The following is a 56,387-nucleotide window of genomic DNA, read 5'->3' as shown; positions in this document are numbered from 1 at the left end:
GTCACAAGGGCACTCCGGGAAGGAAAGTTCGTAGGAGAAGTATACAAATGGAGCTGTCGAACACTCGGATGCAAGGACCCATCGGAAGTTTATATGAAGTATGGCAAAGAGGAAGCGGCCGAGAAGATCCGAAAAGCAATCAGCAACGCAGAGCAGATAGACATCGAGGAAGATAACATCCCGGAAGCGGTCGAGGGAGCACCTGTGAACTTAAGGCAGCCGGAAGGTTGGATTTATTCAGAAAAGGGAATCAGCGTGATCGATGAAAAGAAGTATGCACCAGTCATGGTATGCAGAACCCCGATCATTATCACGCAGCGACTGCGGAGCATGGAAACAGGAGAGGAAAAGATAGAGGTAGCATTCAAGAGGGATGGGCAGTGGCACAAGGCAATATACCCACGAAGCACCATCTTCACATCCAGAGCCATCACAGCACTGGCAGACTTAGGATGCACCATTACATCGGAGAATGCAAAGCACGTAGTAAAGTTCCTTGCAGCACTGGAAGCAGAGAACATAGACATCATAAAAAAAGCAGACTCCACAAGCACATTCGGATGGCAATCCGGAAAGAGATTCGTACCGGGGCACGATAAGGATATCGTACTGGACATTGATCCATCGCAGAGAGGAATGGCAGCGGCATACTGCCAGAACGGAACAATGGCGGACTGGCTCAAAATGATAAAGCCACACAGGAGCAGGGATAAGTTCCGCTTCATACTGGCGGCCAGTTTCACAGCACCGTTACTGCGGATTATAAAACAGAGAATATTCTTCGTTTACAACTGGGGCGGTTCAAAAGGCGGAAAGACCGCAGCATTAAAAGCAGCACTCTCCGCATGGGGCGACCCGGAAAGGCTGATGGTAAACTTCAACGCAACACAGGTAGGCTTGGAAAGAACCGCATCCTTTTACTGCGACCTACCACTGGGAATTGATGAGCGTCAGCTTGCAGGCAACAACCAGAACTCACTGGAAAAAATCGTGTATATGATCGCCAGTGGTACAGGAAAGATACGAGGTGCAAAGAGCGGTGGCATCCAGGCAACACAGACATGGAGAACCGTGGCACTGGCAACCGGAGAAGAACCACTATCAACAGAAACATCGCAGACAGGTGTAAGCACCCGTGTGCTTGAAATATACGGTGGACCATTTGACGATGAGAGGGAAGCCTCCGTCATGCATCAGCAGTCTGGAATGAACTGCGGATGGGCGGGACCGGCTTACATCGGAATGCTCCTGCACACAGACGAGAGAAGCATCACGGAGAAATACGATGAAATGATGCAGTATGTATACCAGATCAGCAAAGGAAAGAGCGGATCACACATAGCAGGCATCGCAGCGGTGGCACTGGCGGACGCAATCATCGACACATGGGTATTTAATAACGGAGAATGGCTGAAACGGTACGAAAATGGAGAATTTGATACGGAATCAGCCAAAACAAACACGGAAAACCTGCAAATCGACCCGGAATCATGGGAAAGAGCCAAAGAGATGGCAAGGAACATCCTGCAGGAGCAGATGAACGCAGACACCGGAGATGTAAACGAGAATGCCACGCAGTACATCGTGGACTGGATACTGTCAAACAAGGACAGCTTCGGGGAGAAAGCCTTCGGAACGTGCCTTGGCATGATTCAGAACAAGAACGCATACATCTTCCCATCCATGCTGACGCAGGCACTCACGAAAGCAGGGTACTCATCCAGAAAGACACTGAAATACCTCGCAGATAAGGGTCTGATCGGAGTATCAGTCCTTAAGGATGGCAGCACCAAGAACTCCGTAACAAAATGGTTTAACAACCGAAACTGCCGCTTTGTGGAATTCCACCTGGGCGACCTCGCAGAGGAAAAGGACCCATTACTGGAGGAGGAAGAAATCGCAGAGCAGATGAAACCGCAGCAGATGAATCTGCCGGGAATGGGTGATGGATGGCAGACCATACCCGATGAGGAAGCAGATAAGCTGCCGTTCAATTAGTCACAGAATTTGCGATTTAGTCACAAAAACCATGGAGCAGAAAAAATTGTGTGACTGGAAATTATGTGACCAAAATCGCTAAAAAGTTATAAAAAACCTTAAAAAACCGCACACCTAAAATTAGGTGTTTAGTTAGGTGTTCGGTTAGGTGTTTAGTAAAAAACCCAGTAAAATCAAGGCTTTTAATAACATCTAAACACCTAAAACACCTAAATCACTATTTTTATTGTATTTACGGAAAATTGTGTGACTGCATGAAGGGTTAGTCACAGAAATCACTAAAAAAACATGGTGTATATCAAAAATTAGGTGTTAGGTGTTTAGTAACCCCGACAAAGCCAGTAAAATCAAGGGTTTCACAGTGAACACCTAAATGAACACTTAGGTGTGCGGTGGAAAAATCGGGGCATTAGGTGTTCGGAGAAAGAAAGGGTGGTGCGAATGGACAACGAGAGCAATCCAAACGATGAAGAAAAACTGAAATCGTTACTGGAGACACTGAGGAAGAATGATGAAAAAGTGCCAAAGGAACTCCTTCGGACAAAGTACAAAAAGCCGTACCGGGAACTGAAGGAAAGCATCAAGGAAGTGGCAGACCGGATGCTGAACGGCAGAATCCGAGAGGGAATCGTCATAAAGACGGATGAAGCCGGACAGGTTCTCATTAAGCAGATCCAAACAACGCTCGATGAGAAAAGGAATGCAGGAACAGGAAAAGAACTCGGCAGGGCACTCTACAAAGAATACAGTCTGGAAAAGTTCCTGCAGATTGTGGAAGAAATCAGAACCGCAATCTGGAATCTGTGGATACCTTACTGGCAGGAGCACTGTTGCTTATATGCAGCACCGGAATGCTTCGAGGAAAACGGACCGCCACCGAAGATTTACAACGATTTGACAAAAGAGTTCCTTGTAGACCAGGAACAGAACATCTGGGAGAAGAAACCAGAGTGGGAATCAGAACAGAGAATGATCATCACAGCCGGAGCGTGCCACATTCTGGCTGAGGGATTAAAGAATAAGGAGGAAGCAGATGGGATGCAAAGCAGCGATACCAACAGATGAGTACCACGGATGGGAGTGCGAAATAACAGAGGGAGCGTGTATGTTTTTACACCCAGACAGTAAAAGATGTGCCAAAGAATACGGCGAAGGACCAGATGCAGTAGAACAGGAGGAGCAAAACAATGGATAACAGACAGGCAAACATCAACAGATTTGAAGCAGAGATGACAAAGGTAACAAGAGACGGAGTGGACAAGCTGATGGCATTTATCAGAAAGAGTGATATGTACGCAGCACCTGCAAGTACCAGATTCCACCTTTCAGTGACAGGCGGACTGCTGCAGCACTCACTCAATGTACTGGATGCACTGAGGGCGAACCTCACAAAGAACGATGACGGCACATACTCATACGAGGTCGCAGGAGTTCCGGCAGCCAGAGTGACAGAGGAAAATGTGATCATCATGGCACTACTCCATGACATCTGCAAGACCTACTTCTACACAACGGAAATCAGAAACCGCAAGGTCAATGGAAAGTGGGAGCAGTACGAAGCATTCGCAGTGGACGACAAGATTCCATACGGTCACGGAGAAAAGTCTGTAATGATGATCGAGGAATATATGAAGCTTCAGCCAGTAGAAAGATATGCAATCAGATGGCACATGGGATACACCGAAGCCGACACCTTATCATTCAACAATGCAATCGACAGATACCCGATGATCTGGGCACTGCATTCCGCAGACACACAGGCAAGTCACTTTATGGAAAACAATGAGGGGAACAAGCTGGCATACGCAGACAACGGATCAGCGGAATACGCAGATCAGCCGACCATGCAGGAGGCAACCGCCCCGGTATTTGAGGAGGCGACACCAGTATGAGCATGATGGAACTGCTGTCTCAGATGAGAGAGCAAGCCAGAGCCAAGAAGCAGCGCAAAGGAAGCCTGCCGTGGTTTTGTATCATTCTTTCGGACAAATGCGTAGAACCGGAAAAACCCTGTACTGAGTGCAGGGTTTACGAGGAACATAAAGAAGAAATCGAAAAGGAGATGGAGAGACATGATCATCAAAATTGAAGCAGTACCGAAACTGATAGTGGAAGATGGAGTAGAGAAAGTCGTCATGGGAGCAAACAATCAGCCAGTGCGGGATAAAGAAAGAGCACTTATCACAACCAAGGGCGGCAATTACCGCAGAATCGTCACACTCACAGACGAACTGGCGGCAGAGGTGGCAAAAGGACACCGATACTTCAATGCAGTAGAGAAAAACGGAAAACTCCACATCACAGGGAGAGTGTCCGCCAGATTTTAAGGAGGCAGACAATGACAGCAAAGAACGCAGAAGGGTATCCAGACCCAACAGCAGAGGAAGCAATCCGCCATGTAATGCGTGGAGGAAAACTGGATTATACCTCCTTCAGAACCTATGAGGAATTGCAGGACTACACCATAGAGCATAACAAAGGCATAAGCACCAGGGAAGCGGCCGACAAATTCATCCGGGAGAAGATGCCAAAGGAAAGTTACTTCCAGAAGAAAATCCTTGACTGGATAAAGGATAACGCACCAAATGCCATCGCATGGAAAGAAGCAGCCGGCCCGTACTCCAGACAGGGAATCCCAGACATTACCTGCATCATCAATGGCAGGTATTACGGATTCGAGGTCAAGCGGCCATTCATCGGGGTGCTGAGTAAGATGCAGGAACAGACCATAAAGCAGATCCGCAGGGCAGGCGGAAGGGCGGAAGTTGTCACTTCAGAAAAGGAAGTAGCAGAAATCCTGCTGCCGGAACTGACACAGAAATAGCAAGGGAGCAAACAGAATGAGAGTAGCAATCGAACCGAGAAAATCAACTGACCGTGGCGGATATTACTGTATGCCGCTGAAGGTAAATGTGCCGACAGGACGCAAGGACTGGAAGCTGACCAAGTGCCCGGAGTGCGGTGCACAGTGTTGGGAACTGCCACTGGCAGAAGTAGCCAAGGCGCAGGGAGCAAAAGGACTCTGCACCATGTGCGCTTTAAAGAAGGGAGTGAGCGGAAGATGAGAGTAAAAATAAAGCCAGTCAATGATATGGCGGTGTCTGACGAACACCTCAACATCATAATCCTCAAAAAGCCAAAGCGCAGATATAGACAGATTATCAAGGCATATTACAGAAGAATGCAGAAGAAGGAAGTGAAAGAATCATGAAAGCAATAACAGTATGGCAACCATGGGCAACGCTATTGGCGACTGGGCAGAAACATAACGAAACACGGTCATGGAAAACAAGCTATCGTGGAGAAATCCTCATCCACGCAGCCAAAACAGACCACAGCGGAATCCTGCTACATATCCCGATGGAAGAATTGAAGCACTTCCAGGACGCAGGTGTAGTAAATAAACTACCAACAGGAGCAATCATCGGGAAAGCAAATCTCGTGGATTGTTTCCAGATCGATGAAGCCTATCGGAGAAAACTGCAAAGAGAGAATCCGGCAGAGTTAGCATTCGGAGATTATACCATCGGCAGATACGCATGGGTAATGGCAGATGCAATATTATTCAATAAGCCAATTCCGGCAAAGGGAAAGCAAGGACTGTGGAACTGGGAAGGAGATGTACAGGATGAACGATGATGAAAAGTGTTGCTGCGGAAACTGCCTGCACCACAGACCATCATGGGAAACAGGACATCTGAGCGGATGGCACTGCGATAACTTCATGGCAGACGCATACGGATGTGATACAGAGTACGATGATGGAGAAGAATGTCCAGATTTTGAAAGCAAGAGGTAGGTAAACCATGTGGAAGATTTTTATAGAATACGATGATAAAAGCAAATTGACGATAACCGGAAAGCACAAGGATATCCCAGTAGAACTGGCAAACAAATACTACAGAGAATATGTGAAAAGCAGCGTATGTAATGCCACATATCAGCAGTATCCAAAGAAAGACCATGAATCTATGTCATTGGCAACGAAGATAATGGAACTTCAAAATGGAGTGCAACGATGAATGACGAATTTGAAAGTTGTGTAATGATTTGCCAGAACTGCGGACACGAAACAGCGATTGATCCAAATAGAACAATAGGAGCAATAATACCTTTGGAATTTTGTCCGTGGTGTGGAAAAGAAATAAAGGAGGCAGAGGATGAGACTGAAAAAGAAAATCAGCAGGCAGAGTAAGATATTCAAAAAGGCGATCAATGCAAAGTGGGCATTCTACTGGGCAAAGTTCATGACAGAAGCAGCGGCCATCTGTAGGAAGTATGAGCATGAGGTAATCGAAGGCAAGGGAACGGATTATGAATATACACACCTCTCATGCGATGGTTGCCCATTCAATGTAGAGAAGTTCGGAGAGCATAAGATATGCGGGTGCATATTAAGCGGACCGGACGACTGGGATGAGCCAAAGGTAATCGGTCATATCGTTCGCACAATAATCCATGAAATGGCAGGTGGTAAGAAATGAGCGAGAACGAAATCCGTGAGTACGCACTCATGAAAGCGACATTTAAGTGGTTGCTGATTGGTATGTTATGGCAGGGATTGGAATTGTGGTTCTACGGAACAACCAGACCGAGCAACGAGGATACAATCATCGGATTTTTACTCTGGTATTACATCGTGAGATGTGAATGCATGAAAAGGGGAGTCTGGTGGAAAAGAGGTGGAGACAATGGCAAAAGGTAAACCAAAGCGTAAGCCATTCGGGATGAATTCCAGTCTGGCGGATGCAACACAGGTAATGAGACAGCTTCCGGTGTCGGCAATGCTATCGTCCATTGAAATGCAGATTAATATCCTGCAGGAGCGTGGAGTAGAGATACGAGACTGGGAGAACAAAGACCGGGTACTTAAGCAGGTAAGAATACTCGGCGGAAAAGCATACTTCCTTGCGGAGGACAAACCCAGGGATTAGAAAGAAGGAAAACTATGACACCAGACAGCATGGCAAATGAAGTAGAAGAACAAAAACTGCTTCTCAAACAGTACCTCGGACAATATTATTATGCCAAGATGAAAAAGAAGCAGTTGGAAGCCAGACTTCGTACTTTCAGAGAAAATATGCTCGGCACAAAGGGGATGCAATACTCCCCAGTGCCACGCAGCCAGACCAACAGCGTAGGAGACGGACCGGCAACGCAGGTCATCCGCGCGATGGAGATCGAGGACAGAATCGAATCACAGAAAGCAGAGATGGCAAAGACCATGCTGAATGTGATGAAGATCATGGATTTTTTACCAACGGATTCCACGGAACGAAGCATACTGGAATACAGACACATTGACTGTTTGAGTTGGAAGCAGGTGTGCAAGGAAGCAAACATGACAAGGACTCCTTGCAACAAATACTACAACGCAGGAATTGACAAGCTGCTTACATACAAAAAAGTACAGTCAATTTTACAGGAATTCGCCTCCTCCCAAGAACCCTCAAAGCCTTGAAATTGCTTGACTTCGGAGTAGGGGGGGTAGAATTGTACTGACAAAATAGCTTATTGTCAGATGATAAATTCTACCCCTTAAAAGGAGGAGCAATATGGGATTGAAAGATTACACAGATACAAAAAACGGGCCGCAATTGGCGGTATTAAAACACGCAGTCATCGGAGACAGAATCGGAGAGGTTAAGATAGAAAAAGGCTTCCTAAAATTCAAAGGAACGATGACGGACAAACATACCAAGGAAGTGCATCATTGCACCATGGCAGGATGCGACTGTGAAGATTATAAGAAAAACAAGCTGCCATGTGTGCATATGTACAAACTGGCATTGGAGTACGGAATGTACAAAGACATTCAGAAACGAGGATTTGCAGGAAAACTGGCAGGACTGAGTGATGAAGCCTTCGCCTATTTTGAAAGCGCAATGTATGGCGGATACTACGATAAAGAGAGAGACATCGAAGATGGATCATGGGAAAAGATAACTCAGAAGATTAAAAGCGAATTATCCAGAGAAGGACTACTGGAATTTCATCGTGGATATTTTGTATTTACGAACCATGTCCAGAATGAAATCATCGGGTATATCCTGGCGACTTTTTCAGACCCACGCAGTATAGAGCGTAGAAAAAATCAGTAAAAATAATCACGGAAATATCAAGCTGGAAATTTTACTGGGAAAAATTCCGCAAAAGAAAAAAAGAACATCGAAAATTCAAGCCGACTTTTGGAAATCCACATTCGGAATCCAAGGGCCGGCTTTTACTGTGTGTGCAGAACGGATTATAAATACCAAACCTAAAAAATAGGGCACGCATATAGGGAGTGTATAAGGCCCACATATAACACACCCATATATGGGGCAGGTATTATGCCCAGAAAAAAGACAGGAAAAGCACAGAGGTACAGGGGCGCACCGTAGCACACACCCACAGGGGCAGGGAGAGCAGGGGCAGGACGCACCCACACACCACAGCCACAGCACTACGCAGACGCACCACAGGCAGGGCAGGCAAGGCACAGGGCACACCACAGGACAGGGGCACAGCACCACACAGAAGCACAGCACACAGAAGAAAGCACAAGAGAGTACACAAGAGTACATCGAGGTGTGCTATAGTAGTAGCGTGGAGCACAAGGGGACAGACCACACGGTCACACCCAACCACTCCACTTGCTCCCCTCAGAGAGGACATGGCACAAGGCATCAGAGCCTGCGCTGTGTCCTCTTTTGCGTGCAGGCGGGGCACGGCATCGCCGTAGGTACTACCCAGACCCAAAATGCAATGCGGGGCGAGGAAGGCGCGGCTTTTTTGCCGATAAAATAAAAAAATTTTTAACCATTTCGTTACGCAAAGCGGGAAGGAGGCTTGGAAATGGACCAGAAACTGAGAACTGAGCGCAGGAAACTGGCTGACTTAAAGGCAGCAGAATACAATCCAAGAAAAGCACTGACCCCGGACGATGCGGAATACCAGAAAATAAGGCGGAGCATTGAAGAATTCGGATACGTTGACCCCATCATCATAAACGAGGATGGAACTATCATAGGCGGCCATCAGAGGGCAACCGTCCTCAAAGACCTCGGATACCAGGAAGTGGATGTGGTCGTGGTGGCTCTGGACAAGCAGAGAGAGAAGGCTCTGAACATCGCACTGAATAAGATTACAGGCGAATGGGATGAAGTGAAGTTAAAAGATCTGCTGCTTGACCTCGACCTCGGAGATTACGACATATCACTGACAGGCTTCGAGCAGAACGACCTCACGGAACTGGTGGACAAACTCGCTATCGAGCCGGAAGCAGTGGACGATGACTTCAATGAGGACGAAGCACTGGAGCAGGCGGAAGCCGAACCAGTAACCAAACTCGGAGATGTGTGGCTACTGGGCAGACACAGGCTCATGTGCGGAGACAGTACATCGCAGGATGACATGGCGGTTCTGATGAATGGAGAAATCGCAGACCTTGTCGTCACTGATCCGCCATACAATGTCAACTACGGAGACAAGGCAGAGATGCTCGATGAGTACCTCCCTGCCAAAGGACACCGCAACATCAACCACATCAAGAACGATAATATGGACAACCAGAGTTTCTATTCGTTCTTACTGGCAACCTACCAGAGTGCTTATGAATTTATGAGAGCCGGGGCAGCAATCTATGTATTCCACGCAGAGAGTACCGGACACATATTCAGACAGGCATTTCTTGACGCAGGACTGAAACTCGCCCAGTGCTTAATCTGGGAAAAGAACGCATTCGTCCTCGGCAGACAGGACTACCAGTGGAGACACGAACCGTGTCTGTATGGATGGAAAGAGGGTGCGGCGCATTACTTCATCAATGACAGGACACAGGATACCGTCATTCTGGAAGATGATATAGATTTCAGTGCCATGAAGAAAAACGAACTTGTGGCATATCTGGAAGAACTCCGCAGGAAAAACAGAGATCAGACCTCTGTTATTTACGAGAACAAACCGACAAGGAATGACATACACCCAACCATGAAGCCAATCGCACTGGTCGGAAAATTCATAACCAATTCCAGTAAGTCCGGATGGAATGTACTGGATCTGTTTGGTGGAAGCGGCAGCACCCTCATGGCCGCAGAGCAACTGGGAAGGACGGCATTCATCATGGAACTGGATGAGAGATTCTGTGATGTGATCGTGAAACGGTGGGAAGATTACACCGGACAGCAGGCAGTCCGAATCCCGGCAGAGGATGTAAAGTAGAATGGCAGAGGAACAGCAGGGCGGCTTCTACCGTGTAGAGGTCATCGCTTCTCTGTTCGGAGTAACGGTGCGAAGGGTGCAGCAGCTTACTCAAGAGGGCATCATATCAACAACCAAGACCAAAGAGGGGAATCGGTATGAATTAGCACCTACCATTCAGAGGTATGTCAAATACCTTTCAGACAAGGCATACGGAAAAAGCAAGTCCGAAAAGGAAGCCGAACTGAGGGAACAGAAACTGCAGGCAGAGATCGCCCTCAAGGAATCCCAGGGAGAAATGCATAGATTAAAGACAGAGATCGCATCGGGGAAGTACATCGACATCGAGGAAGTGAAGATGGACTATAGCCGATTTTTTGTTTCATTCAAAAAGTTTGCATTATCCCTGCCGAGCCGACTATCCGGCAGAATCAGCGGTCACTGCGACCCGATGGAGATTCGCTCGATAGAAAAGGATCTGAACGCAGAAATCATCCGGTTATTAAACAGCTTTGTGGTGGCAGGCTGCACACCGGAAGAAATGGAAAAGAAAAAGCGTGGCAAGAAATCCGTATCGTAGATACGAGGTCACAGAATACCAGAAGGAAGCCTTAAAGTTCCTACAGCCACCAGAGGACATCACGGTATCGGAGTGGGCAGATAAGTACAGGGTACTGGATGCCAAGACCTCTGCAATGCCGGGACCATGGCGGACAGAACACACCCCATACCTTAAAGGCATCATGGATGAGTTCAACAATTATGAGACAGAGGAAATCGTCTACGTGAAGCCTACGCAGGTAGGTGGAACAGAGTGCCTCCAGAACATGGTAGGTTACATCGTCCAACAGGACCCTGCGCCGACCATGATCGTATACCCGACAGATACGCTCGCCAAATCCATATCGGAGAACAGACTGCAGCCGATGTTCAAAGCGGCACCGGAACTCCGAAAGAGGTTTGATGAGAACTCGCAGTTGCAGGAATTACAGTTTGATGGAATGTATCTGACACTGGCAGGCTCGAACTCCCCATCAAGCCTTGCGAGTAAAGCAATCCGATTCCTGTTTCTCGATGAGGTGGATAAATATCCGGGGGCATCCAAAAAGGAAGCTGACCCGGTCAGTCTGGCAAGGGAACGAACCAAGACATTCCACAACAGGAAGATATTCATCACAAGCACACCGACACTGAAAACAGGGCATATCTGGAAAGCCAAGGAAGATGCAGACATAGAGAAGCACTACTTCGTTCCATGTCCGCACTGTGGGGAATACATCGAACTCAAGTGGAAGCAGATACACTTCCCAAAAGAGGAGGGGATGAGTTACGCAGACCGTGCAGAATTCGCAACCTATGTATGCCAGGAGTGCGGATGCGTAATCACAGACCAGGACAAGCCGGAGATGCTCCGCAAGGGAGAGTGGCGGACGGTCAAGGAAAACACCAAGTTCGTCCGCAAGGTAGCGTTCTGGATGAACACCCTGTACTCTCCATTTGTTCGCTTTTCAGAGATTGTAAAGGAGTTTCTGGACAGCAAGGATGACCCGGAGAAGCTGCAGAACTTTGTCAACTCATGGCTTGCAGAGCCGTGGGAGGATACCAAGCTAAAGACCAACGCAGACCTCGTCATGGAAAGACAGACCGAGTACGAGGAACTGGTAGTGCCGGAGTGGGCAAAACTGCTTACGGCAGGAGTCGATGTACAGGAGAACTGCCTATACTGGAGCATCAGAGCGTGGGGCAATTACCTCACAAGCCAGAACATAGCACATGGGCAGGCTTTCTCATTCCAGGAAGTCGAGAGAATCATGAACCTCGAATACCAGATGCCGGATAGCACACCACTGGTCGTAGCACTGGCACTGATCGACTCCGGTAATGACGCAGATACGGTGTACGATTTCTGCGCCAACAATTCAGAATGGGCACTGCCAAGCAAAGGTTCATCAAACCCGATGCTGTCGCACTACAAACTGTCCAAGGTAAATAAGAGCGACAGCAAGGCATACGGCATGAATCTGGTACTGGTGGACACCGGAAAATATAAGGACATGATCGCCGGACGAATGCAGAAAAAGAACGGCAGTGGATCATGGATGGTTTACCAGGGATGCGACAGAGAGTACGCAGAGCAGGTAACTGCGGAACATAAAGTGAATGTCAAAATGGGAAACGGCAAGGTCAAACAGGAATGGCAGCAGAAAACCTCCCACGCAGACAACCACTACTTGGACTGCGAGGTATACGCAACAGCAGCGGCAGATATCCTCGGAGTACGAACCCTGCATCTGAATGAGATACAGGAAAATGAGCAACCAAAGAAACAGGAAACAACCCAGTACACCCCGGAAGAACACTGGATCAGTCAGAACGAAGGGTCATGGGTATAAAGGAGGCAGAGCATGGCAGCAGTAGAATCCAATTACAATGCTTCGGAAATGCTAACCGAAGTAAATAATGCCATTTACGCAGTGCTCGTAGGCGGCCAGTCATACAAGATTGGTACGAGACAGCTCACCCGTGCCGACCTTAGTCTGCTCTACAAATTAAGGAACGACCTCACAGCACAGATTGCAGCAGAGGGTTCAACCAGTTTACTGGACGATACCTATGTCGCAGTATTTGATGGGAGGTAGGACATGAACTGGTTAGACGGAATTATAGGTTTTATATCTCCAGAATGGGGAGCACGCAGGGAAGCATGGCGACAGAGTCTGACTGAGATGAGGAACTACGATGCAGGCAACTACGACAGGGGTAATGCAAACTGGAGGGTGCTCAACCAGTCAGCAGAATTTACGGACCGGTACAGTCGTGACAATGTCCGAGCGAGAGCCAGAGACTTGGAACGAAACTCCGACATGATGAATTCGGTCATCGGAGCATATAAGAGAAATGTGATCGGTGGCGGATATGCACTGCAGGCAAAGACTGGAAGTGACAAGACCAACGAACTCATCCAGGCAGCCTGGAAGAAATGGTGCAAGAAACAGAACTGCGATGTGACCGGAACGCAGTCCTTCACGCAGATGATGAGAATGTGCGTGAAACGAAAGAAGGTCGATGGCGGAATCCTCATCGTAAAGAGATACACCAAAGACGGATACCTCCCATTTAAGCTTCAGACATTCGAGGTGGACGAATTGGACAACTCGCAGATGCTCCCGAAGAAAAAAGGTAACAAGGTAGTCGGTGGTATTGAAATGAATGAGTATAACAAGCCGATGGGGTACTGGATCAGACAGTATTCCGTGGACGGAATGGCACTCTCAAATCCCGTGTATGTGGATGCGAAAGATGTCATTTTTTTATACACAAAACACCGTCCATCGCAGGTGCGTGAGATGTCCGATATGAGTCCGACAATCACAAGAATCCGAGACGCTAACGAATTTATGATAGCCGTATCGGTCAAAGAGCGAATAGCGGCCTGCCTGTCGGTATTCATTAAAAAACAATTACCGACAACCGGAATCGGTCGTCAAAACGGCAGTGTTCCGGGACCGCACCAGGACTACCAGGGTAAATCCATCGCACCCGGCATGATAAAGGAACTGAATGCCGGAGATGAGATACAGGTAGTAAACCCGACCGGACAAGCAACGGATGCAGCAAGCTACATCAAACTGCAGCAGAGACTTGTCGGAGCAGGACAGGGCATCAGTTATGAAGCCACAAGCCGTGATATGTCGGAAAGCAACTACTCCTCAACCAGACAGGGCATCATCGAGGATGATATGACCTATGCAGAGGAGAAAGAGATGCTGATGGAAGTCATGGACGAAATATATGAGACTTTCGTTATTTCCATGTGGCTTGCGGGAGAACTGGAGGCAAAGGACTTCTGGGAGAATAAGGATAAATACTTCGAGCACGCATGGATCACTGCACCGAAGAAATGGATTGATCCGCAGAAAGAAGCAAACGCAAATAAGATTGCTCTCAATACCGGACAAAAGACCTTCAAGCAGATTGCTGCTGAACAGGGTCGTGACTGGAAAGAGCAGATCGATGAGATGGCAGAGGTACTCGAATACGCAAAGGATAAGGGTATCGACTTAGGAGGTGTGATTTTTGATCAGACAGCAGCAGAACTCTATGAGGACGAAGAACCTGCCAACACTCCTCAAGAGGGAACAGGACAGCAAGCCGGAGAAGAAACCGGGCAAGAAGCAGGCGAAGGCGATGGAACATCGCAAGAAGGAGAAGCAGACAACCAGGGAACTGACGGTTAATTCCATCAGAGCCATGGAGGGCGAGGGGAATGAGCGAAAGTTCATTCTTTCTTTTTCGTCTGAAGAACCATACGAGAGATGGTGGGGAACAGAAATCCTCGACCATTCAGAGGGAGCGGTAGACCTTACACGATTAAATGAAATCGGGGTACTGCTCTATAACCACAACCGAGACAGAGTGATTGGCAAAGTCAATCGTGCATGGATCGAGAATTTACGTGGTATGGCAGAGGTCGAATTCGACAGCGATGAAGATGCAGACCTTATCTATCAGAAAGTCAAGAGTGGAACACTGAAAACCACTTCCGTAGGCTATCAGATAGATTCATGGGAGGAAGTAATGCCAAACAAGCAGTCGGCAGATGGCAGGTTCACAGGACCGGCAGACATCGCAAGAAAGTGGACACCTTACGAAATCAGTATCGTGAGCGTGCCTGCGGACCCAACGGTCGGTGTAGGCAGGGAACTGGAAGATGAAACCGAGCAGGGAACGCAGAGCCGCTCTATTGACTGGTTTGAAAGGCAACTTCAAATAAATAAAAATATTATCAACCAAGGAGGTAACAGACGATGAACAAAAAGCAGCAGAGACAGCAGAAAATGCTCCGTCAGCAGGAAATCGTAAATGCCGCCAAAGATGCAGGCAGAGATCTCACTGCAGAGGAGCAGACAGAGTTCGACTCCCTTCAGAGAGAAATTGAGAGACTGGACGGAGAGATTGCAGCAGAGGAACAGCAGCAGAGAGGTATGACCCCTCAGCCAAACGATCCTCCGCAGAATCTGGCAAACCCGGAAGCAGACACCCAGAGAGCAATCCAGGAAGAAAGAGCCAGAATCCGTTCTATCACAGAACTCTGTGGAGAATTTGGAATGGAAGCCAGAAGCTACATCGAGAGCGGTGCGACACTTGACTCCGTGAGAGAAGCAGCACTGGAGCACGTAAGACAGCACGGTGCTCCTATCTCAGCAAACGGCAGAGTAAGCATTACTGAGAGTGCAGAGGACAAGTTCAGAGCGGCAGCAGCGGACGCTATCGTGATGAGAAGTGGAATGGAACTCCAGAACCCGGCAGACGGTGCAAGACAGATGATGGGAATGACACTCCGTGACTTAGCCATTGAGTGTCTGACCAATGAAGGACAGTCCGGACTCAACAGAAGATCCTCTGACGAACTCTACGGTATGTTGCAGAGACAGTTCTACAATCCGACAGCAGCGTTCCCTGCTATCCTCGACAATGCCATCAACAAGGCATATGTGGGAGGACACAAGACTGTAGCCGTAACATTCGACCAGTGGACAAAGAAGGGAACTCTTAAGGACTTCAAGACCCACGACAACAACTACTTAGCAGGACCGGTAGGCGAGTTCCTCGAAGTGCCGGAGGGCGGAGAGTTAAAGCATGATGTGTTCGGAGATGAGAAACTCCCGACCAGAAAGCTGAAAACATACGGCCGCCAGTTCACACTTACAAGACAGGCATTCATCAACGATGATATCGATCTCTTAACCAGAGTTCCTGCCAAGTACGCAGCGAGCGCAAGAAAGACCCAGAACAAGCAGTGTTACCAGATCCTCGTAAACAATCCGGCGATTTATGACGGTACTGCATTATTCAGCAGCGCACACTCCAACTTACTGGCAAAGGGCACAGGAATCACGAAGGAAGCCGTGCAGGGCATGATCCTCGCACTCCAGAACCAGACAGACCAGTTCGGAGAAGCAACTATCATCAGACCTGCAATCATTATCGTGCCGAGCGGATATATGTTCGATATGTACACGCTGTTCTACAGCCCGACAATCAGCACGTCCGGCAACACGCAGGCAGTGAACCCGCTCTACAGATACAAGGACAGCATCACGGTAGTGGAAGATCCGACAATCAACGCACTCTGTGGTGGTTTTGGAAATGTAATGCCTTGGTGGTTACTTGGAGCAAAGGACGACACAGACTTCATCGAGGTTGACTATCTGAACGGACAGGAGATCCCGACAATCAGAAGAATGGAGACTCCGGGCACATTAGGATTTGTATGGGATATCTACCTCGACTGGGGTATCAGCGTCATGGATTACCGTGGAGCAATCAAGAACCCTGGTATCGAAGTAAAGAACCCGATCGAGTTAGCATAACAGAAGGAGGATGCAGCCATGAGCAAAGCAAGTTACTGGCAGAGAGGGGAAACCCTCGATTATAAAAACACCGGAGCGACTACCATCGAAGCCAATACGGTCATTGAACTGACTGGCAGAGTTGGTATCGCAGGAACAGACATCGCCCCTGGTGCAGAGGGCGACCTTCACGTATGCGGTGTATTTGAGTTTGACAAGACAAGTCAGAACGAGATCACATTCGGACAGCCTGTTTATTTTGATAAGACAGGCATCACAGAAGCAAGCAAGGACGGAAGTTCCAACGCATACACACCTGCAGGCTTCGCAGCCAAGGCAGCGGCCGCAGGAGATAAAAAGGTACTTGTAAAAATCGGATAAGGAGGTGCAGCCATGGAACTGGTAGCAACATACCCTATCCTTTACAGATCACACCAGTATGAAGTCGGAGACAGCCTCCCGGCAGACGATGAATCAATGGTGCAGGCATGGCTTGACGCAGGAACAGCCGTGTGGAGCGAAGGTAAGCAGGAGAAAGCGAAAGCGACTCCTGCCACCGCCACAGCAGGACTGGCAGGGGAGTCCAAGAATGGAGAAACCCCGGAGAATGTAGTCGGCAGAGTGCCAAAGACACCGACCCGAAGCAAAGGGGCGAAAAAGAATGGTTAGAAAATCATTCAAAGAAGTCATGAAGGACGATGTGAATAACACCTTCATGAATGTGGATGAATTCGCAGATACGCACACCGTGGACGGAAAAAAAATCCCGGTTCTCGTAGATGACAATGAAATCATCGAAAGAGAAAAGAAGATGAAATCCAACATGGACGGTGTATATGTGAAGCAGAAACTAATCTATGTCAAGGCGGATGACTTCGGACCACTGCCCGCCATCGGTCGGCAGATTGTCTTTGATGGAAAGAGGTACATGGTAACCGATTCCACAGACGAGGGCGGAGTGTACACAATAACCATGGAGGCTAACAGGACGAAGTAATGGGATTGCAGAGCGGAATGATAGAGTTTGAAGTCGACCAGACTCAACTCCAGAGGATAGAACTGAAACTGAAGGACATGAAAGCGAAAGCGCCGCAGGCATTGAAGAATGCCGTGAATGCTACCGCCAGGGATGCCAAAAAGGATCTGGCTGACAAAGCCAAGGAAACCTATGCGGTAAAGAGTCCGAGGTTTAAGAAGGCTATCGCTCAGAAGAACGCAACGGCATCCAATCCGACAGCCACTCTGAAAATTACAGGGGCAGTGAATGAGTTGGCGGACTTCAAGTACAAAGACAATACTTCAACAGATGCGGCCAGAGGTAAGGTACTGAAAGCAAGCGGACTGAAAAGCCTGCAAAAGGGTAACCTCAAGGCTTTTATTACCAAATTCGGAAGTGGTCATGTTTCTGTAGTTCAGAGAAAAGGAGCATCAAGGCTGCCGCTTAAGAAATTACTTAGTCCGTCCATTCCTACCATGATAGGGAACGAAGCCAAGGTATATGGCATCGTGAAGCCGAACATAGAAGAGAACCTGCAGAAGAACATCCAGAAGCAGATCGACAGAATACTGGGAGGCAAGTAAATGACGGCGCAGATTTTACAGGAAGAACTTGTAAAGGAAATCGGGATTATTTTTAAGGATGACCTCTTCAAGGATTCCGCAGGGGAGTACATCAAGATGAATGTCTATGAGCAGAACCTCCCCATCAGACAGGACGAAGATGCACCGGACCCGATGCCGCATGTGATCGTCCGATTGGAAACAGGGCAAGACAATGGCGGTGTAGAACCGCAGGAAGTGTTCGTCATACTGCGGATCGGATATTTTGACGATGACGCAGAAAACAACGGACACAAGGGTGTCCTTGGAATCATCCAGAAGATACAGGAACGGTTCATGAAAGAACCAATGCTCGCAAAGCAATTTTATTTTATGCATGATGAGCAACACCCATTCAACTGGGCGCTGCAGGACGAAGAATCATTCCCTTACTTCTTCGGAGCAGCGAGCATGACATTTGCAACAGCAGCAATAAGGAAGGAGGATAGATTCGCATGAGTGAAGCAAAGACAAAAGTAGTGCAGGCGGAAACCAAGCAGGAAGCAAAGACGGTAGCCAAGGCACAGGAAACGATGGCGTATGCCGGCCCGACAATTCTGGGAGTGGCAACACACAATCAGTTCTTCAATAACGGACTGCCGGACGGATTGAAAACCGCAATGGAGAAAGAACCTGCGATTTACAATCTGGTCGTGCCGATCAGCAATCTGGCGGCCGTGAACGCAGACATCGCATCACAGAGCGGTGCCGCTTATGTATTTTATAAAAAAGCAGCCGAGTATAAGGCTTAAGGAAGGAGAGAAAAGCAATGGCTTACAATCATGGAGTAAGGGTAAAAGAGCAGGCAACGAGCCTGGTCGCACCCGTTACAGGAACAGCCGGACTGCAGGTAATCATCGGAACAGCACCTGTGAACCTCGCAGCCGACCCGTACAAGGCAACCAATGTACCGATGATCGCCTACAGTTTCAGTGAAGCCGTGGAGCAGGCTGGATACAGTGACGATTTCAAGAATTACACGCTCTGCCAGAGCATGGACGCTTGCTTCCGTGTTCTCAATATCGCACCGATTATCTTAATCAATGTGCTCGACCCGAAGAAACACAAGAAAGCAAACGAGGAACAGACCGTGAATGTGGAGAAGATGCAGGCAACAGTAAAGGTGGTAGGCATCCTCGCAGATACCGTAGAGGTAAAGGCAAACGAAGCCACACTCACAGCCGGAACGGACTACATCACGACATTCGATGATGACGGATACCTTGTGATCACATTAACCGCAGGAGGCAAGGGTGCATCAGCCAAGACCCTCACAGTCAATAGCACAAGCATCGACCCAACTGCTGTAACAGAGAGCGACATCATCGGTGGATACAATGCAAGTACCGGAGCAGAGACTGGTATGGAGTTAATCCGCCACATCTATCCGAAATTCAGCATGACACCGGGTCTGCTCTTAGCACCAGGATGGACGCAGAAGCCGAATGTAGGTATCGCCCTGGCAGCAAAGTGCGAGGAAATCAACGGAGTATTCACTTGCGAATGCATCCTCGATATCGACACCGCAGAAGCAACCAAGTACACAGACTGCAACGACTGGAAGAATAAGAATGGATACACCAACAAGCACGCAGCACTTCTCTGGCCGCAGGTAAAGGTCGGAACGAAGCAGTATGCATATTCCGCTATCTTCGGAGCGTTGACAGCGTACACAGACGCAAGCAACGATGATGTGCCGAACCTCTCCCCTTCCAATAAGCTGATCGGAATTACTGGTCTCTGCCTGGAAGATGGAACAGAGGTGGTTCTGGATGAATTACAGGCAAACCTCTTAAACGGACAGGGTATCATTACCGCAATCAATGATTCCGGATGGAAGTCATGGGGCAACAACACAGCGTGCTATCCGGCGAATACAGACCCGAAAGACAGATGGTTCTGCTGCCGTAGATTTTTCTCATGGTGGGGCAACAGCTTCATCTTGACCTACAAACAGAAAGTAGATGACAATGGAAATTATCGCTTGATTGAGTCTGTTGTGGACAGTGAAAACATCAGAGGAAACTCATACGTGCCGAGTAAATGTGCAGGGGCAAGAATTGAATTTAGTGAGGACGAAAATCCGGTAACGGACATCCTTAACGGCAAGATCCAGTTCCATCAGTACCTCGCACCATATGTACCCGCAGAGGACATCCTCAATATTTTGGAATTTGACCCGACCATGCTGTCGGCAGCATTAAGCGGAGGTGAATAAGAATGAACGCATTAGGTATTCCGGGAGTTATCAATAACTTCAACCTTTATAACGATGGAACAGTACTTGTAGGTCTGACAGGGGAAATCTCCCTGCCGGACTTCGAGGGAATGACCGAGACACTGAGCGGTCCCGGTATCCTTGGAGAAATCGAGGAAGTAATCATCGGACAGTTCGGAAGCATGGAGTTGGAGATTCCGTTCCGAATTCTCGATGAGGACGCATTCAAGCTGATGTCCCCTGCAACCTCGCTGAATCTGACACTCAGAGCCAGTGAGCAGTTTACAGTCAAGAGCACAGGCGGCATTGACTACAAGGGCATGAGAGTAGTTGTCCGTGGACGGATGAAAAAACTTACAAGCGGCACCGTGAAGCAGGGCGGGGCGATGGACGCAGCAGTGATGGTAGAAGTTGTTTATATCATGATTGAACTTGACGGCAAGCAGAGAGTCGAACTTGATAAGCTTAACAATGTCTACAAGGTCAACGGTGTGGACTTACTGGCAAAAATCAGAAAGCAGTGTTAATTAAGGAGGACGAGCAAGATGGAAAAAGAAGCAAAGAAAACAGAGGTAGCAGTAGAGGTATTGGACAAAGACGGAGAAGTGATCGAGAACGAGTATACGGTAGTTTTTAATAAGCCGTACACATTCGAGGGCGAAACCTATGACAAAATCGATCTAAGCGGACTGGACAATCTGACAGCAGCGGACATGATCGCAGCAAATAAGATTCTGGACAGAACCGGATCATTCACATTCCTTCCGGAAATGTCTTTGGAGTATGCGTGCATCATCGCTGCCAAGGCAACCAAACTTCCGGTGGAATTTTTCAAGGGATTACACCCGAAGGAAGCAGTCAAGGTCAAGAACCGTGTGACAGCTTTTTTCTACGGAGCGGAATAAGTCCAACTGACGGTGCAAACCTCCGGAAACTCGCAATACAGTTATCAATGACATTACGGACCGGGATAGATTTCTTTCTATCTCTGTCCGTTTTTGAATTGCGGGAAATAGCCGAGGAGGTGGCAGACATTGGCAAGCAGCAGCAAAGAGCAGGAACTCGCCATTAAAATCGCAGGCAAGGTCGAAAACTCTTTCAAGCAAAGTCTCGGAGTAACCGAGGACGGATTAAACAAAATAGCGAGCGTTGCTAAGAAAGCCGCAGCAGTGGCGGCCGCAGCATTCGCAGCCGTTAAGGTCGGAGACTTCATATCCGGTGCGGTTGATGAGTATGCGGAATTTGAACAGGCAATGGCAAACACCTCTGCTATCGCAGGGGCATCTGCGGACGATTATGCGAAACTGTCTGCTGCGGCCAGAGAAGCAGGTAAAGCGACAACCTTCACGGCTTCGGAGGCGGCCGATGCCTTGGGATATATGGCACTGGCGGGATGGAATGTGGAAGAAAGTACCGCAGCCTTAACACCAGTGCTTAAACTCGCAGAAGCAACGCAGGCAGACCTTGCTACCACCAGTGACCAGGTAACAGACTCCATGAGTGCCATGGGAGTTGGAATAGATGACTTACAGGGATACCTCGATGTTATCGTAACGACCAACAACAAGGCGAATACCACGGCGGCAGACCTTATGGATGCATTCATCGGATGCGGTGGTGCAGCCAGAGCCGCAGGTATGAACTACAAGGAAACCTCCACAGCACTCGGAATCTTGGCGAACAACGGTATCAAGGGCAGTGAAGCAGGTACAGCGTTGAACTCAATGCTTGTACGAATCAGCACCAAGGATGTAGCGCAAAAGGCATTCAAGGATTTAGGGGTCGCAGTTTACGACAGTTCCGGGGAAATGAGGAACATGAGGGATATCCTCGTGGACTTAAACGGTGCAATGGCAGGAATGACGCAGGAGCAGAAAAACTCCTATATGTCAGCAATTGCCGGAACGAACTACTACTCACAGTTTGGTTACTTACTGGACGGAGTAAAAGAGGGAGTAAACGGCTCTGCATCAGCATGGGATGAACTCGCCGGAGCAATCGACAATTCGACTGGCGCACTGGATGCAATGGATGCAACAGCGACCGGAACATTACAAGGCGCACTGGCACGATTCCAGTCGGCAATCAGCGACCTAAAGATAAGCATGGTAGAGGACTTCGGACCGTATGCGATGCAGATCATAGATGCGGTGGCATTGAAAATCCCGGATATTACGGCAGGGTTCAGCGAACTCATTCAAAAACTACCAATCCAAGAATTCATGAACGGAGTCGGTCAGATGGCAGGCGGTGTTCTGGATTTTGTCGGAAAGATAGTGGACGGTCAGAGTTTATCCGAAGCATTCTCGTCAACACTGGCGGAAGATTTCGGTGTGGAACTGCCCGGAGGCGTACAGACATTCCTTGGAGTGATCCAGAACCTGTGGGATGATTTCCAGTCATTCATTGGATGGATAGGAAGCACCGCCAAAGCAACACTGGGCGGATTAAAAGATACAATTGCAGAGCATGAGCCACAGCTACAGGCAATCATGGATTTGTTATCAGATGTGCAACAGAAATTCTCGGAAGCCTTCGAGGGCGCAAGTGATGATGCAAGCAGTCTGGTAAGCGGAGGACTTCCGGCACTGGTCGGGGCACTCTTGGATGTACTGGGCGCAGCGGCAAATGTACTCGACAAATTCGTGGAATGGAAAGGTTTTATACCTACCGTGACCACACTGGCGACAGCCATCGCAGGATTTAAACTTGCGAAAACAGCGATAGAGATCGCAAAGGTTACCAAGGCAATGACACTGCTTCGGGTAGCCAAGATAAAGGATAAAGCGGAAACATTGTATCTGAACGCACTATATGCCAAGGACGCAATCGTGAAAGCAGCATCCACAGCAGCAACATGGGCACAAACAGCAGCCACAACCGCATGGAACGTGGTCTGCACGGCGGCAACAGCGGTAACGACCGCACTGGGTGCAGCGTTTACATTCTTAACCAGTCCGATTGGCTTAGTAATTCTGGCAATCGGAGCAGTAATCGCTATCGGTGTATTACTGTATAAAAACTGGGATACGGTAAAGGAAAAGGCAGGGCAACTCGGAGAGTGGATCTCCGCAAAGTTCTCCGCATTGAAAGATGCGGTCTGCAATGCGGTGGACGGCTTCAAAGATAAATTCCCGGTAGCCTTCGAATTTATCAAGGGTGTATTTGATGGATGGTGGACAACCGTCAAGGGAGTAATTGACGGAGTGAAACAGGTATTCCAGGGAATCATTGACTTCGTAGCCGGGGTATTTACCGGAGACTGGAGCAGGGCACTGGATGGACTGAAAAACATCTTCCTCGGAGCATTAAATGCGCTGAAATCGTTGGCACTCGCTCCTTTGAACGCACTGAAGGGTGTAGTAACCGGAGCATTTAATGCCATAGACACAGCCACAGGCGGAAAGCTGACGGCAATTAAAGAAAAAGCGTCCGAATGTTGGAACAATGTGAAGCAGACGGCAGGTACAGTATTACAGGCAGCCAAGGACACTGTAAGCGAAAAGCTGAACAACATGAAAACCGCATACGAGCAACACGGTGGCGGAATCAAGGGTGTAGCGGCCGCAGCGGTCGAGGGTGTCAAAGGATATTACACAGCCGGATACACATTCATAGACAATCTGACAGGCGGAAAGTTATCAGCCATCAAGGATAAGTTCACATCCAAGATGGGAGAGGTAAAGGCGAGCGTTTCGGAAGCATTAAACAATGTCAAGGACACAGCCGGAAACCTCATGGAAACAGCCAGAGCGAATGTAGGGGCAAAACTCGATGCCATGAAATCTGCGTATGACAGCGCAGGCGGAGGCATTAAGGGAGTGGTCGCAGGAGCAATGGCAGGAGTACAAAGCACCTTCTCCAGTGTAATGAGCACCGTGGATACATTGACGGGAGGAAAATTATCCTCCATTACAAGTGCATTCACAAACAAACTGAACGCAGCCAAAACAGCCGTCACGAATGTCCTTGGGAATATCAAGCAGGCATTCAGTGACAAACTGGAAGCAGCGAAAAGCGTGGTAACCGGAGCACTGGACAAAATCAAGGGAGCATTTAACTTCAAGTGGTCACTGCCGCACCTCAACCTCCCGCACATCAGTGTAAGCGGAGGACAAGCACCATACGGTATCGCAGGTAAGGGCTCACTGCCTAAGTTCTCAATCGAATGGTACAAAAATGGTGGTATTATGACGCAGCCTACCGCATTCGGAATCAATCCGGAAAGCGGAAATTTAATGGCGGGCGGAGAAGCAGGACCAGAAGCAATCGTGCCTCTTTCCCAGTTATGGGAGAAAATGACGACCATCCTAAAAGGCATTCTCGCAGAGAGCCAGAACGGTGGCGCAGGCAACGCACTGTCGGCACTGGTGGATAAGGTCGGGGCAGCAATGCAGGGAAGCACGCAGACACCAATATCCGGTCTGCTCGACAGACTGAGTGGCGGTGGAAACGAACCGCAACCTGCGACAGCAAACGGAGCACCAATAAACTACGCACCAGTATATAACTTCAACGGCGCAGCACCTACGAAGGATGATCTGGTGGAAGCAGAGCGTATGTCACAGGCAGAATTCAATGAAATGATGGAGCAGTGGCAGCGTGACAACGACAGAAAGAGGTTCTAAGGAGGCGAGAGAATGGCAGGCACATACGAAACGGTGCAGGGCGACACATGGGATAAGATAGCGTACCAGGTCTACGGAGATGAGAAGTACGCAGGATACCTCATGGAGAACAACCGCCTGTTACTGGAATACCTGGTATTCCCGGGCGGGGTCACTCTCGCCACACCGGAACTGGCAGATGAGGTAGACGAAGATCTGCCAATATGGAGGGATTAAGCATGGACCCAAGGAAAGCAACCGCCTCCGTTTCATATAATGGAAAGCGGATCGATACCAAACTCGCAGAGTACCTCCAGTCATTCAGTTACACAGATGTTGCATCGGGAGAGAGCGACAGCCTCTCCCTCAACATCAATGACAGAGACAGGAAGTGGATCAAGTCATGGTTTCCAAGCAAGGGAGACACCATGGCGGCCACGATTATTATGAAAAACTGGAGCAAAGAGGGAGATACGCAGAAATTAAGCTGCGGGTCTTTTGTGATTGATGATTTCAGTTTTTCTGGAACACCAGTCAAGCTGAAACTGGAAGCGTTGGCACTTCCGGCAGACAGCAGCTTCAAGGAAACACAGAGAACCAAAACATATGAGAAAACAACCTTGGAGAATATCGGACAGGAAGTCGCAAAGCGGGCGGGCATCAAACTGTACTATGAAGCACCAAGGATACCAATAGAAAAGGTGGAGCAGAGCGAGAAGGATGACTGCTCATTCTATAACGAGTTGGTAAAACTCTACGGCTTCGCCATGAAGATATATAAAAACAAAATCGTGGTGTTTAACGAAGCCACCTATGAGAAAAAGAAATCAGTGGCAACGCTGACGGAACAGAACATAGAACCGAACTGGTCATGGAACACAAAATTGTGCAGAACCTACACCGGGGCGAAATATGAGTACACCAACAATGATAAGAACCAGACGATAAAGGTCGAGGTCGGTGGCGGAAACAGGATACTAAAGGTCACGGATGCAGCGAGCAACGCATCGGAAGCAGAGCGCATTACACTGGCAAAAATCAATGAAGCCAACAAGGGCGACACAACCATGTCGGTAACAATGACCAGAGCCAACAGGAAGATCATAGCGACCGCCTGCGTGACCATAAAAGGCTTCGGAAAATTGGACGGCAAGTACTATGTGGAAAAGGTCACATGGGATATCGGAAGCGGATGTAAGCAGAAACTCGACCTTCGGAGAGTGGCGGATCGCTTCACGGATGCCAAATCATCGACCAAGTCTGTGGCAAAGAAGTCAAAGACAGAGACAAAGTCCTCCACAGCGACTACCACGGCAACGAAGTCCACAGGAACGCAGACACCAGTAAAGGGCGGAAAGTACACACTGACCACTACGAAAAAGGGTTACTACACCGCAGCCGAAGCATTGGCAGGCAAGGTAACCGGAGGACACCCGACAGGTACAAGACGACCTGGAACATATACGATATTCAACATTTCACAGGGTATGCTGAATCTAACGACCAAGGCAGGAGTGCCGGGGTCATGGATAAACCCAAACTAAGGAGGTGGAGAGCATGGCAGCAGCGACAATCAGACTGGGGAAGATATCCTCAATCAATTACACAGCGGGGAAAGCCAGAGTGGTGTATGAGGACAGAGACGACTCCGTGACAAGCGAGCTTCCATTCCTCGCCCTGCAGTACAACATACCAAAGGTAGACGACCTCGTGGTCGTGGCTTGCTTTTCCAACGGCACGGTGTCCGGGGTCATACTCGGACCGGTGTATAATTCAGCGAACACACCACATGAGGGTGGCGCAGGCATCTTCCGGCAGGAGATGAGCAACAATGTGAATGAAGCAGTCATGTCCTATTCAGAAAAGAAGCAGACAATGATCCTGCGTGCCCCGAAGATAGAACTCGAAGGGTATGGATACGAGGACAAGCCGTATGTGACACTGGAACAGATAAATGATGCGTTCTCGGATATTGATGATAACAAGACCGGGATATCCAACCTGCAGGATGACACAGCCAAGACAAAGGGAAAGCCGTCCCTGCAGTCGCAGTTGGACGCACTGGAAAAAAGAGTGAAGGCACTGGGAGGTTGATGAGATGGGAAGAATAGGAAACTTCGGAAAACTGATCGTCTTTGAAACGAGCGACAGCAGAATCCTCAACTTCACGGACTACCAGAGAACCATATCGGCAAACTGGGCGAAACATGAGCGCATCGGGAAAAAGCCGCAGTCAGAATTCCTCAACCCAGAACTAATGACAGTACAGTTCAAGGTCGTGCTGAACGCACAGCACGGAGTGAAGCCGTGGAAAACATTCCATGAAATTACAAAGGCGGTGCAACAGGGAAGAGTAGAACCACTGGTCATCGGAAACCATGCCGTAGGCTCGCATAAGTGGAAGATCACGCAGGCAACCCAGTCAAACCTTGTTGTCATGGGAACAGGGGAAATCCAGAAGATGGATGTCAATCTTTCATTGGAAGAATATCTGTAGGGAGGGCAGCGGAATGACAATAGACCTAAAAAACATAACCGTAGCCTTTGACTACACAAACGGAGACATCGCAGATATTAAAAGGTGTCTGGAATGCTTATACCAGACGGCAGAGGGAACGTGTCCGCTTGACCGGGAATTCGGTCTGAATACGGACTTTGTAGGAATGCCGATGGATGTGGCAAAGAGCCAGTTCGCAGTGGAGATCATCGACAAGACGGACCGGTACGAGCCAAGGGCAACAGTAAAAGATATCAACTTCTCATTCAATGAGGATGGGCAGTTGCAGGCGGAGGTGGTAATAACAAATGTCTGATACAATCCAAAGCGTAAAAGACCTCCCGGAGGTGTCGTTCATTGACAATGACACACTGGAAGCAATGAAAACAAGAATGGTGGCAAACTTTGAGAGCGAATGGAAGCGCATCACAGGACAGGAGATAACACTCTCTCCTTCAGATCCGAATCGCATCATGCTATATGCCATCGCACTGGAATTATACCAGGACGAACAGTACATAGACAGAGCCGGAAAGCAGGACTTAATCAAATACTCCTACGGCGAATTCCTCGACAACCTCGGAGCAGGCAGGGGAGTAACCAGAAAGCAGCCGGCCCCTGCGGAAACAACACTGAGGTTCACTCTTTCAGAGAAGCGACCTGCAGCCGTAGGCATACCGGAAGGAACAAAGGTCACGGACGGCAACCTCAACTACTTCGCCACGGTAGGATACGAGGAAATCCCCGCAGGGGAAACCTATGTAGATGTGAGGGCACTCTGCACCGAGAACGGAGTGGACGGAAACGAACTGCTGCCGGGGCAGGTCAATGTACTGGTTGATCTGATACCGTATGTGGAGAGCGTAAGCAATACGACCAAGACAAGCGGTGGAGCAGACCTCGAATCAGACGAGAGCCTTGCAGAGAGGATATTCCTCGCACCAAGCGGATACAGTGTCGCAGGACCGGACGATGCATACAAATACTGGACAAAGACCTACAGCCAGACCATCGGAGATGTAAAGGTAACCAGTCCGAACCCGGTAGAGGTAGAAATCCGTTTCATTATGACGGACGGAGAACTCCCGACCAAGACTGTCATAGACGGAGTGGCAGCATACCTGCAGGATGAAAACATCCGCCCACTTACCGACAAGGTAACCGTGCTCGCACCGGAGACGGTCAAATTCAACATTGCATTCACATACTATGTAAATTTGAGTGACCAGTCCAAGGCAGGAACGATACAGGCGGAGGTGGCGCAGGCGGTGGCTGACTACATCGAATGGCAGACCAGAACCATCGGCAGAGATATCAACCCTTCAGAACTCATGAAGCGGATCGTGGCAGCCGGAGCAAAGAGGGCGGAGATAACCTCCCCAGTATTTACGACCGTGCCGGATACCAGTGTCGCAAGGATAGGAACGCAGACCGTGACATACGGAGGTGTTGAGAATGATTAGTTTATATGACGGACAGATCACAGACCTCCTACAATGGAAGATAGCACAGAGCACTGAGGTGCGCTGCATATCCTACGCAGTGCAGCAGGAACACCAGAGGATGCTCCGACTGGCAGCGCATACCAGAACCATGGCAGTCATTGATGAACTGCCGGAGCGGATACTGGATGTACTGGCGGTGGAACTAAGGACACCATACTACCAGGAGAGTATGAATCTGGAAACTAAGCGAAATATCATAAAGAGGACGCTCCTGTGGCACACCAAGGCAGGAACTCCGAGTGCGGTATCAGAACTGATAGAGATTGTATTCGGAGAAGGCAGGACAGAGGAATGGTTCGATTACACCGAGGGGCCATACACCCCCGGAACATTCGACATCATAACCAATGCCAGAATGACAGAGGAAATGGCAAATTACTTCCTCTCCATCATTCAGAGAGTAAAGAACACCCGCTCCCATATCCGCAGGATACTGGTGGAGCGAGAAATGGAGATGCATGAGACAGTAGCATCCGGGGTGGTCAGCAGTCCGAAAGAACAGGTGCTGAACCACCACCAGACCACAAACGATTACACCATGCAGGAGACGGCCGCATCAGCCGTAACCTCCGCACCGTCCAGAACGGTAACAAACCACCCGGAAGGACGCACTGGAGATATTGGCATGGAAGGGAACGCTGCCGCAGGTGCAGTAAGTTCCCCGCATGAGACTATCGGGAATAATGTCAACCCACGCACAGGCACGCTGTTGGGCGGTGTGAGCGGTTTTGCAGCGATAGTGGTAAGAAACACCAAGACCACAATTCTAAACGGAGCACAGCGAACACAGGCAAGCGTACACGGCACTGTGCCGAGGGTGGCAGTGGGAATGGCATCACATTCCAAAATAACAACATAAAGGAGGAACAACGATGGCAGGAGTATTCAAAGAAGCAGTGCTGACAGCCAAAGGAATCGCCCTGCTCGCCAAGGCACAGGCAGGAAGATGCACAATCAAGCTGACCAAGGCCGCAACCGGAGACGGATCATATTCAGATGGCGAAGCACTCACAAACAGAACTGCTCTCAAATCCAAGAAGCAGGAGTTCGCACTGATCACAGTGACGACCCAGAACCAGTCCAATGTATATGTGAAATTTATCATCACAAATAAGCAGGACACCGGAAACCTTAAGAATGGCTACTACGTGAAAGAGGTCGGCATTTATGCACAGGACCCGGACGGGGGGGAAATCCTCTACGCACTGGCAGTCGGAGTCGCAAACCAGTGGGATTATATGCCCGCTTACAACGACCTCCTCCCGTCCACGATTACCATGGACTTCTTAACCGAGGTCGCCAACGCAACAGATGTAACTATCGTAACACCAAATAGTATGTACCTTTACGACCAGACCACTGGGGATAAGTATGTGCTTGGTGTGGATAAAGGACTTTTATACTACGAGGAGGTAGAGGAATAATGGGAAAGACATACATCGCAGACAAGGAAACCCTCGACAAGTGCTATGCGATTTTATCCGCAGACGGAATCTATGGCTTTATTGAGCACATGGATGTTTTAAGTCCGACAGCACGAATCGAATACATCGGACAGAACAAAGACTTTACTCCGATTTCACTCAACAAGGACACCGGAACAATGACACTCAACAGTTGGGCGGACTTCCCGATCATCGTGGCAAATAAGCCGTGGATGGTAAGGGCAGACGGAACACCGGACTACAGACTGGATGAGAACGACTACACCAAGAAAGAGGACGGCACTGCTTCGGATGTTTCCAACACAAGCTACAACGGCGGAGCGTTCTCGTGGCTTGCCAAGATTTACAAGCAGGAGTATATGCTCGGCAATGATCGTGTCGTTAAATTCTCCATGAGGGAAAGAGACGGATTCGAGCCTGTCGGATTTAAAGACCCGAACAACAATGTACTGGAGGGTGTATGGATTCCGATGTTTTACGGTTCAATCCTCGGAGCAGATACCTCCACACCAAAGATGGTGTCTCTGGCAGGATTGCAGCCTTGCTACAATAACACCACAGACAAAGAGCATACCGCAATCGTAAACTTCTCAAGCCGTGCAGCATTCCTCGGTGGCGGAATTGTTCAGACAATCACTGACCTTCTGATCATGTTCGCAAAGAGCACGAACTCACAGGAAGCATACGGCTATGGAAATTCAAGCGGATACGATGCGAGCCTTGCGCCGACCAACGGAGTGAAGCAGAACGCAGTCGTAGGTGGCGGACAGTTCTACGGAACAAAGGATGCGAAGTCACTCAACAAGATCTTCCACTCCATCGTCCTTGGAACATATCAGCAGTGGATGCGTGACCCGTACACATTGCTCGTGAATGGCAGATACAAGGTCAGCAAGAACTACACCTACGATGTGACCGGAGCAAAATACCAGGATACAGGCATCAGCCTTCCGAAGATGCTTAACGATGACGGAAGCACACAGAAAACAGGTATTTTCTATCCGCATAAGTACCAGACTGTTCCCGGCTTCGGAGCAGTTCCGGTTCATCCGTGCAAGGGAAGCACATCCACTGGCGGCTGTGACGGATTATGGCAGAATGTCGAGATTGTGGCGGTCGCCCGTCGGTTCGGTAATTGCAGCAGCGGTACGAATGCTGGTTTGCGCTACTTGGCTGTGGACTCCACTGCCGGGAATGCCTACTGGAACTTCGGGGCCGCCGTCCTTCTTTTACCACCTGTCGGGGTCGCAGCGTAAGCAAGACACCGTGATAGGGGGTCTGGGGGTCTGCGTCAGCAGAATTCCCCCAGTGGAACAAAATCGGATTTTAATAGCGTAAGGAAGAATAACAGGGGCGCAGGACTGCGTCACCTCGGGCGGTCGCCCTTCGGTTCGGTAATTGCAACAACGGTACGAATGATGGTTTGCGCTACTTGAATGTGAACAACACTGCCGGGAATGCCAACTGGAACATCGGGGCCGCCTTATTCTATCTTAAACGGAATAACAACCCAAAGCAGTCCTGCTTCCTACACCGCTGACCTTTGAAACAAGGTTTACTCACCATTACTGGGAAGATGAGTGGAAATGAGTCCGACACAGGACGCACGGTAAAGCGGTCGCACCTGCCGTGCGTAGGAGATAGAAGAAAAAATATCTTATAGGAGTACTCAGCAGAATGAGAAAAACACACACAGAAATCCATCTGCGTAATGAACCGGAACACGGTCACAAAGAGTACAAATATCTGTATCAACAAATGCTGAAGGATGATGTCATTCGGAAGGCATATAAGAAATTACGCAAAGGAAAAACCAAGAGAAAAGAGATCCAGTATATAGACGCACACCTCGATGATGAGGTGCAGAAAATGTACGACATGATCCTAAACACAAAGCCGGAGGGAGTGGACGTCCCACACCCGGAACTGGCATACAAACCAAAGAAAAGAACCCCGAAGATCATCTTCGAACATGGGAAAAGACGAAAAATTTATATGCCGGAAATCCATGAACAATGGCTGCACCACATCATCGTTCTGGTATTAGAGCCAATCATCACAGCCACAGCCTATCCATACTCCTGCGGTTCGTTCCCAAAGCGTGGAGCACACTACGGAAAGAGACAGATAGAGCGGTGGCTTTTGCATGACCCGAAGGGAACACGGTGCTTCGCAAAGATGGATATCCGGCACTTTTATGATAGTATCCGGCTGAAAATTCTGATGAGGGAACTGGCAATCCGAATCAAGGATGACTGGTTTTTATACATCATCGGATTATGCCTACAGGGATTTAATAAAGGAATCCCTCTCGGGTTTTACATCAGCCAGTGGTTGGCAAATTACCTCTTAGAACCACTCGACCGACTGATTACAGAGGTGCTCGGTCTGCCAAAGCTGCAAAGGTACATGGACGATATCGTCATATTCGCAAGCAGCAAGAAAGTCCTCCAGAGAGCCATCGTGGAGATAAGGAAGATGCTCGGTCAGCGTTTCAGATTAAAGCTGAAGCACAACTACCAGGTATGCAAATTCTACTACGAGAAGGGCAAGCGGAAGATAGGTAGGACACTGGACTTCATGGGTTTTATATTTTACAGAAACAAGACGCTGATCAGAAAGAACATCATGCTATCCGCAACACGGTTGGCAAAGAAGATGGAGAGGTCAAAGGAAGCAAACCGTGGATACTTTCACAGACACATCGAAGCCATGCTGTCGTACATGGGATGGTTTACCTGCACGGACACATACGACTGTTACCAGAGCAGGATAAAACCTTATATCCATGTGGGCCGGCTTAAGAAAATAATATCAAAAATCAAAAGGAGGCAGAACCATGAAGGAATGGACCAAGGAAAGATGCTCCGAGGAGCCGCAGGAGCTGCAGCTTGTGGCTGACGGCATCTACATCCAGAGAAAGAACATCGAGAGAGTGCAGCACGAAGCAACCGAGGGCATGGAAGCCTACGCCGACTGGGAGTGCGATAGCAGGGAAATCACTGTATCGGAATACCAGATGTTGGAATCCATCAAGCAGATCAACACCGACAAGGCGATTGATGATTACACCGCACAGCTTATCGAGGAGGGATTGTTATAATGAGACTATTAATCGACAGTCTGAAAAGACTTTATGCCGCAGGCAGGCTGACAAAGGAACAGATCGCAGCCAGAGTGGAGAAGGGAACTATTGATGAAGCAGAGTACGAGGAAATCACAGGCGAGAAGTACAAGGCAGAAACCAAGGCAAAATAACTTCCAATGTACCCACGCACATGGGAGCAGGTACTGCCATAAGCACATGAAAGAATGTGACCTCGACTGCAAGGAAAGCGGCACCTGTGCCCACTGCACAAATTACCACATACCGATGACGCAGTACCCATGCAAGCGGTGTGAGAAATTAAATCAGAATTAAGGACCGTCCGGACAGGGCGGTCTTTTTAGAGAGGAGGTGCAGCGCATGGATGTGACAGCAATCATCGTGGCAGCGAGTATCCCATCGGCACTGACTGGCTTCTTTTTCTGGCTCATCGAGCAGAGTATACAGAAGCGTGCCGACAAGGAAAAAGCAGAGCGGGAAGAACGGCAGAAGGAAGTAGATGCCAGAGAGCAGATCCGAGAGAAGAATGAACTCTGCATCATCAACTGCGTCAATGCTTCCCTGGCACTCGGAGAAGCGACAGCCAGAGCGGTGCAGAGAATCCCGGACGCACACTGCAATGGGGATATGCACGCAGCACTCGACTACGCTCAGAAGGTCAAGCATGAGCAGAAGGACTTTTTGAACGAACAGGCACTTAAACAAATTGTATAACAGGAGGACAAAGCAATGAAGAAAATCGACTGGGTAAGAAAACTCACAAGCAGAAAACTGTGGACGGCAGTGGCATCATTTGTCTCAATGATGATCCTCGCCACAGGCGGAACAGATAACACGGCAACGCAGGTAACTGCACTGATTATGGCAGGAGCGTCCGTGGTGGCTTACATCATCGGGGAAGGCTTGACCGACTCCGCTAACATCGGTGCTTCGGATGATACCGAGGAACAGTAACAGGAAACATACGCAGCAGGGCGGCCAGTAGGCTGCCCTATTTTATTACAGAAAGTGAGGAAACAGATATGGCAATCAAAGGTATGGACATTTCATATTGGCAGGGCAATGTAGACTTTGCCAGAGTAGCAGCAGACGGCATCAAGTTCGCAATCCTCCGTGAAGGATACGCACAGACGGTAGACGCAAAGTTCCGCCAGTATGTGGATGGCTGTAGAAAGAATGGCATCGAGATCAAGGGAGTATATCATTTCAGTTATGCACTCAACGCAGAACAGGCAGCGCAGGAGGCGGCATTCTGCATCAAGCAGATGGAACAGGCAGGTCTCGGAAAAGATGTGATCGTATTCTACGATTTTGAGTACGACACCGTAAAGAAAGCCAAGGCAAAGGGAGTGACCCTCGGAAAGAATGAGTGCATCGCATTCACAAAGGCATTCTGTGAGTACGTGGAAAGCCACGGATACAAGGCAGGTGTTTATTCCAACATCGACTACCACAGAAATATGTATTCGGACGAAGTGCTCTCCAAGTATGTGTACTGGCTCGCAGATTACACAGGATCTCCGGACTATGACTGCGCATTCCACCAGTACACCAGTTCCGGAACAGTAAGCGGCATCGATGGCAAGGTAGATATGGACTACTACTACGGAGAGGAAACCAAAGAGAACCAGGGCGAGAAGAAATCCGTCATTGAGGTGGCAAAGGAAGTGCTTGCAGGAGACTGGGGAAACGGAGATGACCGCAAGAATAGACTGGCTGCTGCCGGATATGACTACGCAACGGTGCAGGCAGAAGTGAACCGCCTTGCAGGAGCAACCTCCGCACCGAAAAAGAGCGTGGCAGAAATCGCCAAGGAAGTCATTGCAGGACAGTGGGAAAATGGCGATGACAGAAAGAACCGCATCAAGGCAGCAGGATATGACTACGATGCAGTCCAGAAAGAGGTCAATGCACAACTTGGAGTAAAACCGCAGAAAAGCATTACTGAGGTAGCCAAGGAAGTGATCGCAGGTAAGTGGGGCAACGGCGAAACCAGAAAGCAGAAGCTGAAGGCAGCCGGATACGACTACGCAGCCGTGCAGAAGAAGGTCAATGAACTTCTGTAATTAGCGATTGACTTATAAAAAGAGTGGAGGTATGATGTGCCGCAGAGGGGGTTCTAAAGGGGGTAAGCACTCGGACGATGTGACCGACATAAATGTCGGGAACACTGCAATGCAGAACCCAGAGCGTGGCACACCGTGACCGCCAGAATAAGACGAAAAGCAACCCAGTGGAACAAACGCCCACTGGGTCTTTTTTATTGCCTAAATGGGGCGGATTTGAAAGCAAAAGAAAAAACAGGGGCAATGATTACCCCTGCGGAAAGATAAAGATTTTATAGACTTGCTCCGGGGTAAGAGAATACCTCCGGGCAATGAGACGGATATACTTCAGAGCGAATTCGCCACGACCATTCCAGATGGTGGAGAAGTTCGGAACGGACATACCAATGGCCGCAGCCAAGTCCTTATTTTTATCTCCGTGAGCACGCATGATCGGCTCAAGCAATTCTTTATTCATGAGACAACACCTCCCTGCAGGAGAACCTGCTGACATTGTCAGAGCAGGAATCCGAAATCACAAGGCGAACCAGAACATCGCCAAACTTGTCAGTAATATCGAGCACACGAACACCAGTCCCTATGCCGACCTTGCCGGAATCAGAGAACCGACATCTATCATCAACCGCCCACTCGTCCACGGTAACACCGAGGTCGGTGCGGCACTTATCAATATAAATCATTTTATCAGATCCTTTCAGATTTTATCGCCGGAGTTTTACCGCCGGAAATTTATCGCCGTTTTTCAAAAAAGGAACAATAAGCCATGTCGCCCATCGGTCTCGCCCGACTGGAGAGAGCGTCCAGTGTTACGGTACACCAGATAAGACCTCGTGCTCGGCTACACACCACCTAACCCTTTCTCTGCAACGCAGGAAACAAAATCAACGAGTTGCGATAGGCAATCGGTAAAAACCAATAACTCCTCCTACCTTTAAGGCTTTCACATTAAAAACCAGGCAAACTTGTCAGACATCACTCAGACATGGCATTGTCCTTTGCTCCCCTCACGCTTCCGCCTTCTGGACTTGGGACCAGACATCGGTGGGTTAGAGCCGGAGCAGATGCACTGCCCCGGACGGACCGGCTACATTCTGGAAAGCAGGAGAAGCAGACCAAAAACCACGATAAGCAACTCCGCTATCCGAAAAGCCAGAACCGAAACTGAAACACATAACCGTTTCATTGACAAGACCTCCAATCGTGTGGTATATTTTGAGAAGCAAGGGAGAGAGGTGGACCCCTCCCCCAAGCCATCATCATAAGATGATGAATCGGATAACCGCTACGAGCGTTCCGATTTCCAATGCAAGCTGAGTAAGGGCTCGAACAACTTTACTCAGCTTATTTATTTTAGAAACCAAATCATCCAAATTCATCGGATACACCTCCTTTCCTTTAGGTTGTCTGTATATTACCTTGGGTTGCGGAGGTATTCAAGTCTTTTATAACCCATAAATTCAACAAAAATATAACCATAAAAGCACCACTTCTTTGTTGGTATCTTATCCTTATTTATAAGTGTTTTGTTATTGAAATTTATAACTTTAACACCGATAATAGTAGAAAGAGACAAGGAGGTGCTGCCATGCGCAGATTTAAACAGTTATCCAGAGCCGACAGGCTGAAATTAGAAGCACTGCTGAAAGCAGGACACGGCAAACAGGAAATCGCTGACCAGATAGGAGTCCATGTCAGCACCATATACCGTGAGATAAAGAGAGGAACATACACACATACCAATTCAGATCTGACAGAGGAAGAACGGTACTCCCCAGACATCGCAGAGGATAAGTATCAACAGAACCTGCGAGATAAGGGTCCAGACCTTAAGATAGGCAAAGACCACAGACTGGCAGAGTACATAGAAACAAAGATAGCAGAGGACGGATACTCACCCGGAGCAGTCCTCGGAGAAATTAAAGCCAAGGGGTTGGAGTTTGAAACAGAGATTAGCAAGCCGACCCTTTACAGTTACATCGACAAGGGGATATTCCTCACAATCACAAATAAGGAACTCCCAGTAAAAGGCAGACGGAAAAAGAAGAATAAGAAAGTACGCAGGCAGGCGAGAGCCAACGCAGGCACAAGCATAGAGAAGCGGCCAGAGGACATCGACACCAGAGAGGAATTCGGACACTGGGAGATGGACACAGTGGTAGGTAAAAGAGGGGAAAGCAAACACAGCCTTCTGGTACTGACAGAGAGAAAGACCAGGAACGAACTCATATACCTTTTATATGAGCACACGACTGAGCAGGTCTGCAAGCGACTGGATCAATTAGAAGCGGAATGGGGAGAGCGATTCGGGCAGGTGTTCAAGACCATAACCGTGGACAATGGCTCGGAGTTCGCTGACTGGGAGGGAATGCAGCAGTCGGCAGCAGATGAGTCCGAAAAGAGAGTGACCGTGTTCTACTGCCACCCATACTGCTCCTTTGAGCGTGGCAGCAACGAAAACCAGAACCGACTGGTGCGCAGGAAGATACCAAAGGGAGAGAACTTCGATGACCGGACAGAGGACGATATCCAGAGGGTAGAGGACTGGATCAACGACTACCCAAGGGAGATGTTCGGATGGAAAACCTCCGGCGAATTGTTCCAGGAAGAACTGGCAAGACTGGCATAAATAGAGTAGAATAAGCAGAGAGCAAAACGAAAAGAGGGGTAGTCTGTGCAAATTTACCAACAAAACGCAAACAGAGTTGTGCAAAATGATGAAATGATGTTTCGCAAGTAAAGTTTTGCATTTATTGCTTGACTTTTCATTTACTGGCTGCTCTGTAGTTTGGCATTGCTATGAAATATCAGGTATGTTACAATGAACCCGGATAACAGCCTTTAATGGGATACTAAAATATAGGAACAGGGTATCTTTGAAAGAAGGTGCATTGTTCCTTTTTACAATAGGATAAGGAGTAAGAAAAATGTTTTACAGTCAGTCAACGCAGGTAGAATTGCTTTTCTGCGGTTGTCTTTTTTTGCCTGATAACAGCATTATGTATGTATTTAAGTAATAATTTTGATAAGAAAAAGAGAAAGTGGCTGCTTTTGATGCAAGTGTCTACTGCGGTACTTCTTTTTAGCGATGCTTTTCTGTATTGTTATTTTGATGCAGACAATTTTTATTACAGGAATACAGGATTTGTGATTTCTCTTCTGTTTCCGGTAGTGTCAATGCTTATCGATCGGTCATTATTGGTACAGTTCCGAAAAAATATCCGGAAAAAGATTTTTGTGTCTATGCTTTCCTATATCTACAACGTTAAATCAGTGCGTTAAAGAATTGTCATCAGATCCGGATATGGATGTAGCAATCCAGAATCTGCTTGGTGTTATTAATGCATATTTTCGAGCAGACAGAACCTATATTTTTGAAATATCGGCAGATGGAAAAACTTTAAAAAATACATATGAATATGTCAGTGATGGGGTTTCTGCACAGATTGAAAATTTACAGGAAGTGCCAATTGATGTTATATCTGTATGGATAGATCATTTTCAAAAGGATGAAGTATATTTTATGTCGACGGTAGAGCAGGAAAAGGGGTCTGAATCCTACGAGATGCTGCAGGAACAGGATGTAATATCATCTGCAGAATGACGAAAAGAATGAATGAAGGGGCAGATGGAGCCTTTACGAAAGAAAAGAGGAAAGTTATGAAAAGATGGAGCGTTGCAGTACTGATGATCACATTGTCCATGCCGTTTTTTGCAGGATGTGGAACGTCGCAGAATAGTGGGACTGCAAAGGTAAAGTTAGATCCGGACAATCCGGTATCACTTACGGTCTGGCATTATTACAACGGAGCACAGCAGGCTACTTTTGATACGCTTGTGGAAGAATTTAATGCAACGGTAGGAAAAGAAAAAGGAATTTATGTGGAAGAATACAGCCAGGGTTCTGTTTATGATTTAGAACAGGCGGTTCAGAGTGCGATCAAAGGAGAAGTGGGGGCAGATGATCTGCCGGATATTTTTTCGTCCTATGCTGATACGGCGTATTATGCACAGCAGGAGGGTAAATTAGTTGATCTGACACAGTATTTCAGTGAAGATGAATTATCTTCTTATGTGGACTCTTATATTGAAGAAGGATATTTTCAGGATGATGGTGCACTGTATCTTTTGCCGGTTGCAAAATCAACAGAAATCATGATGATCAATAAAACGGACTGGGAGCCGTTTGCAGCAGAGACAGGATCTTCATTGGATGAATTAAAGACGATTGAAGGAGTCGTTGATGTAGCTGAGCACTATTATGAATGGACAGATGCAAAGACACCGGATATTCCAGATGATGGAAAGGCATTTTACGGCAGGGATTCCATGTCTAATTATTTCATTATCGGAATGAAACAGATGGGAAAAGAAATCTTTGAAGTAAAAAATGGAGAGGTAACATTAAATACAGATAAAGAATCTATGCGTCGTCTGTGGGATGATTATTATGTGCCATATGTGAAGGGATATTTTGAATCTTACGGAAAATTTCGTTCAGATGACGTGAAAACAGGAGATATTCTTGCATATACCGGAGCTACATCTTCGGCAGTATATTTCCCGGATAATGTAGAAAATGGAGAGGAGAGTTATCCGATCGATTACATTATTCAGGATGCGCCGATCATGCAGGATGGAGAAAATTATATGGTGCAGCAGGGGGCAGGAATGGCTGTTACAAAGTCAGATGATGCACATGAATATGCATCCTGTGTATTTTTAAAATGGATTACAGAGAAAGAGCAGAATCTCCGTTTTGGCTGTGCTTCGGCATATCTTCCGGTTTTAAAAGAGGCAAATAAAGTTGAAACATTAGATAAGGTTATCAAAGATAATAATATAGAGATCAATGAAAAGTCTTATGATTGTCTGAAATACATCTTAGAGAATTTTGATCAGAAGAAATTTTATACACCGAAAAGTTTCAGAAAGGGGTATGATGCGAGAAAAATCTTAGACTATAATTTGTCTGATAAGGCAGTTGAGGATAAAACTGCAATCGATGCAGCTATTGCAGAGGGAACCTCAAGGGATGAAGTATTAGAATCATATCTTTCAGATGAGGCATTTGAAAACTGGTACAATGATTTTTGCAGTTCTCTTTCTGCTGCAGCAAAATAGTGTGGAAATAAACTGAGCAAATGAGACGGACAGGTAAGGATTGCATGGGGAAAAAGAAAAAGACTTTATTAAAAATATTTTTGATACCGATTCTGGGAATTGTTCTGATTGAGGGGATCGTGCCGTTCCTTACATTGGTTTTCAGCGGGATAAAGTCGAATCTGGAGGAGAATAATATACGTGTTGTAAACCATATTGTAGAGAACAGACAGGTGGTTCTTGAAAATGATATGGTGGAGAAGTGGCGCTCTGTTTATAAGAAAAGTGATGAATTAAACAGTGATCTGTCACAGGTACTTGATGATAATCATGCGGATGTCGGGCAGTTTCTGAAATCAAAAGAGATTCAGGAACAGTATTTAGAAACAGTATTTCCTGACATGGTAGATGAACTCCAATATAATATGACTTCCGGTATTTTTCTGATCCTTGCAAATGACAGTCCCGTGAATGAGGAAGCAGAATACAGAGGCTTTTTTGTGAGGGATTCTGATCCGCAGGCAAAAACGGAGTCTAATGCAGACCTTTTATTGGAGCGTGGAAATAAAAGGTTGTCCCATAATCTGTCCATTTCTTTAGACAGTGCATGGAGTACAGATTTTCATTTTACAGGAAATGGAAACCGTGATGCGGATAATTTTTTTTACAGGCCTTATATGCAGGCAGTCCGGAATACCAAAGTGAATATGAGGGATTTAGGATACTGGGCAAAGACATTTATTTTGGAAGATCATTATATGGACAGCCATCAGATGATCACTTATTCAGTACCGCTGTTATATGAAGGAACGGTTTATGGGGTGGTAGGAGTAGAGATCAGTCTTAACTATCTTTCGAATTATTTCTCTGTCAGGGATCTGGATGGTGATTTAAATGCCGGATATGCGCTTATGATCCAGAATGCAGAAGGAAAATATGAGAGTGTTGTTGGAAAAGGCGCTTTGTATGATATTGTATATAGAGATAATCATGCATTGGAATTTAAGGCAGATGCAGGAGATGAATTGTGCAAAATCACCGGGGCACAGATGGGAAAACAGGATATTTATGTGGTAACAAAGCCGTTATCACTTTACAGTAATAATGTGCCGTATGATGATGCTGACTGGGTATTGTGTGGATTTGTCACAGAAGATTCTATTTATGGGATCGGAAGAAAAGTCTATATTAAAATGATCACGGCAATCATAAGCGGTGCACTGTTTGCAGCAGTTTTAGTATACTGTCTGATCCGTTATGTTACAAAGCCGGTATACCGTCTGATGGAAAGTGTACGTGGCGGAGTTACCGGGATTCGTGATTTTAAAAATTCAAATATTCTTGAAATTGACGAATTACATGGAGTGATCGAAAATCTGACCGATGAACAGATGCAGACGGAAACACAGCTTCTGGAAGAAAAAGAAAGATATCGGATCGCAGTTGAGAGTTCACAGGATATATTTTTCACGTATCGTAAGAAAGAAAAAATATTAGAAGTTGTAAACAGCGGTAATTTTGATGGTATCTGGGATTGTGTGAAACATCCGGAGTGGGTAGATAACGGATATATTTATCCGGAGGACAGGGAACGTGTTGTGTATCATGTTCTCAATGCAAAAAATGAGCTCAATATTGATTTTCGGATGCGTTACAGGGCGGGAGACGATTATACCTGGGTAAATCTGTCCGGAAGTGTTATGCTGGACGAAGCAGGGGAGTCAGAGCGTGTAGTTGGCTGTATTCACAACATACAAAAGAGAAAACTTCTTGAAGAAGAACAGAGAAAGAAACAGCTTTTAGATCCGGTCACATTATTTTACCGTCTGGAATATGGTCTGGAAGCAATGAGAACAGCGCGTGAAAAATGCCCGGAAGGTGTTACTGCTATTATTGATATCTGTCATTTCACGAAAGTGAATGAGCAGTATGGACTGATTTTTGGAGATATTTTATTAGAACAGCTTGCCGGAGAGCTCGTAACAGAATGTGGTAAGCAGAATTTCAAAAATGTCATCTATATAAGAGCAGGTGCAGATCAGATGCTGCTATGGCTCCCTGATGTGCAGACATCACAGGTAAAAGCAATGATTGAAAAGGTCCGGCAGGATTTTACGGCACTGACAGATGAGAAATTGCTTACATTGAATTTAAAATGCGGTATTACGCGTGTAATGGCAGATGATCGGGAAGAAGACAGTAAACAGCAGGCAGGAAAGGCATTAGCAGCTGCAAAGCATAGTCGTTATGACATTATGATTTATCAGGAACTTTCGGAGAATGAAAAAAGTATGCAGGCAGATGCCACATTCCGGGAGATCGCTTCCGTTGGCAGGTTAAAACAGATGAACCTTTCCTCTATAGCGATCAATCTATGTGACAGAGAAGGAGAACTTGCAGTCATACTTGATATTCTTTCATTGAAGTTAAAAGAAAAATATAATCTTGCAAATCTTGTCATTGCAAGTTTTAACAGGGAATATCTGGTAAACAGCCTGTTATATAACTGGAAAGATACAGAAAACTTTCAGAACTGGGATGGAGTCAGTCGTTGTTCCGGTTCAGAATACCAGCAGTTTATTGAAAATAAGAAAGTGCAGGAGATACTGCCGGTTACGGAAGAAGTTTTAAGGGATCCGACACTGGGAAAATTTGCAGACCGGACGGATGGAGTACTCTATCATATGGCTGACAATGGTTCTTATGCAGGAAGTATCCTGTTTATGGGTATTGATCAAAAAATACTGGATAATGAGGAAGACCGGAAGAATTTAAATGAAATAGGATCTATTATCCAAAATAAGATCAATCTGCAGCGTCATGATCTTGCAGCAAAAGCAAAATCAGATTTCCTGGCACGAATGTCTCATGAGATCCGCACACCGATGAACGGAATTATCGGTATGGCAGAGATCGCTCTGAGAGATGGACAGGAAGAAAAACGACGTATTGACTGTCTGAACAAAATTAAAAATTCTTCTAATTATCTGCTTGGATTATTAAATGATATTTTAGATATGTCAAAGATCGAAAGCGGAAAAATGAAGCTTGTGTCAGAACAGGCAGATTTAGCTAAAATGATACGGGGACTTGAGCCTTTGCTTGAATCGAAGATTGCAGAGAAAAACATCCGGTTTTCACAGAATATTGAGCTAAAGAATGACTGGTTCATCTGTGATGAACTCCGGATCAACCAGGTACTTGTGAATCTGCTTGGAAATGCTGTCAAATATTCCAATATGGGTGGTCATGTGAAACTGACTGTTCGTGAAATGCAAAAGATGGCAGAATTATCGGAGATTTATTTTGAGGTCAGCGATGATGGAATCGGCATTGCGGAAGATAAGCAGCATCTGATCTTCCAGAGCTTTGAGCAGGCAGATACATCTGAAAATGCGAGAATACAGGGAACCGGTTTAGGACTTGCGATCAGCAGCCGCCTTATTCATATGATGGATTCACAGATACAGTTACAAAGTGCACCGGGAAAAGGCAGTACATTTTATTTTACACTGCAGTTAAAACCAGTGGAGAAGAGCCGGCTGCAAGAGAAAACACCTGATCTATCCAGGGATTTCACCGGAAAAAGGGTTCTTGTAGTGGAGGATAACGCACTGAATATGGAAATCGCGCGTACTCTTTTAGAAACATTTGGCATTGAGGTGGAGGAAGCATATAATGGTAAAGAGGCAGTGGAAGGTGTGCGCACTACACCGCCAGGATATTATGATCTGATTCTGATGGATATTATGATGCCTGAAATGGATGGACTAGAGGCAACACGCACGATCAGGCAGATTGACAGGGAAGACTTAAAAACACTTCCGATCATTGCAATGAGTGCAAATGCATTTGACGAGGACGTAAAACGTTCAATCGCAAGTGGTATGAATGGTCACCTGTCGAAGCCGGTCAATGTCAGTCTGCTAAAGGAAACACTTGCATCCGTATGGGGCTGAGATTTATTGGTTAAAATAATTAAGAGATACAGGAAATTGAAAAAGGAGAGGCAGAATGCAGGCAGGAAAAGGTATTTCAATACCGTCAATTTTAAAAGTAGGAAAAGGTGCTTTAGCAAGGATTGGAAGTTATTTAAAGAAAGAAGGAATCGAACAGGTCGTCATCTTTTTTGGAAATGGTCTGATCGATCTGTTTGGTACAGACGTGATGGCTTCCCTGAAACAGGAGGAGATCAGGGTTTTAGAATATAGTGAGTTAGATACGGTAGATATTGATGATATCATAACGCTGGCATTTGCCATGCCAAACAAGACACAGGCAGTCATTTCCATCGGCGGAGGAAAGGTCATCGATGCCGGAAAGTATGCAGCTTTTTTACGGAATATTCCATTTATCAGTGTACCGACTTCAAGTTCAAGTGATGGATTTTCCAGTGCAAGCGCATCACTTCTTGTCCATGGAAAGCGGACTTCCGTTCCGGCAAGGCTTGCTTATGGCATTATCGTGGATACACAGATCATACGGACTGCACCGGAGAAGTTTATTTATTCCGGGATCGGTGATATGCTCTCAAAGATCACAGCTATTTATGACTGGATCTATGAGGAAAAGTGTGGTTACAGTGAGGTAAATGATTTTGCGGTGATGATCGCAAAAAAGGCGGTCAACAGTTTTGTGCGGACGCCGTATGAGAGCATTAAAGATGAACTGTTCTTAAAAGAGCTGGTCGATTCACTTGCCATGAGCGGGATCGCTAATGAGATCGCAGGAAGCAGTGCACCGACGAGCGGAAGCGAGCATCTGATCTCACATGCATTAGATAAAATATTAGAGATACCGCAGTTACATGGAATCCAGGTTGGCATTGCGACCTATATCATGAGTAAAGTGCAGGATCACCGTTATGTGCGTGTTGAGACGGTTCTTAGGGAAACCGGATTTTTTGATTACGCAGCGACACTTCAGATGAAACGTGATGATTTCATCCGGGCAATCGATATGGCACCGTCCATCAAACCGTTCCGTCACACTTATCTGCATGAGGAGAGTTACCGGGAGGCGGCAAAGAAACTGGTGCGTGAGGATGAAGTTTTAAGCAGAGTACTTGTATAAAACCGGCAATAACCGGGAAAACTTAATAAAAATACAAAAGAGAAAGTAAATGTTCATATTTGGAGCATTTACTTTTTTTGTGAAAAAAATCGGGAGGAAAACAGGTATATATGATTAAAGAAGATGGTTTACCGGTAGGACTTGGGTTTGGACTGGCGATGAATGAGAAAGCATTAGGACAGTTTTCCATGATGACGGAAGATGAAAAAAGACAGGTTATTGATGCAGCGAGAAGTGTACAGACAAAAGAGCAGATGGACAAGATTGTAAAAGATATTGCGGATATGGAATTTTTTTAGAAAGATATGAGGATAAAATATGGGAAATAACATGGATTTGAACTATGAGATGTTCTGTTATCAGTGTGAGCAGACGGCGAATGGAAAGGGCTGCACAAAACTCGGCGTTTGTGGAAAGACACCGGAGATCGCAAATCTGCAGGATCTTTTGATCTTTCAGGTAAAGGGGATCAGCTGTTATGGAAAAGTGCTGATGGAAAACGGTGCACATATGGATAAAACGGTGGTAAGTTTTATTGAAAATGTGCTGTTTACAACACTCACAAATGTGAATTTTGATGTGGATGCACATTTGGAATTATTGCGTGAATCACAGAGAATCAAAGAGCAGGTCAGGGAAATGGCAGGAAAAAGCAGTAATCCGACCGCGCATGCAGCCTATGATCTGCCAGAGAGTAAAAGTGATATGTTGCGCGATGCACCTCTTGCAGGAATTATGTATGATAACACGTTAGATCCGGATATCCGTTCCCTGCGCCAGACGATCATTTATGGGTTAAAAGGTATCAGCGCGTACGGACATCAGGCGAGAGAACTTGGATATTACAGCGATGAGGTGGATGATTTTTATCTGTTAGGGCTTGAGGCGACCACAGATGACAGTCTGACGGTGGAAGAATTGATCCGTATGACAATGCGTACCGGGGAAATGGCACTTGCGGTTATGAAAAAACTCGATGAGGCAAATACGGAAATTTATGGGAATCCGTATCCGCACAAAGTGGATGTAACGATCAAAAAAGGCCCATTTATTATCGTTTCCGGACATGATCTAAAGGATTTAGAGATGTTGTTAGAGCAGACAAAAGACAAGGGTATCAATATTTATACACATGGTGAGATGCTGCCATGTCACGGCTATGAAGGGTTGAAAAAGTATCCGCATCTGGCTGGTAATTTTGGAGGTGCATGGCAGGATCAGCAGAAGCAGTTTGACAATATTCCGGGCTGTATCCTGATGACTACAAACTGTCTGATGCGTCCAAGAGAAAGTTATAAAGACCGTATTTACAGCACAAACGTGGTCGGCTGGGAAGGTGTAAAGCATATTGGAAAAAATGAAAAAGGGGAAAAAGATTTCAGTGAGATCATAAAGCAGGCGTTAGAGCTTGGAGGATTTAAAGAAGACCAGGAAAAACAGGAGATATTGGTCGGTTTTGGGCATGCTGCAACATTAAGTCAGGCAGATAAAATTGTGGAAGCGGTAAAGAGTGGACAGATCCGGCACTTTTTCCTGATCGGAGGCTGCGATGGTGCCAGACCGGGTAGAAATTATTATACGGAATTTGCCCGGATGGTGCCGAAAGACTGTGTGATCTTAACACTTGCCTGTGGAAAATACAGGTTTAACAAGCTGGACTTTGGGGAGGTGGCAGGATTGCCGAGACTTTTAGATGTCGGACAATGCAATGATGTATATTCAGCAGTTAAAATTGCGACGGCACTTGCAGACGCATTTGAAACGGATGTCAATGGTCTTCCACTTTCCATGATCGTTTCGTGGTATGAACAGAAAGCGGTGGCAGATCTTTTGGCACTTTTGAGTCTTGGTGTCCACGATATCTATCTTGGACCGACATTGCCAGCATTTTTAAGCCCGAATGTACTGCAGTATCTGACAGACACATTCCATTTAAGGCAGATCAGTAATGCCAGTGATGACATTAAGACCTGTCTGAAACAAAATATCGCATAAAAATAACACATACTATTGTTCGAAAAATCCAAGCTGCTCTAAGGCGTAAGCAATACCATTTTCGCTTGCGCGTTTGGTTACAAATGATACCTGATCAAACAGGGAAGCCGGGGAAGCATTTCCCATGGCAACGCTGTTTGGTACATAGGAGAGCATCGGCAGATCGTTGTTGCTGTCACCGATCGCATAGGCGGCGTTAAGATCTAAATGATAATAGTCGAGCACATACTGTATGCCGGTTGCCTTACTGTAGCCGGTCGGGACAAATTCGCGGAATGTACCGCCGCGGTCGATGCAGGTAAAATAAGGATCACTGACTTTGCGAAATTCCGCTAACTGATCGGGAGTCTGATACCAGATCACAAATTTATCGCAGAAGAAGTTCGGGTTTTCTAAATTTTCCGGCATATCATAGTCGCGGCTTACGAATGCTTCATACTGGCGTATGGCATCCGGGTGTGTAAGGGGTCTGCTTTTATCGAATGCTACTTCTTTTCTGGATTCGAAAAGGATATCCACATTTGTTTTTCGCGCTGCTTCTAAAAGCTGCATGGCAATGCTGTGCGTCTGGGCAACGTGCAGTGCTTCCGTGCCGGAGCAGAAAATGTTCGTGCCGCATCCGCAGACATAACCGTCAAAGCCGATCCGTCTGAAACGCGGTTCTACATTCTGAAAGCACCGGCCAGTATTGATAAACATCAGATGACCGAAGGTGCGTGCACGTCTTATTGCATGAATTACACTTTCAGGCAGTGAACCGTCGATCTCCGAAGTTAAGGTTCCGTCAATATCAAAAAAAGCGATTTTTTTCATAGATTCATCTCCGTAAAATAATCATGATAAATAAATCTGACCGAAAGAATTGTACGTTATTTTTTTCAAATTGTCAAAACGAAATAGAAGATGGTATAATGTGCGTAAGCAATGAGCAGTGCCACATGAGGGTAAAACAAAAAATGGCTGCTCGCAGACACTTTGTTGTTTTGCGCTCATGTGATAAGGCGAATGCCCGTCAGTCCGGAAAATCTCTGATTTTTCGGACGTGCATTTCGGACGAAAGCATATATGCAGAATGAGGAGGATTACCATGAAGTACCATACAATAAATGAACTGAGGAACTTTAATTTTAAGGAGGCATATATCGCACAGATCTGTGCTGTAAGCGGGATGTTTGAGATTGTATTTGATAATGTGACGATTCTGCCGGAGAATTCCTGTAACCGTGATATCAGGGAGATGCGTGCAAATGAGCTTGTCTTAAAGATCAGTGATCCGGTAATTGAGGCATTTGTGGAGGAAGGATATAAAGTCTACGATGCGAACGGTAACTTAAAAAAGAAAAATGAGGATGTCGTGATCCTGCCGGAAAATTATGCTGATAAATTCAAAGAGTTAGAGGGCTGTGAAGTATATTCTGTTGAACAGGAAAAAGGATGTTATATCATTTCTGTTGATACGGAGGATCATACATTTTTACTGCGCGTCAGTGGTTCCGGGGATACGGAAGAGTGGGATCGTTTTCTGAACAAATAACTGGAGATAAAGGAGTATTCCGATGAAAATATTAGTGACAGGGTTTGATCCGTTTGGCGGAGCATCGATCAATCCTGCATACGAGGCGGTAAAACTGCTCCCGGATAGGATAGAAGGAGCAGAGGTGCTCAAAATGGAGATCCCGACTGTGTTTGGAAAAGATGAGGAAGTCATAAGGACTGCTGTGGAAAAACATCATCCGGATGCTGTGCTATGTGTGGGACAGGCTGGTGGAAGATCCGGGATCACAGTCGAGAAAGTTGCCATTAATCTGATGGAAGCACGCATACCGGATAATGAGGGAAAGCAGCCGTCAGATGAACCGATCAAAGAGGATGGAGAGAATGCATACTTTGCTTCTATCCCGGTAAAGTGCATGGTGCAGTATATAAAAGAAGCCAAAATACCGGCGCGGGTTTCCTACACAGCGGGAACTTTCGTCTGCAATGACATCATGTATCGTGTCCTTTATATGATCGACAAAGAATATCCGCATATGAGAGGCGGGTTTGTACATGTCCCGTATCTGCCGGAGCAGACGCTCGATCTTCCGGAAGGAACACCAAGTATGTCGGCTGAGATGATAGAGGAGGCATTAGAGTATGGAATCCGGGCGATCATTGAGAATGAGGAAGATGTGAAGACGACAGGTGGAGAGATTCACTGATGAGATGACGGTGGTATGCGAAATATTACAGTTGAAATTATAAATAATAGAATGATAGAGCCGGAGCAGTGCGGATATGCGCTGCTCCGGCTCTTTGTAGTTTGCGGTATACGTTTCTGACACACATATTTAACGATTCTTTCACATAACCATCACATTACAATCAGCTGTTCTTTAAATTGCGATGTTATCTTTATACCGTTAAAACGGAGCACGTGAGTATGGAAAGTGAGGAAGATAATGAGAAAACCAGGAAAAAGAATGATGAGTGTGATCGCCGGCATTGCAGCTGTTTGTGTGATGACAGGTGGGATCGGGTATCAGGCGATAGCATCCGGAGCACAGACGAACAGTACAGAGCAGAATGAGAAAGGTCAGGATACAGATCAGCAGGAGAGTTCAGACGGCTCTTTTTCGGAAGATGGTACAACACAGATCGGTACAACAAGCCAGATGCCGGAATTTACGGTAAATGCAGTGACAATGACGGTAGAAGAGATATATGCCACATCCGGAGATACCGTGAGTAAAGGGGATGCCCTTTTTAAGCTGACGGATGAAAGCATGGAATCAGCAAAGGCATATTATGAAGAAGCCATTCATGACGCTGAAAATACGCTGAAAAAAGCAAAGGCAGATCTTGCAAGTGGACAACTTTCCGCAGAGAGCGCGAAGCAGGATTCCGATTTAACAGCACAGACTGCAGAGGAAAATTATCAGGCGCAGATAGATGCGCTAGATGCTGCAGTGGAAGAAAAAAAGGAAGCATATGATGAAGTAGTAGAACAGATATCTGAATATCAGACGAAGATTGATAACAATGACTATTATGTGGAATGTGCGATTGATGAGAAAAAGGCGGCAGTTGATGCGGCAGAGACGGCGTTGGCACAGGCACAGGATACGCTGACACAGGCGCAGGAGTCTGATAACAGCACAAGTCAGGCGGTATCAGCGGATTTGTCAAATATCAGGGAGCAGATCGGGGCAGGAGCAGATTCAGATACGCTGCTTTCCATTGTACAGCAGGCAGTGGATGATTACACGGCAAGAGAGCAGCAGTCTGATATACTTACGGCGGCACAGCAGGTGGCAGATGCGGCGCAGAGCAAACTCGAACAGGCACAGAAGGAATTTGATTCGGCAGTCGAGACTTACAATAAAAATGTAGAAGAAACCAATACAAAAATTACAGAACTGACAGAGAGTTTAGATAAACTGAAATCTGATTATGAATAGGCCGAGCGTGATGCAAAGACACAGAAAGCCGAACTGAAAAATGAATATGATACCGCTGTAGTGGAAGGTAAATATGCGGGAAGTACGTATGAGGCAACTGTTTCGGAACTGGAAAGTGCAGTGGAATCTGCACAGAATACACTTGATACATTAAAAGAAGAACAGACTGCACTGATTGCGTTGGAAAATGGTGTTGTTACTGCAGATGAGGATAGAACGATCGCAGCAGTGCCTTATGAGGCAGGAGATACGCTGCAGCCGGGTACTGCATTTGCGTTGTATTGTGATACACAGACGATCATGATCTCAGTGGAAGTGTCACAGGAGAAGGTAGCGCAGGTTCATGTTGGTGAAGAGGTATCTGTCATGATATCAGGAAACCGGGAAGGAGCAGTAACAGGAACTGTTTCATCGATCGCATCTTCGGCAACGACTGGAGAAAGTGTTTCTAATGTCACTTACGCGGTGATTATTTCAATTGACAATCCGGATGGAAAACTTGGTTCCGGTTCTTCCGCAACCGTTATATTCCAGGGAGAACAGGAGGAAAAAACAGAATGAAAAAGAAAAAGGTGGCAGTAATTCTTTCGTTAGGCGCAGCAGCCCTTCTTATGATAGGAGGGATCAGTGTATATGCACACCAGTTTTCGGACAGCGCGGAATCAGAGACTGTCTATAAAGAGACGACAGCGGGATATGGAACTCTTACAGTTGGAATTACGGAGAGCGGAAGCGTGACGATCGGAAGTATCTCACAGGATATGGACGAGGATATAAGTATATCTTCGGATTCAGGAAGTGGACAGACAAGTGGAACGCAGGCATCAGGAACGTCAACAGGTAATTCTTCGGTGGCGTTAGAGGTAGAGGAAGTGTATATTTCAGTTGGACAGCAGGTAAAGGCAGGCGATGCACTGCTGAAATTGACAGATGACAGTATTGAAAAATATCGGAAAAAATTAAAAGAAGCTGTGACGGAGGCTTCGGCAGATTATAACTCTGCAGCACTTAGTTTAGCGAAAGAAAAGGTAAGTGCCAGCTATTCTTATAACTTAAGTGTGGCAGAGGGAAGTGTGGCGCAGGAAGAATATGAGACAACGATCAGTGAACTGCAGGATGCAGTGGATGAAGCACAGGAAGCAGTGGATGAGTCACAGGCACTTCTTAATTATTATCAGGAAATGATCGATGGTGGCATGGATTTAAGTGAATCTCTCGCAACGGAACAGGAGAATTACAATAAGTTATATAACAAATTAAAAGCAGCAAAGAGTGCATATACCACAAAATCCGTTGAGGCAGAGAAAAAATATAAAGAAGCAATGTTAAACTATGAAAATGCAGACAGCCAGTACTCTGCAGATGTGACTGGTGTGGATGTTTCTGTGGAAACAGCGGAAGATACACTGACAGAAGCAAAAGAAGCATTAGCTGAGTTTGAAGAATTTGTGGGTGATGGCACGATCTATTCAGATTATGACGGTACGATCATGTCAGTCGGCTATGAGGCAGGAGATGATCTGTCCGCAGGTACGGATATTGTAACATTTGCGGACACGGATGCAGTGACGATGACAGTATCCGTTTCGGAGGAAGATATTTCCGGTATTGCGATCGGGGATGAGGTCATGATAGACCTTAACGCTTACGAAGACCAGACTTTTTCCGGCGAAGTTGAAAGTATCGATACTTCTGTATCAAGCGGTTCTTCCACGGTTTCTTATAATGTGACGGTAAAATTAAGCGGTGATGTGGATGGTATTTATACCGATATGACCGGAAATGTGACGTTTATTGAAAAACAGGTAACAAATGTTGTTTATGTTTCAAATAAGGCGGTCATCAACGAAGGAACTGCATCTTATGTGAAAGTCAAAAACAGTGATGGAACTATTGAAAAGAAAGAAGTTACGACCGGATTTTCTGACGGTGTCAATGTGGAGATCACGGAAGGACTTTCCGAGGGAGAAACGGTTCTGATAGAAAGTCAGGTGACAAACGAATGAAACCATCTGAATTATTAAGACTGGTCTGGATCAATATTACCCAGAATAAATTTAAAACGATCATGACTTCGATCGGTATCATTGTTGGTGCGGCGACGATCGTGATGGTGATCGCCATTGGAAAAGGTGGCCAGGAGGATGTGGCAGACCAGTTTAAAAACTTAAATGCAGGTGCGATCGATATTTCCTATGACGGTGGAGATAAAAATCGTGGTGGAAATCAGGATTCCGGTGATTCATCAGGTTCTGGTATGATGATGATGCCATCCGGTGGCGGGGCACCATCCGGCAGCAGTTCTTCCATGGTAGGCTCTGGTGGTTCTTCGAGAGGATTTTCCGGCGGCGGTGATTCCTTTGGTGGTGGTCCGTCTGGTGGAAATGGCGGCGGACCTGGTGGTGACGGAGGCGGCATGCCGGGGGGCATGGGAGGCTTCTTTGGCGGTGGAAGTGATATGGAAGACCGCATGAATCAGGAAAATATCACATTGGATGAAGATGATGTGGATGATATTGAAACCTTTGTTTCCGGAATTTCGGCGGCAACGATATCCTATACGACCAGATCTGCGGTGGATGGCGGGGATCTTGATGAGGCACAGACCTATTCGATCGCAGGAGTAAAAGATAATTATGCATCCATCAGTAATCTGAGTCTTGCAGTCGGGGATTTTATCACAGAATCTGATGATGAAAATAAAGAGAAAGTCTGTGTGCTTGGTGTATCTGTTGCAGAAGAAATTTTTGGAAGTGCGATCGATGCATATGGCAGTGTGATCTATATAGACGACCGTTCTTATGTGGTTAACGGAGTTCTGTCTTCCATGGGGACGGTGGCATCCGGCATCAGCCCGGATGATTCCATTTTTATTCCATATGCGACAGGGGTAAAATATTTAGTGGGAACAAATGTGAATCCGATGATCACTGTGATCGCAGAAGATGTAAGCAACGTATCCGGTGTCACGGAAGAAATCACAGAAGTACTTGCAACTTCCTATCCAAATGCAGAGTTTACTTTTGAGGATGCGGGAAGCAAGATGGAAGCTGCGTCGGCATCGAATGAAATTCTGACGATGCTTCTGATCGCAATGGCGGCTATCGTATTTGTGGTCGGCGGTATAGGAATTATGAATGTGCTGTTTGTGTCAGTCAAAGAGCGCACCAATGAGATCGGTATTTTAAAGGCAATCGGCTGTTCACAGAAAAATATTCTGTTTGAATTTTTGGCTGAAGCTGCAGCAATCAGCCTGATTGGGGGAGTGCTGGGCGTCATTGCAAGTCTGCTTGTCACCCCGGTGGCCAGATATCTTGGAGTACGTGTCGAACTGACGCCGGCGGCATTTCTGATCGCATTATTGTTTGCACTCATCACGGGAACACTGTTTGGATTCTATCCGGCATATAAGGCGTCGAAACTGGTGCCGGTGGAGGCACTTGGAGCAGAGTAAAGGTTGAAAAAGATTTTGAAAGATTTTGCAAAACTTTGCTGTAGGTTGTGGGATTTGTGACAGACCGACAGCTCCACAGTACCTTCGTATTCATTTGTTGGTCTGTCACAAAGAGTTTACGTTATAGAGAGTTTTGCAGGTTTTTCGAAATGCTTTAGAAGGGTAAAGGTATTTGATGAAGAAGAAAGTAACAGTTATAGTTATAGTTGTAATTTTAATAGTGATTATTCTCATTGGTGCAGGTGTGATGTGGCGGATGAGGAGAACAGAGGCAGAGGGAAGTTCGTTAGGGGATAATCAGAAGTATGTTTATGCGTATGTTTCGTCGATTGAGGGGAACGAGATAACTTATATGGAAGTGGATGAGTCAGTGGCGAAAGCGGCAGAAGAAAATGCGGATTCTGACAGTATGGAACAGGCTGGAAACAGACAGGCACCGGCGGATATGAGTGGTACGTCAACTGGACAGGACAGCAGTGACCAGGCAGGGCAGGTGCCACCAGATATGGACAGCACCAAGATGCCGTCAGACGCACCGGGTGGCATGTCAGATATGACAGGTGAGACAGTCACAACGCTGATTCCTGTTGGTGTAACCGTACATACTGCATCAGATACGGAAACTACCTTTTCACGTCTTGCCGCAGGTGATCTGCTTAAGATTTTGGTAGAAACAGACATAAGCGGCAATGATGTGATCGAAGAAATCTGGATGTTACAGTAATGTAAGCCGCATACAAAGAGTCATATATAAAGGGTTATACACATAATGAGTCACACACAAAGAAAGGAGCATATATGGACGCAGCACAGCATTTACCTGAAATCATCACCATGCAAAATGTTAACAAATCCTATAAAATGGGAGCTAATTCGCTGCATGTGTTAAAAGACATTTCACTGACCGTTGAAAAAGGGGAATATCTTGCTATCTTAGGACCATCCGGTTCTGGTAAAAGTACCCTGATGAACATTATCGGCTGCATGGATGTTATGGACGGGGGAACTTATAGTCTTGACGGTGTTGAGATTGAGATGGCAAAGGAAAAGGAACTGACTAATATCCGCAACCAGAAGATAGGATTTATTTTTCAGAAATATCATCTGATTCCAACTTATAATGTGCTTCAAAATATTGTTATGCCACTTTTAATGCGCGGGATGAATTTAAAAGAAGCAAAGGATGCAAGTATGGATACCATTGCAATGTTAGGGCTTGCAGAGCGTATCGATCATAAACCAAACGAACTTTCCGGTGGTCAGCAGCAGCGTGTTGCGATTGCACGTGCCTTAGTCGGTCAGCCGGCAATTCTGCTTGCAGATGAGCCGACCGGTGCCTTAGACCGCAACAGCGGAAAAGAAGTGTTAAAACTGTTTCAGCGGTTAAGTGATATGGGAAATACGATCGTTATGATCACACACGATCTGAGCGTTGCTGAACATGCGAAGAGAGTGGTGCGTATTGTGGATGGGGAACTCTATGAAAATTAAAAGTGGTATTCGGTTGGCTTGTGTGGTAGGATAATGAAAACTGACAAATGCTGGTTTGTGGGTGATATGAGTTTCCCTGTGTAGGGTGGTTCCGGGGGGTTACGATTGGCAAATTGCATCAAGCCGGGACTGTTTTGTTCCGTTGTACGAAAATAAGGCAAGTCTAAGTCAGCCTGATTTAATGTTTCTCGGAGTGACGTGTGCGTCTTAAACGCCCCGTCCGGGGGCATTAAGACTTGTGCTGCCGTCCGTGGCAGCA

68 protein-coding genes (1 of these 68 only partly in view) are annotated in these 56,387 nt (G+C 46.8%); 66 read left to right on the top strand and 2 right to left on the bottom strand.

Annotated features, from left to right (window positions below; genetic code table 11):
* The 50 genes from DW650_RS06845 to DW650_RS20000 all read left to right on the top strand — a co-directional run.
* Positions 1–1,998, top strand: the 3' portion of a protein-coding gene (locus tag DW650_RS06845) for a DUF927 domain-containing protein (protein ID WP_118209435.1). 753 nt of this gene lie to the left of the window's left edge; only the last 1,998 of its 2,751 coding nucleotides appear in the window; its start codon lies off the left edge, out of view; the stop codon is at positions 1,996–1,998.
* 441 nt (positions 1,999–2,439) lie between these two features.
* Positions 2,440–3,063, top strand: coding sequence for a hypothetical protein (locus DW650_RS06840; protein ID WP_118209434.1), 624 nt, complete (start codon positions 2,440–2,442; stop codon positions 3,061–3,063).
* On the top strand, positions 3,032–3,193 hold the full coding sequence (locus tag DW650_RS19710; RefSeq protein ID WP_182426837.1) for a hypothetical protein: 162 nt from the start codon (positions 3,032–3,034) through the stop codon (positions 3,191–3,193). Before DW650_RS06840 ends, DW650_RS19710 begins: the two co-directional genes overlap by 32 nt.
* Entirely contained in the window at positions 3,186–3,890 is a 705-nt protein-coding gene (locus DW650_RS06835) for an HD domain-containing protein (protein ID WP_118209433.1), read from the top strand. The genes DW650_RS19710 and DW650_RS06835 overlap by 8 nt, the downstream gene beginning before the upstream one ends.
* Positions 3,887–4,087, top strand: coding sequence for a hypothetical protein (locus DW650_RS06830; RefSeq protein WP_118209432.1), 201 nt, complete (start codon positions 3,887–3,889; stop codon positions 4,085–4,087). Before DW650_RS06835 ends, DW650_RS06830 begins: the two co-directional genes overlap by 4 nt.
* On the top strand, positions 4,071–4,325 hold the full coding sequence (locus DW650_RS06825; RefSeq protein WP_118209431.1) for a hypothetical protein: 255 nt from the start codon (positions 4,071–4,073) through the stop codon (positions 4,323–4,325). Before DW650_RS06830 ends, DW650_RS06825 begins: the two co-directional genes overlap by 17 nt.
* Before the next feature lie 11 nt (positions 4,326–4,336).
* Positions 4,337–4,822 carry a VRR-NUC domain-containing protein gene (locus DW650_RS06820; RefSeq protein WP_117483650.1) on the top strand — a complete coding sequence of 162 codons (486 nt, stop codon included), beginning with the start codon at positions 4,337–4,339 and terminating at the stop codon, positions 4,820–4,822.
* Between the two features lie 16 nt (positions 4,823–4,838).
* Complete coding sequence (locus tag DW650_RS06815; protein ID WP_118209430.1) at positions 4,839–5,063, top strand: alanine racemase; 225 nt, start codon at positions 4,839–4,841, stop codon at positions 5,061–5,063.
* Positions 5,060–5,209 carry a hypothetical protein gene (locus DW650_RS19515; RefSeq protein WP_158576213.1) on the top strand — a complete coding sequence of 50 codons (150 nt, stop codon included), beginning with the start codon at positions 5,060–5,062 and terminating at the stop codon, positions 5,207–5,209. The genes DW650_RS06815 and DW650_RS19515 overlap by 4 nt, the downstream gene beginning before the upstream one ends.
* Positions 5,206–5,637: an ASCH domain-containing protein gene (locus tag DW650_RS06810; protein ID WP_117483648.1), complete on the top strand. Its 432-nt coding sequence runs from the start codon at positions 5,206–5,208 to the stop codon at positions 5,635–5,637. The genes DW650_RS19515 and DW650_RS06810 overlap by 4 nt, the downstream gene beginning before the upstream one ends.
* Positions 5,627–5,797, top strand: a complete 171-nt coding sequence (locus DW650_RS19510) for a hypothetical protein (protein ID WP_008396694.1) — start codon at positions 5,627–5,629, stop codon at positions 5,795–5,797. The genes DW650_RS06810 and DW650_RS19510 overlap by 11 nt, the downstream gene beginning before the upstream one ends.
* A gap of 7 nt (positions 5,798–5,804) precedes the next feature.
* On the top strand, positions 5,805–6,020 hold the full coding sequence (locus DW650_RS06805; RefSeq protein WP_117483647.1) for a hypothetical protein: 216 nt from the start codon (positions 5,805–5,807) through the stop codon (positions 6,018–6,020).
* Positions 6,017–6,193, top strand: coding sequence for a hypothetical protein (locus DW650_RS19505; RefSeq protein ID WP_158576212.1), 177 nt, complete (start codon positions 6,017–6,019; stop codon positions 6,191–6,193). The genes DW650_RS06805 and DW650_RS19505 overlap by 4 nt, the downstream gene beginning before the upstream one ends.
* Positions 6,159–6,482, top strand: coding sequence for a hypothetical protein (locus DW650_RS06800; protein ID WP_118209429.1), 324 nt, complete (start codon positions 6,159–6,161; stop codon positions 6,480–6,482). Before DW650_RS19505 ends, DW650_RS06800 begins: the two co-directional genes overlap by 35 nt.
* Positions 6,479–6,703: a hypothetical protein gene (locus DW650_RS06795; RefSeq protein ID WP_117483645.1), complete on the top strand. Its 225-nt coding sequence runs from the start codon at positions 6,479–6,481 to the stop codon at positions 6,701–6,703. The genes DW650_RS06800 and DW650_RS06795 overlap by 4 nt, the downstream gene beginning before the upstream one ends.
* The gene (locus tag DW650_RS06790) at positions 6,690–6,932 is read left to right on the top strand and encodes a hypothetical protein (protein ID WP_008396686.1); all 243 of its coding nucleotides are present in this window, start codon (positions 6,690–6,692) and stop codon (positions 6,930–6,932) included. Before DW650_RS06795 ends, DW650_RS06790 begins: the two co-directional genes overlap by 14 nt.
* Positions 6,933–6,946: 14 nt before the next feature.
* Entirely contained in the window at positions 6,947–7,459 is a 513-nt protein-coding gene (locus DW650_RS06785) for a hypothetical protein (RefSeq protein WP_055180297.1), read from the top strand.
* Between the two features lie 94 nt (positions 7,460–7,553).
* Positions 7,554–8,099: an SWIM zinc finger family protein gene (locus DW650_RS06780; RefSeq protein ID WP_055180299.1), complete on the top strand. Its 546-nt coding sequence runs from the start codon at positions 7,554–7,556 to the stop codon at positions 8,097–8,099.
* Positions 8,100–8,835: 736 nt separating this feature from the next.
* Positions 8,836–10,200 carry a site-specific DNA-methyltransferase gene (locus tag DW650_RS06770; protein WP_008396680.1) on the top strand — a complete coding sequence of 455 codons (1,365 nt, stop codon included), beginning with the start codon at positions 8,836–8,838 and terminating at the stop codon, positions 10,198–10,200.
* 1 nt (position 10,201) lies between these two features.
* Positions 10,202–10,759 (top strand): hypothetical protein, encoded by a 558-nt coding sequence (locus tag DW650_RS06765; RefSeq protein ID WP_008396679.1) that lies wholly within the window; start codon positions 10,202–10,204, stop codon positions 10,757–10,759.
* Positions 10,737–12,572: a phage terminase large subunit family protein gene (locus DW650_RS06760; RefSeq protein ID WP_008396678.1), complete on the top strand. Its 1,836-nt coding sequence runs from the start codon at positions 10,737–10,739 to the stop codon at positions 12,570–12,572. The genes DW650_RS06765 and DW650_RS06760 overlap by 23 nt, the downstream gene beginning before the upstream one ends.
* Before the next feature lie 12 nt (positions 12,573–12,584).
* On the top strand, positions 12,585–12,818 hold the full coding sequence (locus DW650_RS06755; protein ID WP_055180308.1) for a hypothetical protein: 234 nt from the start codon (positions 12,585–12,587) through the stop codon (positions 12,816–12,818).
* A gap of 3 nt (positions 12,819–12,821) precedes the next feature.
* The gene (locus tag DW650_RS06750) at positions 12,822–14,417 is read left to right on the top strand and encodes a phage portal protein (RefSeq protein ID WP_118209427.1); all 1,596 of its coding nucleotides are present in this window, start codon (positions 12,822–12,824) and stop codon (positions 14,415–14,417) included.
* Positions 14,368–14,991 carry an HK97 family phage prohead protease gene (locus DW650_RS06745; protein WP_118209426.1) on the top strand — a complete coding sequence of 208 codons (624 nt, stop codon included), beginning with the start codon at positions 14,368–14,370 and terminating at the stop codon, positions 14,989–14,991. The genes DW650_RS06750 and DW650_RS06745 overlap by 50 nt, the downstream gene beginning before the upstream one ends.
* Entirely contained in the window at positions 14,988–16,553 is a 1,566-nt protein-coding gene (locus DW650_RS06740; protein ID WP_118209425.1) for a phage major capsid protein, read from the top strand. The genes DW650_RS06745 and DW650_RS06740 overlap by 4 nt, the downstream gene beginning before the upstream one ends.
* An 18-nt stretch (positions 16,554–16,571) precedes the next feature.
* Positions 16,572–16,913, top strand: a complete 342-nt coding sequence (locus tag DW650_RS06735; RefSeq protein WP_118209424.1) for a DUF2190 family protein — start codon at positions 16,572–16,574, stop codon at positions 16,911–16,913.
* Positions 16,914–16,925: 12 nt separating this feature from the next.
* Positions 16,926–17,201: a hypothetical protein gene (locus tag DW650_RS06730; RefSeq protein WP_055180314.1), complete on the top strand. Its 276-nt coding sequence runs from the start codon at positions 16,926–16,928 to the stop codon at positions 17,199–17,201.
* The gene (locus tag DW650_RS06725; protein WP_118209423.1) at positions 17,194–17,529 is read left to right on the top strand and encodes a hypothetical protein; all 336 of its coding nucleotides are present in this window, start codon (positions 17,194–17,196) and stop codon (positions 17,527–17,529) included. The genes DW650_RS06730 and DW650_RS06725 overlap by 8 nt, the downstream gene beginning before the upstream one ends.
* A gap of 17 nt (positions 17,530–17,546) precedes the next feature.
* Entirely contained in the window at positions 17,547–18,113 is a 567-nt protein-coding gene (locus DW650_RS06720; protein WP_243102877.1) for a phage tail protein, read from the top strand.
* Entirely contained in the window at positions 18,114–18,590 is a 477-nt protein-coding gene (locus tag DW650_RS06715; RefSeq protein WP_117483637.1) for a hypothetical protein, read from the top strand.
* The gene (locus DW650_RS06710; RefSeq protein WP_117483636.1) at positions 18,587–18,883 is read left to right on the top strand and encodes a hypothetical protein; all 297 of its coding nucleotides are present in this window, start codon (positions 18,587–18,589) and stop codon (positions 18,881–18,883) included. The genes DW650_RS06715 and DW650_RS06710 overlap by 4 nt, the downstream gene beginning before the upstream one ends.
* A gap of 17 nt (positions 18,884–18,900) precedes the next feature.
* A complete protein-coding gene (locus DW650_RS06705) occupies positions 18,901–20,349 on the top strand; it encodes a phage tail sheath family protein (protein WP_117483635.1) in 1,449 nt (482 codons plus the stop codon).
* Between the two features lie 2 nt (positions 20,350–20,351).
* Positions 20,352–20,876: a phage major tail tube protein gene (locus tag DW650_RS06700; protein WP_118209421.1), complete on the top strand. Its 525-nt coding sequence runs from the start codon at positions 20,352–20,354 to the stop codon at positions 20,874–20,876.
* A gap of 18 nt (positions 20,877–20,894) precedes the next feature.
* A complete protein-coding gene (locus DW650_RS06695; protein WP_117483633.1) occupies positions 20,895–21,254 on the top strand; it encodes a phage tail assembly protein in 360 nt (119 codons plus the stop codon).
* A gap of 129 nt (positions 21,255–21,383) precedes the next feature.
* Positions 21,384–24,977 (top strand): phage tail tape measure protein, encoded by a 3,594-nt coding sequence (locus DW650_RS06690; RefSeq protein WP_118209420.1) that lies wholly within the window; start codon positions 21,384–21,386, stop codon positions 24,975–24,977.
* A gap of 12 nt (positions 24,978–24,989) precedes the next feature.
* Positions 24,990–25,193, top strand: coding sequence for a tail protein X (locus tag DW650_RS06685; protein ID WP_117483631.1), 204 nt, complete (start codon positions 24,990–24,992; stop codon positions 25,191–25,193).
* A gap of 2 nt (positions 25,194–25,195) precedes the next feature.
* Positions 25,196–26,500, top strand: coding sequence for a phage late control D family protein (locus DW650_RS06680; RefSeq protein WP_118209419.1), 1,305 nt, complete (start codon positions 25,196–25,198; stop codon positions 26,498–26,500).
* 13 nt (positions 26,501–26,513) lie between these two features.
* Positions 26,514–27,050, top strand: coding sequence for a hypothetical protein (locus tag DW650_RS06675; protein ID WP_118209418.1), 537 nt, complete (start codon positions 26,514–26,516; stop codon positions 27,048–27,050).
* Positions 27,051–27,054: 4 nt separating this feature from the next.
* A complete protein-coding gene (locus tag DW650_RS06670) occupies positions 27,055–27,453 on the top strand; it encodes a phage tail protein (protein ID WP_118209417.1) in 399 nt (132 codons plus the stop codon).
* 13 nt (positions 27,454–27,466) lie between these two features.
* On the top strand, positions 27,467–27,769 hold the full coding sequence (locus tag DW650_RS06665; protein WP_118209416.1) for a lysozyme: 303 nt from the start codon (positions 27,467–27,469) through the stop codon (positions 27,767–27,769).
* On the top strand, positions 27,762–28,916 hold the full coding sequence (locus tag DW650_RS06660; protein WP_118209415.1) for a baseplate assembly protein: 1,155 nt from the start codon (positions 27,762–27,764) through the stop codon (positions 28,914–28,916). Before DW650_RS06665 ends, DW650_RS06660 begins: the two co-directional genes overlap by 8 nt.
* A complete protein-coding gene (locus DW650_RS06655) occupies positions 28,909–29,817 on the top strand; it encodes a phage tail protein (protein WP_118209414.1) in 909 nt (302 codons plus the stop codon). Before DW650_RS06660 ends, DW650_RS06655 begins: the two co-directional genes overlap by 8 nt.
* Positions 29,818–29,830: 13 nt before the next feature.
* Positions 29,831–30,382: a phage tail-collar fiber domain-containing protein gene (locus DW650_RS06650; protein WP_118209413.1), complete on the top strand. Its 552-nt coding sequence runs from the start codon at positions 29,831–29,833 to the stop codon at positions 30,380–30,382.
* Positions 30,382–31,659, top strand: a complete 1,278-nt coding sequence (locus tag DW650_RS06645; protein WP_118209412.1) for a hypothetical protein — start codon at positions 30,382–30,384, stop codon at positions 31,657–31,659. Before DW650_RS06650 ends, DW650_RS06645 begins: the two co-directional genes overlap by 1 nt.
* 421 nt (positions 31,660–32,080) lie before the next feature.
* Positions 32,081–33,304: a reverse transcriptase domain-containing protein gene (locus DW650_RS06640; RefSeq protein WP_118209411.1), complete on the top strand. Its 1,224-nt coding sequence runs from the start codon at positions 32,081–32,083 to the stop codon at positions 33,302–33,304.
* Complete coding sequence (locus DW650_RS06635; protein WP_118532531.1) at positions 33,243–33,506, top strand: hypothetical protein; 264 nt, start codon at positions 33,243–33,245, stop codon at positions 33,504–33,506. Before DW650_RS06640 ends, DW650_RS06635 begins: the two co-directional genes overlap by 62 nt.
* Positions 33,506–33,661, top strand: a complete 156-nt coding sequence (locus DW650_RS06630; protein ID WP_118209409.1) for an XkdX family protein — start codon at positions 33,506–33,508, stop codon at positions 33,659–33,661. The genes DW650_RS06635 and DW650_RS06630 overlap by 1 nt, the downstream gene beginning before the upstream one ends.
* Before the next feature lie 208 nt (positions 33,662–33,869).
* Entirely contained in the window at positions 33,870–34,223 is a 354-nt protein-coding gene (locus DW650_RS06625; protein WP_008396637.1) for a hypothetical protein, read from the top strand.
* A 15-nt stretch (positions 34,224–34,238) separates the two neighbouring features.
* Entirely contained in the window at positions 34,239–34,463 is a 225-nt protein-coding gene (locus tag DW650_RS06620; RefSeq protein WP_118209408.1) for a hypothetical protein, read from the top strand.
* Positions 34,464–34,531: 68 nt separating this feature from the next.
* Positions 34,532–35,575 (top strand): GH25 family lysozyme, encoded by a 1,044-nt coding sequence (locus tag DW650_RS20000; RefSeq protein ID WP_243102876.1) that lies wholly within the window; start codon positions 34,532–34,534, stop codon positions 35,573–35,575.
* Positions 35,576–35,822: 247 nt separating this feature from the next.
* Here the strand turns inward: DW650_RS20000 and DW650_RS06605 are convergent, their stop codons facing one another.
* Positions 35,823–36,032, bottom strand: a complete 210-nt coding sequence (locus DW650_RS06605; protein ID WP_008396630.1) for a helix-turn-helix domain-containing protein — start codon at positions 36,030–36,032, stop codon at positions 35,823–35,825.
* Here DW650_RS06605 and DW650_RS06600 point away from each other — a divergent pair.
* From DW650_RS06600 to hcp, 8 genes are all read left to right on the top strand, one after another.
* The gene (locus DW650_RS06600; RefSeq protein ID WP_118209407.1) at positions 36,031–36,399 is read left to right on the top strand and encodes a hypothetical protein; all 369 of its coding nucleotides are present in this window, start codon (positions 36,031–36,033) and stop codon (positions 36,397–36,399) included. The genes DW650_RS06605 and DW650_RS06600 overlap by 2 nt on opposite strands.
* Positions 36,400–37,160: 761 nt before the next feature.
* The gene (locus DW650_RS06595; protein WP_117483616.1) at positions 37,161–38,201 is read left to right on the top strand and encodes an IS30 family transposase; all 1,041 of its coding nucleotides are present in this window, start codon (positions 37,161–37,163) and stop codon (positions 38,199–38,201) included.
* Between the two features lie 675 nt (positions 38,202–38,876).
* Entirely contained in the window at positions 38,877–39,176 is a 300-nt protein-coding gene (locus tag DW650_RS06585) for a hypothetical protein (protein ID WP_118209405.1), read from the top strand.
* A 56-nt stretch (positions 39,177–39,232) separates the two neighbouring features.
* Positions 39,233–40,696, top strand: a complete 1,464-nt coding sequence (locus tag DW650_RS06580) for an extracellular solute-binding protein (protein ID WP_118209491.1) — start codon at positions 39,233–39,235, stop codon at positions 40,694–40,696.
* A 44-nt stretch (positions 40,697–40,740) separates the two neighbouring features.
* A complete protein-coding gene (locus DW650_RS06575) occupies positions 40,741–44,634 on the top strand; it encodes a response regulator (RefSeq protein WP_118209404.1) in 3,894 nt (1,297 codons plus the stop codon).
* A gap of 55 nt (positions 44,635–44,689) precedes the next feature.
* On the top strand, positions 44,690–45,748 hold the full coding sequence (locus DW650_RS06570; RefSeq protein WP_117922364.1) for an iron-containing alcohol dehydrogenase family protein: 1,059 nt from the start codon (positions 44,690–44,692) through the stop codon (positions 45,746–45,748).
* Between the two features lie 110 nt (positions 45,749–45,858).
* Positions 45,859–46,047 carry a hypothetical protein gene (locus DW650_RS06565; RefSeq protein ID WP_118209403.1) on the top strand — a complete coding sequence of 63 codons (189 nt, stop codon included), beginning with the start codon at positions 45,859–45,861 and terminating at the stop codon, positions 46,045–46,047.
* Between the two features lie 19 nt (positions 46,048–46,066).
* On the top strand, positions 46,067–47,743 hold the full coding sequence (hcp, locus tag DW650_RS06560) for a hydroxylamine reductase (RefSeq protein ID WP_118209402.1): 1,677 nt from the start codon (positions 46,067–46,069) through the stop codon (positions 47,741–47,743).
* 12 nt (positions 47,744–47,755) lie between these two features.
* Here hcp and DW650_RS06555 read toward each other — a convergent pair whose 3' ends face one another.
* Entirely contained in the window at positions 47,756–48,556 is an 801-nt protein-coding gene (locus DW650_RS06555) for an HAD-IIB family hydrolase (RefSeq protein ID WP_118209401.1), read from the bottom strand.
* Between the two features lie 274 nt (positions 48,557–48,830).
* Between DW650_RS06555 and DW650_RS06545 the strand changes: the two genes are divergently transcribed.
* The 8 genes from DW650_RS06545 to DW650_RS06515 all read left to right on the top strand — a co-directional run bounded on the left by DW650_RS06545 (position 48,831) and on the right by DW650_RS06515 (position 56,128).
* The gene (locus tag DW650_RS06545) at positions 48,831–49,277 is read left to right on the top strand and encodes a subtilin biosynthesis sensor protein SpaK (RefSeq protein ID WP_117922368.1); all 447 of its coding nucleotides are present in this window, start codon (positions 48,831–48,833) and stop codon (positions 49,275–49,277) included.
* 22 nt (positions 49,278–49,299) lie between these two features.
* The gene (gene pcp / locus DW650_RS06540; protein WP_118209400.1) at positions 49,300–49,944 is read left to right on the top strand and encodes a pyroglutamyl-peptidase I; all 645 of its coding nucleotides are present in this window, start codon (positions 49,300–49,302) and stop codon (positions 49,942–49,944) included.
* A 240-nt stretch (positions 49,945–50,184) separates the two neighbouring features.
* Positions 50,185–51,183 (top strand): hypothetical protein, encoded by a 999-nt coding sequence (locus tag DW650_RS19995; protein ID WP_243102875.1) that lies wholly within the window; start codon positions 50,185–50,187, stop codon positions 51,181–51,183.
* A gap of 60 nt (positions 51,184–51,243) precedes the next feature.
* Positions 51,244–51,744 carry an HlyD family efflux transporter periplasmic adaptor subunit gene (locus DW650_RS19990; protein WP_243102874.1) on the top strand — a complete coding sequence of 167 codons (501 nt, stop codon included), beginning with the start codon at positions 51,244–51,246 and terminating at the stop codon, positions 51,742–51,744.
* Positions 51,741–53,189: an efflux RND transporter periplasmic adaptor subunit gene (locus DW650_RS06530; RefSeq protein WP_118209399.1), complete on the top strand. Its 1,449-nt coding sequence runs from the start codon at positions 51,741–51,743 to the stop codon at positions 53,187–53,189. The genes DW650_RS19990 and DW650_RS06530 overlap by 4 nt, the downstream gene beginning before the upstream one ends.
* The gene (locus DW650_RS06525; protein WP_118209398.1) at positions 53,186–54,637 is read left to right on the top strand and encodes an ABC transporter permease; all 1,452 of its coding nucleotides are present in this window, start codon (positions 53,186–53,188) and stop codon (positions 54,635–54,637) included. Before DW650_RS06530 ends, DW650_RS06525 begins: the two co-directional genes overlap by 4 nt.
* Before the next feature lie 256 nt (positions 54,638–54,893).
* On the top strand, positions 54,894–55,361 hold the full coding sequence (locus DW650_RS06520; RefSeq protein ID WP_243102873.1) for a hypothetical protein: 468 nt from the start codon (positions 54,894–54,896) through the stop codon (positions 55,359–55,361).
* Between the two features lie 74 nt (positions 55,362–55,435).
* Positions 55,436–56,128 (top strand): ABC transporter ATP-binding protein, encoded by a 693-nt coding sequence (locus tag DW650_RS06515; protein ID WP_118209396.1) that lies wholly within the window; start codon positions 55,436–55,438, stop codon positions 56,126–56,128.
* Positions 56,129–56,387 lie beyond the last annotated feature (259 nt).

Source organism: Roseburia sp. AM23-20 (genome assembly GCF_003470905.1).
Classification (GTDB): domain Bacteria; phylum Bacillota; class Clostridia; order Lachnospirales; family Lachnospiraceae; genus Roseburia; species Roseburia rectibacter.
This window is presented reverse-complemented; position numbering and strand designations above follow the sequence as displayed.

What these genes read in the sequence shown, in the direction of transcription:
- DW650_RS06840 (WP_118209434.1), top strand. Translation starts at nt 2,440, where the DNA reads ATGGACAACGAGAGCAATCCAAACGATGAAGAAAAACTGAAATCGTTA.
- DW650_RS19710 (WP_182426837.1), top strand. Translation starts at nt 3,032, where the DNA reads ATGGGATGCAAAGCAGCGATACCAACAGATGAGTACCACGGATGGGAG.
- DW650_RS06835 (WP_118209433.1), top strand. Translation starts at nt 3,186, where the DNA reads ATGGATAACAGACAGGCAAACATCAACAGATTTGAAGCAGAGATGACA.
- DW650_RS06830 (WP_118209432.1), top strand. Translation starts at nt 3,887, where the DNA reads ATGAGCATGATGGAACTGCTGTCTCAGATGAGAGAGCAAGCCAGAGCC.
- DW650_RS06825 (WP_118209431.1), top strand. Translation starts at nt 4,071, where the DNA reads ATGATCATCAAAATTGAAGCAGTACCGAAACTGATAGTGGAAGATGGA.
- DW650_RS06820 (WP_117483650.1), top strand. Translation starts at nt 4,337, where the DNA reads ATGACAGCAAAGAACGCAGAAGGGTATCCAGACCCAACAGCAGAGGAA.
- DW650_RS06815 (WP_118209430.1), top strand. Translation starts at nt 4,839, where the DNA reads ATGAGAGTAGCAATCGAACCGAGAAAATCAACTGACCGTGGCGGATAT.
- DW650_RS19515 (WP_158576213.1), top strand. Translation starts at nt 5,060, where the DNA reads ATGAGAGTAAAAATAAAGCCAGTCAATGATATGGCGGTGTCTGACGAA.
- DW650_RS06810 (WP_117483648.1), top strand. Translation starts at nt 5,206, where the DNA reads ATGAAAGCAATAACAGTATGGCAACCATGGGCAACGCTATTGGCGACT.
- DW650_RS19510 (WP_008396694.1), top strand. Translation starts at nt 5,627, where the DNA reads ATGAACGATGATGAAAAGTGTTGCTGCGGAAACTGCCTGCACCACAGA.
- DW650_RS06805 (WP_117483647.1), top strand. Translation starts at nt 5,805, where the DNA reads ATGTGGAAGATTTTTATAGAATACGATGATAAAAGCAAATTGACGATA.
- DW650_RS19505 (WP_158576212.1), top strand. Translation starts at nt 6,017, where the DNA reads ATGAATGACGAATTTGAAAGTTGTGTAATGATTTGCCAGAACTGCGGA.
- DW650_RS06800 (WP_118209429.1), top strand. Translation starts at nt 6,159, where the DNA reads ATGAGACTGAAAAAGAAAATCAGCAGGCAGAGTAAGATATTCAAAAAG.
- DW650_RS06795 (WP_117483645.1), top strand. Translation starts at nt 6,479, where the DNA reads ATGAGCGAGAACGAAATCCGTGAGTACGCACTCATGAAAGCGACATTT.
- DW650_RS06790 (WP_008396686.1), top strand. Translation starts at nt 6,690, where the DNA reads ATGGCAAAAGGTAAACCAAAGCGTAAGCCATTCGGGATGAATTCCAGT.
- DW650_RS06785 (WP_055180297.1), top strand. Translation starts at nt 6,947, where the DNA reads ATGACACCAGACAGCATGGCAAATGAAGTAGAAGAACAAAAACTGCTT.
- DW650_RS06780 (WP_055180299.1), top strand. Translation starts at nt 7,554, where the DNA reads ATGGGATTGAAAGATTACACAGATACAAAAAACGGGCCGCAATTGGCG.
- DW650_RS06770 (WP_008396680.1), top strand. Translation starts at nt 8,836, where the DNA reads ATGGACCAGAAACTGAGAACTGAGCGCAGGAAACTGGCTGACTTAAAG.
- DW650_RS06765 (WP_008396679.1), top strand. Translation starts at nt 10,202, where the DNA reads ATGGCAGAGGAACAGCAGGGCGGCTTCTACCGTGTAGAGGTCATCGCT.
- DW650_RS06755 (WP_055180308.1), top strand. Translation starts at nt 12,585, where the DNA reads ATGGCAGCAGTAGAATCCAATTACAATGCTTCGGAAATGCTAACCGAA.
- DW650_RS06750 (WP_118209427.1), top strand. Translation starts at nt 12,822, where the DNA reads ATGAACTGGTTAGACGGAATTATAGGTTTTATATCTCCAGAATGGGGA.
- DW650_RS06745 (WP_118209426.1), top strand. Translation starts at nt 14,368, where the DNA reads ATGGAACATCGCAAGAAGGAGAAGCAGACAACCAGGGAACTGACGGTT.
- DW650_RS06740 (WP_118209425.1), top strand. Translation starts at nt 14,988, where the DNA reads ATGAACAAAAAGCAGCAGAGACAGCAGAAAATGCTCCGTCAGCAGGAA.
- DW650_RS06735 (WP_118209424.1), top strand. Translation starts at nt 16,572, where the DNA reads ATGAGCAAAGCAAGTTACTGGCAGAGAGGGGAAACCCTCGATTATAAA.
- DW650_RS06730 (WP_055180314.1), top strand. Translation starts at nt 16,926, where the DNA reads ATGGAACTGGTAGCAACATACCCTATCCTTTACAGATCACACCAGTAT.
- DW650_RS06725 (WP_118209423.1), top strand. Translation starts at nt 17,194, where the DNA reads ATGGTTAGAAAATCATTCAAAGAAGTCATGAAGGACGATGTGAATAAC.
- DW650_RS06720 (WP_243102877.1), top strand. Translation starts at nt 17,547, where the DNA reads ATGATAGAGTTTGAAGTCGACCAGACTCAACTCCAGAGGATAGAACTG.
- DW650_RS06715 (WP_117483637.1), top strand. Translation starts at nt 18,114, where the DNA reads ATGACGGCGCAGATTTTACAGGAAGAACTTGTAAAGGAAATCGGGATT.
- DW650_RS06710 (WP_117483636.1), top strand. Translation starts at nt 18,587, where the DNA reads ATGAGTGAAGCAAAGACAAAAGTAGTGCAGGCGGAAACCAAGCAGGAA.
- DW650_RS06705 (WP_117483635.1), top strand. Translation starts at nt 18,901, where the DNA reads ATGGCTTACAATCATGGAGTAAGGGTAAAAGAGCAGGCAACGAGCCTG.
- DW650_RS06700 (WP_118209421.1), top strand. Translation starts at nt 20,352, where the DNA reads ATGAACGCATTAGGTATTCCGGGAGTTATCAATAACTTCAACCTTTAT.
- DW650_RS06695 (WP_117483633.1), top strand. Translation starts at nt 20,895, where the DNA reads ATGGAAAAAGAAGCAAAGAAAACAGAGGTAGCAGTAGAGGTATTGGAC.
- DW650_RS06685 (WP_117483631.1), top strand. Translation starts at nt 24,990, where the DNA reads ATGGCAGGCACATACGAAACGGTGCAGGGCGACACATGGGATAAGATA.
- DW650_RS06680 (WP_118209419.1), top strand. Translation starts at nt 25,196, where the DNA reads ATGGACCCAAGGAAAGCAACCGCCTCCGTTTCATATAATGGAAAGCGG.
- DW650_RS06675 (WP_118209418.1), top strand. Translation starts at nt 26,514, where the DNA reads ATGGCAGCAGCGACAATCAGACTGGGGAAGATATCCTCAATCAATTAC.
- DW650_RS06670 (WP_118209417.1), top strand. Translation starts at nt 27,055, where the DNA reads ATGGGAAGAATAGGAAACTTCGGAAAACTGATCGTCTTTGAAACGAGC.
- DW650_RS06665 (WP_118209416.1), top strand. Translation starts at nt 27,467, where the DNA reads ATGACAATAGACCTAAAAAACATAACCGTAGCCTTTGACTACACAAAC.
- DW650_RS06660 (WP_118209415.1), top strand. Translation starts at nt 27,762, where the DNA reads ATGTCTGATACAATCCAAAGCGTAAAAGACCTCCCGGAGGTGTCGTTC.
- DW650_RS06655 (WP_118209414.1), top strand. Translation starts at nt 28,909, where the DNA reads ATGATTAGTTTATATGACGGACAGATCACAGACCTCCTACAATGGAAG.
- DW650_RS06650 (WP_118209413.1), top strand. Translation starts at nt 29,831, where the DNA reads ATGGCAGGAGTATTCAAAGAAGCAGTGCTGACAGCCAAAGGAATCGCC.
- DW650_RS06645 (WP_118209412.1), top strand. Translation starts at nt 30,382, where the DNA reads ATGGGAAAGACATACATCGCAGACAAGGAAACCCTCGACAAGTGCTAT.
- DW650_RS06640 (WP_118209411.1), top strand. Translation starts at nt 32,081, where the DNA reads ATGAGAAAAACACACACAGAAATCCATCTGCGTAATGAACCGGAACAC.
- DW650_RS06635 (WP_118532531.1), top strand. Translation starts at nt 33,243, where the DNA reads ATGAAGGAATGGACCAAGGAAAGATGCTCCGAGGAGCCGCAGGAGCTG.
- DW650_RS06630 (WP_118209409.1), top strand. Translation starts at nt 33,506, where the DNA reads ATGAGACTATTAATCGACAGTCTGAAAAGACTTTATGCCGCAGGCAGG.
- DW650_RS06625 (WP_008396637.1), top strand. Translation starts at nt 33,870, where the DNA reads ATGGATGTGACAGCAATCATCGTGGCAGCGAGTATCCCATCGGCACTG.
- DW650_RS06620 (WP_118209408.1), top strand. Translation starts at nt 34,239, where the DNA reads ATGAAGAAAATCGACTGGGTAAGAAAACTCACAAGCAGAAAACTGTGG.
- DW650_RS20000 (WP_243102876.1), top strand. Translation starts at nt 34,532, where the DNA reads ATGGCAATCAAAGGTATGGACATTTCATATTGGCAGGGCAATGTAGAC.
- DW650_RS06600 (WP_118209407.1), top strand. Translation starts at nt 36,031, where the DNA reads ATGAGACAACACCTCCCTGCAGGAGAACCTGCTGACATTGTCAGAGCA.
- DW650_RS06605 (WP_008396630.1), bottom strand. Translation starts at nt 36,032, where the DNA reads ATGAATAAAGAATTGCTTGAGCCGATCATGCGTGCTCACGGAGATAAA.
- DW650_RS06595 (WP_117483616.1), top strand. Translation starts at nt 37,161, where the DNA reads ATGCGCAGATTTAAACAGTTATCCAGAGCCGACAGGCTGAAATTAGAA.
- DW650_RS06585 (WP_118209405.1), top strand. Translation starts at nt 38,877, where the DNA reads ATGGATGTAGCAATCCAGAATCTGCTTGGTGTTATTAATGCATATTTT.
- DW650_RS06580 (WP_118209491.1), top strand. Translation starts at nt 39,233, where the DNA reads ATGAAAAGATGGAGCGTTGCAGTACTGATGATCACATTGTCCATGCCG.
- DW650_RS06575 (WP_118209404.1), top strand. Translation starts at nt 40,741, where the DNA reads ATGGGGAAAAAGAAAAAGACTTTATTAAAAATATTTTTGATACCGATT.
- DW650_RS06570 (WP_117922364.1), top strand. Translation starts at nt 44,690, where the DNA reads ATGCAGGCAGGAAAAGGTATTTCAATACCGTCAATTTTAAAAGTAGGA.
- DW650_RS06565 (WP_118209403.1), top strand. Translation starts at nt 45,859, where the DNA reads ATGATTAAAGAAGATGGTTTACCGGTAGGACTTGGGTTTGGACTGGCG.
- hcp (WP_118209402.1), top strand. Translation starts at nt 46,067, where the DNA reads ATGGGAAATAACATGGATTTGAACTATGAGATGTTCTGTTATCAGTGT.
- DW650_RS06555 (WP_118209401.1), bottom strand. Translation starts at nt 48,556, where the DNA reads ATGAAAAAAATCGCTTTTTTTGATATTGACGGAACCTTAACTTCGGAG.
- DW650_RS06545 (WP_117922368.1), top strand. Translation starts at nt 48,831, where the DNA reads ATGAAGTACCATACAATAAATGAACTGAGGAACTTTAATTTTAAGGAG.
- pcp (WP_118209400.1), top strand. Translation starts at nt 49,300, where the DNA reads ATGAAAATATTAGTGACAGGGTTTGATCCGTTTGGCGGAGCATCGATC.
- DW650_RS19995 (WP_243102875.1), top strand. Translation starts at nt 50,185, where the DNA reads ATGAGAAAACCAGGAAAAAGAATGATGAGTGTGATCGCCGGCATTGCA.
- DW650_RS06530 (WP_118209399.1), top strand. Translation starts at nt 51,741, where the DNA reads ATGAAAAAGAAAAAGGTGGCAGTAATTCTTTCGTTAGGCGCAGCAGCC.
- DW650_RS06525 (WP_118209398.1), top strand. Translation starts at nt 53,186, where the DNA reads ATGAAACCATCTGAATTATTAAGACTGGTCTGGATCAATATTACCCAG.
- DW650_RS06520 (WP_243102873.1), top strand. Translation starts at nt 54,894, where the DNA reads ATGAGGAGAACAGAGGCAGAGGGAAGTTCGTTAGGGGATAATCAGAAG.
- DW650_RS06515 (WP_118209396.1), top strand. Translation starts at nt 55,436, where the DNA reads ATGGACGCAGCACAGCATTTACCTGAAATCATCACCATGCAAAATGTT.